58 protein-coding genes and 3 pseudogenes (1 of these 61 running past the window's edge) are annotated in these 57,671 nt (G+C 46.3%); 40 read left to right on the forward strand and 21 right to left on the reverse strand.

Annotation, left to right across the window (positions count from 1 at the left end):
* The first annotated feature begins 124 nt into the window (after nt 1-124).
* Nucleotides 125-379: an FAD assembly factor SdhE gene (locus D791_RS06165; RefSeq protein WP_036509250.1), complete on the forward strand. Its 255-nt coding sequence runs from the start codon at nt 125-127 to the stop codon at nt 377-379.
* Complete coding sequence (locus D791_RS06170; protein ID WP_157682256.1) at nt 357-779, forward strand: protein YgfX; 423 nt, start codon at nt 357-359, stop codon at nt 777-779. The genes D791_RS06165 and D791_RS06170 overlap by 23 nt, the downstream gene beginning before the upstream one ends.
* Here the strand turns inward: D791_RS06170 and nadB are convergent.
* Nucleotides 772-2,391 (reverse strand): L-aspartate oxidase, encoded by a 1,620-nt coding sequence (gene nadB, locus D791_RS06175; protein ID WP_036509255.1) that lies wholly within the window; start codon nt 2,389-2,391, stop codon nt 772-774. The genes D791_RS06170 and nadB overlap by 8 nt on opposite strands.
* 235 nt (nt 2,392-2,626) lie before the next feature.
* Here nadB and rpoE point away from each other — a divergent pair, with 235 nt between their 5' ends.
* The 19 genes and pseudogenes from rpoE to rlmB all read left to right on the forward strand — a co-directional run bounded on the left by rpoE (nt 2,627) and on the right by rlmB (nt 21,418).
* Nucleotides 2,627-3,217 carry an RNA polymerase sigma factor RpoE gene (rpoE, locus tag D791_RS06180; protein ID WP_081763762.1) on the forward strand — a complete coding sequence of 197 codons (591 nt, stop codon included), beginning with the start codon at nt 2,627-2,629 and terminating at the stop codon, nt 3,215-3,217.
* Nucleotides 3,218-3,253: 36 nt separating this feature from the next.
* Nucleotides 3,254-4,072 carry a MucB/RseB C-terminal domain-containing protein gene (locus D791_RS06185; RefSeq protein ID WP_036509258.1) on the forward strand — a complete coding sequence of 273 codons (819 nt, stop codon included), beginning with the start codon at nt 3,254-3,256 and terminating at the stop codon, nt 4,070-4,072.
* A gap of 5 nt (nt 4,073-4,077) precedes the next feature.
* Nucleotides 4,078-4,515 (forward strand): SoxR reducing system RseC family protein, encoded by a 438-nt coding sequence (locus D791_RS06190; RefSeq protein WP_036509259.1) that lies wholly within the window; start codon nt 4,078-4,080, stop codon nt 4,513-4,515.
* A 23-nt stretch (nt 4,516-4,538) separates the two neighbouring features.
* A pseudogene (locus tag D791_RS06195) lies at nt 4,539-5,935 on the forward strand (DegQ family serine endoprotease).
* Nucleotides 5,936-6,080: 145 nt separating this feature from the next.
* On the forward strand, nt 6,081-7,880 hold the full coding sequence (gene lepA / locus D791_RS06200) for a translation elongation factor 4 (protein ID WP_036509262.1): 1,800 nt from the start codon (nt 6,081-6,083) through the stop codon (nt 7,878-7,880).
* Nucleotides 7,881-7,887: 7 nt separating this feature from the next.
* Entirely contained in the window at nt 7,888-8,700 is an 813-nt protein-coding gene (gene lepB, locus D791_RS06205; RefSeq protein WP_036509265.1) for a signal peptidase I, read from the forward strand.
* Nucleotides 8,701-8,711: 11 nt separating this feature from the next.
* A complete protein-coding gene (locus D791_RS06210; protein WP_036509267.1) occupies nt 8,712-9,092 on the forward strand; it encodes a DUF4845 domain-containing protein in 381 nt (126 codons plus the stop codon).
* Nucleotides 9,089-9,775: a ribonuclease III gene (gene rnc / locus D791_RS06215; protein WP_036509269.1), complete on the forward strand. Its 687-nt coding sequence runs from the start codon at nt 9,089-9,091 to the stop codon at nt 9,773-9,775. Before D791_RS06210 ends, rnc begins: the two co-directional genes overlap by 4 nt.
* Nucleotides 9,772-10,671 carry a GTPase Era gene (era, locus tag D791_RS06220; protein ID WP_036509272.1) on the forward strand — a complete coding sequence of 300 codons (900 nt, stop codon included), beginning with the start codon at nt 9,772-9,774 and terminating at the stop codon, nt 10,669-10,671. Before rnc ends, era begins: the two co-directional genes overlap by 4 nt.
* Nucleotides 10,671-11,360, forward strand: coding sequence for a DNA repair protein RecO (gene recO, locus D791_RS06225; RefSeq protein ID WP_036509275.1), 690 nt, complete (start codon nt 10,671-10,673; stop codon nt 11,358-11,360). The genes era and recO overlap by 1 nt, the downstream gene beginning before the upstream one ends.
* Complete coding sequence (pdxJ, locus tag D791_RS06230; protein ID WP_036509279.1) at nt 11,357-12,112, forward strand: pyridoxine 5'-phosphate synthase; 756 nt, start codon at nt 11,357-11,359, stop codon at nt 12,110-12,112. Before recO ends, pdxJ begins: the two co-directional genes overlap by 4 nt.
* Nucleotides 12,113-12,121: 9 nt before the next feature.
* Nucleotides 12,122-12,496, forward strand: a complete 375-nt coding sequence (locus D791_RS06235; RefSeq protein WP_036509282.1) for a holo-ACP synthase — start codon at nt 12,122-12,124, stop codon at nt 12,494-12,496.
* A gap of 81 nt (nt 12,497-12,577) precedes the next feature.
* Nucleotides 12,578-13,480, forward strand: coding sequence for a cysteine synthase CysM (gene cysM, locus D791_RS06240; RefSeq protein WP_036509284.1), 903 nt, complete (start codon nt 12,578-12,580; stop codon nt 13,478-13,480).
* Between the two features lie 26 nt (nt 13,481-13,506).
* Nucleotides 13,507-15,771 carry a GTP diphosphokinase gene (relA, locus tag D791_RS06245; protein WP_036509287.1) on the forward strand — a complete coding sequence of 755 codons (2,265 nt, stop codon included), beginning with the start codon at nt 13,507-13,509 and terminating at the stop codon, nt 15,769-15,771.
* Nucleotides 15,772-16,590 (forward strand): nucleoside triphosphate pyrophosphohydrolase, encoded by an 819-nt coding sequence (gene mazG / locus D791_RS06250; RefSeq protein WP_036509289.1) that lies wholly within the window; start codon nt 15,772-15,774, stop codon nt 16,588-16,590. It begins immediately after the preceding gene.
* Entirely contained in the window at nt 16,583-19,198 is a 2,616-nt protein-coding gene (gene ppc / locus D791_RS06255; protein ID WP_036509291.1) for a phosphoenolpyruvate carboxylase, read from the forward strand. Before mazG ends, ppc begins: the two co-directional genes overlap by 8 nt.
* Before the next feature lie 122 nt (nt 19,199-19,320).
* A complete protein-coding gene (gene adk / locus D791_RS06260; RefSeq protein ID WP_036509293.1) occupies nt 19,321-19,977 on the forward strand; it encodes an adenylate kinase in 657 nt (218 codons plus the stop codon).
* A 119-nt stretch (nt 19,978-20,096) separates the two neighbouring features.
* Nucleotides 20,097-20,258: an oxidoreductase-like domain-containing protein gene (locus tag D791_RS19560; protein ID WP_193364995.1), complete on the forward strand. Its 162-nt coding sequence runs from the start codon at nt 20,097-20,099 to the stop codon at nt 20,256-20,258.
* 422 nt (nt 20,259-20,680) lie between these two features.
* A complete protein-coding gene (rlmB, locus tag D791_RS06265) occupies nt 20,681-21,418 on the forward strand; it encodes a 23S rRNA (guanosine(2251)-2'-O)-methyltransferase RlmB (protein WP_036509295.1) in 738 nt (245 codons plus the stop codon).
* 53 nt (nt 21,419-21,471) lie between these two features.
* Here rlmB and D791_RS06270 read toward each other — a convergent pair whose 3' ends face one another.
* The 14 genes and pseudogenes from D791_RS06270 to accB all read right to left on the reverse strand — a co-directional run bounded on the left by D791_RS06270 (nt 21,472) and on the right by accB (nt 37,418).
* A complete protein-coding gene (locus tag D791_RS06270) occupies nt 21,472-22,659 on the reverse strand; it encodes an acetate/propionate family kinase (RefSeq protein ID WP_036509296.1) in 1,188 nt (395 codons plus the stop codon).
* A gap of 4 nt (nt 22,660-22,663) precedes the next feature.
* A complete protein-coding gene (locus tag D791_RS06275; protein ID WP_036509297.1) occupies nt 22,664-23,626 on the reverse strand; it encodes a bifunctional enoyl-CoA hydratase/phosphate acetyltransferase in 963 nt (320 codons plus the stop codon).
* Between the two features lie 83 nt (nt 23,627-23,709).
* A complete protein-coding gene (locus D791_RS06280; protein ID WP_036509298.1) occupies nt 23,710-24,078 on the reverse strand; it encodes a histidine triad nucleotide-binding protein in 369 nt (122 codons plus the stop codon).
* A gap of 40 nt (nt 24,079-24,118) precedes the next feature.
* A pseudogene (locus tag D791_RS06285) lies at nt 24,119-25,647 on the reverse strand (SpoVR family protein).
* Complete coding sequence (locus D791_RS06290) at nt 25,644-26,930, reverse strand: YeaH/YhbH family protein (RefSeq protein ID WP_036509299.1); 1,287 nt, start codon at nt 26,928-26,930, stop codon at nt 25,644-25,646. The pseudogene D791_RS06285 and the gene D791_RS06290 overlap by 4 nt, the downstream one beginning before the upstream one ends.
* Nucleotides 26,931-26,974: 44 nt before the next feature.
* Nucleotides 26,975-28,896: pseudogene (locus D791_RS06295) on the reverse strand (PrkA family serine protein kinase).
* A 298-nt stretch (nt 28,897-29,194) separates the two neighbouring features.
* Nucleotides 29,195-30,478 (reverse strand): phosphoribosylamine--glycine ligase, encoded by a 1,284-nt coding sequence (gene purD, locus D791_RS06300; RefSeq protein ID WP_036509612.1) that lies wholly within the window; start codon nt 30,476-30,478, stop codon nt 29,195-29,197.
* 26 nt (nt 30,479-30,504) lie between these two features.
* A complete protein-coding gene (gene purH / locus D791_RS06305; RefSeq protein ID WP_036509302.1) occupies nt 30,505-32,088 on the reverse strand; it encodes a bifunctional phosphoribosylaminoimidazolecarboxamide formyltransferase/IMP cyclohydrolase in 1,584 nt (527 codons plus the stop codon).
* A 34-nt stretch (nt 32,089-32,122) separates the two neighbouring features.
* The gene (gene fis / locus D791_RS06310) at nt 32,123-32,401 is read right to left on the reverse strand and encodes a DNA-binding transcriptional regulator Fis (protein WP_051514318.1); all 279 of its coding nucleotides are present in this window, start codon (nt 32,399-32,401) and stop codon (nt 32,123-32,125) included.
* A gap of 24 nt (nt 32,402-32,425) precedes the next feature.
* Entirely contained in the window at nt 32,426-33,406 is a 981-nt protein-coding gene (dusB, locus tag D791_RS06315) for a tRNA dihydrouridine synthase DusB (RefSeq protein WP_036509306.1), read from the reverse strand.
* Nucleotides 33,407-33,556: 150 nt separating this feature from the next.
* Nucleotides 33,557-34,522 (reverse strand): DUF3426 domain-containing protein, encoded by a 966-nt coding sequence (locus D791_RS06320; RefSeq protein WP_272944814.1) that lies wholly within the window; start codon nt 34,520-34,522, stop codon nt 33,557-33,559.
* 8 nt (nt 34,523-34,530) lie between these two features.
* Nucleotides 34,531-35,430 (reverse strand): 50S ribosomal protein L11 methyltransferase, encoded by a 900-nt coding sequence (prmA, locus tag D791_RS06325; protein WP_036509310.1) that lies wholly within the window; start codon nt 35,428-35,430, stop codon nt 34,531-34,533.
* Between the two features lie 154 nt (nt 35,431-35,584).
* Nucleotides 35,585-36,925, reverse strand: a complete 1,341-nt coding sequence (gene accC, locus D791_RS06330) for an acetyl-CoA carboxylase biotin carboxylase subunit (protein ID WP_036509312.1) — start codon at nt 36,923-36,925, stop codon at nt 35,585-35,587.
* 31 nt (nt 36,926-36,956) lie between these two features.
* Nucleotides 36,957-37,418, reverse strand: a complete 462-nt coding sequence (accB, locus tag D791_RS06335; RefSeq protein WP_036509314.1) for an acetyl-CoA carboxylase biotin carboxyl carrier protein — start codon at nt 37,416-37,418, stop codon at nt 36,957-36,959.
* Between the two features lie 425 nt (nt 37,419-37,843).
* Between accB and D791_RS06340 the strand changes: the two genes are divergently transcribed.
* Complete coding sequence (locus D791_RS06340; protein ID WP_036509614.1) at nt 37,844-38,611, forward strand: ParA family protein; 768 nt, start codon at nt 37,844-37,846, stop codon at nt 38,609-38,611.
* Nucleotides 38,612-38,615: 4 nt separating this feature from the next.
* On the opposite strand, the gene D791_RS06345 is transcribed toward D791_RS06340, so the two are convergent.
* On the reverse strand, nt 38,616-39,176 hold the full coding sequence (locus D791_RS06345) for a hypoxanthine-guanine phosphoribosyltransferase (protein WP_036509316.1): 561 nt from the start codon (nt 39,174-39,176) through the stop codon (nt 38,616-38,618).
* Nucleotides 39,177-39,391: 215 nt separating this feature from the next.
* Here D791_RS06345 and upp point away from each other — a divergent pair, with 215 nt between their 5' ends.
* The gene (gene upp / locus D791_RS06350; protein ID WP_036509318.1) at nt 39,392-40,018 is read left to right on the forward strand and encodes a uracil phosphoribosyltransferase; all 627 of its coding nucleotides are present in this window, start codon (nt 39,392-39,394) and stop codon (nt 40,016-40,018) included.
* Nucleotides 40,019-40,027: 9 nt separating this feature from the next.
* Nucleotides 40,028-41,338 (forward strand): uracil-xanthine permease family protein, encoded by a 1,311-nt coding sequence (locus tag D791_RS06355; protein ID WP_051514307.1) that lies wholly within the window; start codon nt 40,028-40,030, stop codon nt 41,336-41,338.
* 54 nt (nt 41,339-41,392) lie between these two features.
* Here D791_RS06355 and ppa read toward each other — a convergent pair whose 3' ends face one another.
* Together ppa and D791_RS06365 are read right to left on the reverse strand one after the other, a co-directional pair.
* Entirely contained in the window at nt 41,393-41,926 is a 534-nt protein-coding gene (ppa, locus tag D791_RS06360; protein ID WP_036509320.1) for an inorganic diphosphatase, read from the reverse strand.
* A gap of 90 nt (nt 41,927-42,016) precedes the next feature.
* The gene (locus D791_RS06365) at nt 42,017-42,997 is read right to left on the reverse strand and encodes a class 1 fructose-bisphosphatase (RefSeq protein WP_036509322.1); all 981 of its coding nucleotides are present in this window, start codon (nt 42,995-42,997) and stop codon (nt 42,017-42,019) included.
* A gap of 197 nt (nt 42,998-43,194) precedes the next feature.
* Here D791_RS06365 and mpl point away from each other — a divergent pair, with 197 nt between their 5' ends.
* From mpl to D791_RS06390, 6 genes are all read left to right on the forward strand, one after another.
* Nucleotides 43,195-44,268: a UDP-N-acetylmuramate:L-alanyl-gamma-D-glutamyl-meso-diaminopimelate ligase gene (gene mpl, locus D791_RS06370; protein WP_475095566.1), complete on the forward strand. Its 1,074-nt coding sequence runs from the start codon at nt 43,195-43,197 to the stop codon at nt 44,266-44,268.
* 29 nt (nt 44,269-44,297) lie between these two features.
* Nucleotides 44,298-44,558 carry a hypothetical protein gene (locus D791_RS22170; RefSeq protein ID WP_475095569.1) on the forward strand — a complete coding sequence of 87 codons (261 nt, stop codon included), beginning with the start codon at nt 44,298-44,300 and terminating at the stop codon, nt 44,556-44,558.
* Complete coding sequence (locus tag D791_RS06375) at nt 44,555-45,178, forward strand: flavin prenyltransferase UbiX (protein WP_036509324.1); 624 nt, start codon at nt 44,555-44,557, stop codon at nt 45,176-45,178. Before D791_RS22170 ends, D791_RS06375 begins: the two co-directional genes overlap by 4 nt.
* 79 nt (nt 45,179-45,257) lie before the next feature.
* Nucleotides 45,258-45,950 carry a tRNA (adenosine(37)-N6)-threonylcarbamoyltransferase complex dimerization subunit type 1 TsaB gene (gene tsaB, locus D791_RS06380; RefSeq protein WP_036509326.1) on the forward strand — a complete coding sequence of 231 codons (693 nt, stop codon included), beginning with the start codon at nt 45,258-45,260 and terminating at the stop codon, nt 45,948-45,950.
* The gene (locus tag D791_RS06385; RefSeq protein ID WP_036509329.1) at nt 45,947-46,765 is read left to right on the forward strand and encodes an undecaprenyl-diphosphate phosphatase; all 819 of its coding nucleotides are present in this window, start codon (nt 45,947-45,949) and stop codon (nt 46,763-46,765) included. The genes tsaB and D791_RS06385 overlap by 4 nt, the downstream gene beginning before the upstream one ends.
* A gap of 5 nt (nt 46,766-46,770) precedes the next feature.
* Entirely contained in the window at nt 46,771-47,562 is a 792-nt protein-coding gene (locus D791_RS06390) for a class I SAM-dependent methyltransferase (RefSeq protein ID WP_036509331.1), read from the forward strand.
* A 6-nt stretch (nt 47,563-47,568) separates the two neighbouring features.
* Here the strand turns inward: D791_RS06390 and D791_RS06395 are convergent, their stop codons facing one another.
* Both D791_RS06395 and D791_RS06400 read right to left on the reverse strand, forming a co-directional pair.
* Nucleotides 47,569-49,821, reverse strand: coding sequence for a 1-acyl-sn-glycerol-3-phosphate acyltransferase (locus tag D791_RS06395; protein ID WP_036509334.1), 2,253 nt, complete (start codon nt 49,819-49,821; stop codon nt 47,569-47,571).
* 8 nt (nt 49,822-49,829) lie between these two features.
* Nucleotides 49,830-50,033 carry a SlyX family protein gene (locus D791_RS06400; protein ID WP_036509336.1) on the reverse strand — a complete coding sequence of 68 codons (204 nt, stop codon included), beginning with the start codon at nt 50,031-50,033 and terminating at the stop codon, nt 49,830-49,832.
* 208 nt (nt 50,034-50,241) lie between these two features.
* Between D791_RS06400 and D791_RS21375 the strand changes: the two genes are divergently transcribed.
* Complete coding sequence (locus tag D791_RS21375) at nt 50,242-50,673, forward strand: cold-shock protein (protein WP_036509339.1); 432 nt, start codon at nt 50,242-50,244, stop codon at nt 50,671-50,673.
* Nucleotides 50,674-50,739: 66 nt separating this feature from the next.
* Here the strand turns inward: D791_RS21375 and D791_RS06410 are convergent, their stop codons facing one another.
* Nucleotides 50,740-51,540: a M48 family metallopeptidase gene (locus tag D791_RS06410; protein ID WP_036509341.1), complete on the reverse strand. Its 801-nt coding sequence runs from the start codon at nt 51,538-51,540 to the stop codon at nt 50,740-50,742.
* 258 nt (nt 51,541-51,798) lie between these two features.
* Between D791_RS06410 and D791_RS06415 the strand changes: the two genes are divergently transcribed.
* The 9 genes from D791_RS06415 to dnaB all read left to right on the forward strand — a co-directional run.
* Nucleotides 51,799-52,392, forward strand: a complete 594-nt coding sequence (locus D791_RS06415) for an anthranilate synthase component II (protein WP_036509344.1) — start codon at nt 51,799-51,801, stop codon at nt 52,390-52,392.
* 22 nt (nt 52,393-52,414) lie between these two features.
* A complete protein-coding gene (gene trpD / locus D791_RS06420) occupies nt 52,415-53,461 on the forward strand; it encodes an anthranilate phosphoribosyltransferase (RefSeq protein ID WP_036509346.1) in 1,047 nt (348 codons plus the stop codon).
* Nucleotides 53,458-54,267 (forward strand): indole-3-glycerol phosphate synthase TrpC, encoded by an 810-nt coding sequence (gene trpC, locus D791_RS06425; RefSeq protein WP_036509349.1) that lies wholly within the window; start codon nt 53,458-53,460, stop codon nt 54,265-54,267. Before trpD ends, trpC begins: the two co-directional genes overlap by 4 nt.
* Nucleotides 54,268-54,290: 23 nt before the next feature.
* Nucleotides 54,291-54,695 (forward strand): OsmC family protein, encoded by a 405-nt coding sequence (locus tag D791_RS06430; RefSeq protein WP_036509350.1) that lies wholly within the window; start codon nt 54,291-54,293, stop codon nt 54,693-54,695.
* A gap of 134 nt (nt 54,696-54,829) precedes the next feature.
* Complete coding sequence (gene rpsF / locus D791_RS06435; protein WP_036509352.1) at nt 54,830-55,261, forward strand: 30S ribosomal protein S6; 432 nt, start codon at nt 54,830-54,832, stop codon at nt 55,259-55,261.
* A gap of 23 nt (nt 55,262-55,284) precedes the next feature.
* Entirely contained in the window at nt 55,285-55,512 is a 228-nt protein-coding gene (gene rpsR, locus D791_RS06440; RefSeq protein ID WP_036509353.1) for a 30S ribosomal protein S18, read from the forward strand.
* 14 nt (nt 55,513-55,526) lie between these two features.
* Nucleotides 55,527-56,387, forward strand: coding sequence for a hypothetical protein (locus D791_RS06445; RefSeq protein ID WP_237748539.1), 861 nt, complete (start codon nt 55,527-55,529; stop codon nt 56,385-56,387).
* Between the two features lie 39 nt (nt 56,388-56,426).
* Nucleotides 56,427-56,873, forward strand: a complete 447-nt coding sequence (rplI, locus tag D791_RS06450; protein ID WP_036509356.1) for a 50S ribosomal protein L9 — start codon at nt 56,427-56,429, stop codon at nt 56,871-56,873.
* 152 nt (nt 56,874-57,025) lie between these two features.
* Nucleotides 57,026-57,671, forward strand: the beginning of a protein-coding gene (gene dnaB, locus D791_RS06455; protein ID WP_089503609.1) for a replicative DNA helicase. It continues 740 nt past the right edge of the window; only the first 646 of its 1,386 coding nucleotides appear in the window; the start codon lies at nt 57,026-57,028; the stop codon falls past the right edge of the window.

The following is a 57,671-nucleotide window of genomic DNA, read 5'->3' on the forward strand; positions in this document are numbered from 1 at the left end:
TTTTGTGTGTCATAACGTTAGATTCTCTGAATCTAAGCGTCTTTTTCGTCTTGTTAAGACTCATCCTATTTACTTTTCTTATATAATTATTAAAACTGTCTTACATTTTTAATAGGTGTGTGCAATGTATACAGAAGAAGATATTAGACGATTAACTTGGCAGTGCCGAAGAGGCATGTTAGAGCTAGATGTTTTGTTAGGTCCTTTTGTTGAGACAACTTTTCGCAGTCTGAATGAAGCAGATCAGAGGTGTTTCGTGCGTTTGTTAGATTGTGAGGATCAGGATTTATTTACTTGGTTGATGCAACGTGGCGAGTCAGAGGATGCTGATATACAACGTATGGTAAGGATGATTCTTGAACGGGTTCAACCATCTTGAAGTGACAGTCGGCCAGTCAACGCTGGTCGTCAGTGTTCTTCTTGCAATTCTGACAGTCGCGTTATTGTCTATATCACTAACGCCACTATTTAGTGGTGTCGTTTACTATATGATGCTTTTTGGCTGTTGTTATTACGCAGGTATAACCTATAAATCCTATATTAACACCCATATAGGTTCGAAGCTGACGTGGAATCCAGATGCTGACGAATTGCACCTTACAGATTTAAAAGGCAAAGTTCGCCGTTTTACTAAAATTCAGCGAATCTCACATCACCAAGTTTGGATATATTTAGTGCTGGATAACGAAGAGGGACAGGTCAATCTATTGTTGCCGATAGATTCCATGCCCTCTTCGGATTTTCGTCGTTTAAGTGTGATGTGTCGTTACATTAAATAGACCTTGTTGCACTGGGCCAAGGATAGTTTTTAGGTGCTAAAATTGTATCCGCTATATCTTTAGCGGCCTCAGGATAGTCTTTCGTGTAGTGTAAACCCCGACTCTCTTTACGTTGCATAGCACTCAAAATGATAAGTTCAGCAACAGTTGCTAGGTTTCTTAACTCTATTAAGTCACGACTAATTTTGTAGTTTGAATAGTATTCCGAAATTTCCTTTTGTAACATCTCAATTCTATGATGTGCACGTGCTAGACGTTTGGTTGTTCTTACTATACCAACGTAATCCCACATGAAACGACGCATCTCATCCCAGTTGTGTGAAATGATGACGTCTTCATCCGAGTCGGTAACTTGTGACTCATCCCACTCTGGAAGGTCAATATTTGTTTCATCTGAATAGACTGCAAGTTGCTCTCGTATATGCTCTGCAGCAGAGCGTGCATAGACAACACACTCTAATAATGAATTTGAAGCAAGTCGATTAGCCCCATGTAAACCCGTAAAGGCGGTCTCGCCGATTGCATAGAGACCTGGTATGTCAGTACAGCCATTTATGTCTGTCACGACTCCACCGCAGGTATAATGCGCTGCCGGTACAACAGGGATAGGATCTTTAGTAATATCAATTCCATACTCATTGCAACGCTCATAGATTGTAGGGAAATGCTCTTTAATAAAGTCTGCAGGTTTGTGCGAAATATCAAGGTAAACGCAGTCGCACCCTAAGCGTTTCATTTCATGGTCAATAGCGCGAGCGACGATATCGCGTGGAGCTAACTCCATCCGGGGGTCAAAATTTTGCATGAAGCGATCGCCATTAGGCAGTAAAAGAAGGCCGCCTTCTCCGCGTACAGCCTCAGTAATTAGAAAGGATTTTGCGTTTGGATGGTATAAGCAGGTCGGGTGGAACTGATTGAATTCCATATTTGCAACTCTACACCCAGCTCGCCAAGCCATGGCGATACCATCACCTGTTGTTCCATCGTGGTTGCTTGTGTATAGATATGCTTTCGATGCGCCGCCTGTGGCAAGAATAACTTTCTTGGCTTTAAATGCGATGATTTCACCTGTCGTGTGGTTCAGGACGTAGGCGCCGATGCAGTGATTGTTCGGTAAGCCAAGCTTTCGTCGTGTAATAAGATCGATTGCAATATGATGTTCAAAGATTTCGATCGATTCTTTTTCCAGAGCCTTCTCAATCAGCGTTTCAGCAACGGCTCGTCCTGTTGCATCTGACGCATGAATGATACGACGATGAGAGTGCCCACCTTCTTTAGTTAGATGATAGCTTTCTCCTTCCTTTGTAAAAGGAACGCCTTGGTCAATCAGCCATTGAATGGCCTCGGGGCCATTGTTAATGGTGTGTTCAACCGCAGATGGAATGCTTAGATGAGCCCCTGCCACTAATGTATCAGCAACATGATTGGCCAGTTTATCATCTTCATCTAAGACAGCGGCAATTCCACCTTGTGCTAGCCATGTAGAACCTGTTTGGACGGAGCTTTTGCTGAGTACGGCGACATGCGCGTGACCTTCTAAGTTGAGTGCAAGGGTCAATCCTGCAGCTCCACTGCCAATTACCAGTACATCGTATTCTTTCGTTTTGGTCATCGTTATGTCTCTTTGGACTGCTTATCATCCAGCATAATACGGATTTTGACTTTAGTATGGTATTTTATGCCATTAAATAATATTTAGATCGGAACTTCACTCAAAATAAAAGATCATACCTACAGAATCGTTTTTTGACTGCTCGGGGTTGAAAAGCAGGTAATAGTAATTACATACTCACTCTGAAACCCTCCAATTAGAGAGGGTAACTAACCAGCTTACATAAGGAATCCGAGTGTCAGAAGATAATCAGATACAAGCTGATCAACTCTTAGTTGAGCGTGTACAGGCTGGCGACAAGCGAGCCTTTGATCTGTTGGTTAAAAAGTATCAGCACAAGATCATTGGGCTTATTTCCCGTTATATATACGATCAACACGAAGCGTTAGATGTTGCACAAGAGTCTTTTATAAAAGCGTACCGTGCACTGCCGAAGTTCAGAGGTGATAGCGCGTTTTACACTTGGTTGTACCGTATCGCAATTAACACAGCCAAGAACCATTTGGTATCTCGTGGACGTCGCCCACCGGATACCGATGTAGATGTTATGGATGCACAGTATTTTGATGGTGATACAGAGTTACGTGATATCGAGTCACCTGAAAATAGTCTCTATCGTGATGAGTTACAAGATGTTATCAATCGAGTGCTTGATAAACTACCAGAGGACTTGCGTGCTGCCCTCACGCTACGTGAGCTAGAAGGAATGAGCTATGAAGAAATAGCTCAAGTGATGGATTGTCCCGTTGGTACGGTTAGATCAAGAATTTTTCGGGCACGAGAGGCAATCGATAACGAAATAGCCCCTTTGTTAAAAGACGATTGATGTTGGGCTTTATTATATTTAGGTTGAGGTACGCAGATGAACGAGCAGGTTGAGCCCCTATCCGCTCTAGTTGATGGTGAAGTCAGTGAACTAGAGTTGAGGCGAATTCTAAAACAGATTGAAGGAAATTCTCTCGAGGTCGATAAGTGGCGTCGTTATCACTTGATTTCGTCACTCATGAAGAATGAGTCACACTCTGTCTATACAACTGATCTGAGTTCCGCGGTGATGTCTGCAATTAATGAGTCAGACGTTAAACAGCAACGCGATGAATCGGTAGACATAATCAATGGGCACCAAAGTAATTTTTGGAAGTCACTAGCCAGTATGGCCGTCGCTGCATCCGTTACAGCTGTTATTATTCTTGGCGCTGGGTGGCAATCTCCTTCTAATGATGCAGTTGTCACTCTACCAAGCATAGCCGCTAATCCAAGCACAGCATCATCTTATGCTCAGCAAGCAAGGTTTGGTGGGATATCGTCGACTCAGTTAGACCACTCATCTGAAATTATCCGGTCAAAAGATACTTTGCAACGTTATGTTGATCAGCATCAATTTTACATTTCGGATCAGCGATATCCGCAATGGTCTATTGGCTGGCTACCAGATGGGTTCCGAAACATACGTCATGAGTCTGTTCAGCACGGCGAGGTCATGGTTTTTTCAAATGGTCGGCAAGCCTTCTCTGTGACAATTGAAGACAGAGGTCGGCAGGCTCTTCAGGAAGGTGTGTCGAATGTGGGTGATTATATCGCGGTAGGTAAAATTCAAGGCGATAAATTTGTAACAGTTGTCGGGAATATGCCAATTATGATAGCCGAGAGAATTGCCTCTTCTGTTGACGTTAGCAGGTAGTCCCAGTGGTCGAAGAAACGGCAAAAGTCATTAGAGTCTTAGATAAAGCTCTTGTTGTTGAAACCAAACGACTTAGTGCCTGTCAAACTTGTTCGTCGCGTGATGGATGTGGACAAAAAAAATTGACGTCTTTATGGGGGAATCGGGTATCCGAGTTGCTCATTGACAACCCAAGTGGGTTAGAGGCTCAACCGGGTCAACAGGTTGTGATTGGCCTGAATGAGCAGGCAATTTTAAAGGCTTCTCTACTATTGTACTTACTGCCCTTGTCTTTGATGATAGTAACGGCAATGTTGTCTTACTCCCAAGGAGTGTCTGAGGGATGGATGATTATTATGTCGTTTGCTGGACTCATGATTGGCTTCGTCATCGCACGCTGGGTTTCATCTGTATTTTTCGAATTGGCTGACTATCAGCCAGTATTATTAAGACTTTCACTATAAACTTTGAAAAAAAGGTCTCAATGATGAAAAAAGTACCGCTAAGTATTGTGCTTTTGCTCTTTTCACTTGCGCTCGCACTCTCCGTTCAGGCGCAGACTTTTCCTGATTTTAAGACATTGGTGAGAGAGGCGTCGCCGGCTGTTGTGAATATCAGCACGGTACAGAAGGCGGCTCCTGTTTCTCAAGACCCTTTCAGTCAATTTAGAGGGCCTGGAAGTGAAGATATACCTGAAATTTTCAGGCATTTTTTTAGAGGTTTTCCAGACACTCAACCGCGCAGAGGCAATCCTACACCTAGATCTTTAGGCTCAGGGTTTATTATTTCGGATGATGGCTATATTTTAACGAATCACCACGTTATCAAAGATGCCGAGCAAGTTATTGTTCGATTAAGTGATCGTCGTGAGCTGGAAGCTGAGGTGGTGGGTTCAGATCCAAGATCCGATGTTGCCCTTTTAAAAGTGGCTGGTGAAAACCTCCCGTATGTAAAAATTGGTGCTTCAAATGAATTAGAGCCAGGTGAGTGGGTTTTGGCCATAGGCTCTCCTTTTGGATTCGATCATAGTGTGACAGCGGGTATTGTCAGTGCAACAGAGCGCTCTCTAGCCAATGATACCTATGTACCTTTTATTCAAACAGATGTGGCGATTAATCCCGGAAATTCTGGCGGACCTTTGTTTAATTTGGCGGGAGAGGTCGTTGGGATCAACTCTCAGATTTATACTCGCTCGGGCGGCTTTATGGGACTCTCATTTGCGATTCCAATTGATGTGGCGATGGAAGTATCGGAGCAAATTAAAGGGCAAGGTTTTGTTACGCGCGGTTGGTTAGGTGTTGTTATCCAAGAAGTGAGTCGTGATCTTGCTGAGTCCTTTGGCTTGCCAAAACCATCAGGCGCATTGGTTGTAAAAGTGATGGCGGATAGCCCTGCTCAAGCAGCGGGTTTACAAGAGGGAGATGTTATTGTTCGGTTCGAAGGTCATGACATTAATTTGTCGTCAGATTTGCCCCATCATGTTGGTCGCGTTCGTCCGGGGCAATCGGCTGTAATTGATTTAATCAGAGGTGGGCAAGCCTTGACATTGAATGCCACCATCGGTGTGTTGCCCGATGAAGATAACCTTGCTCAGATACCGGATGTTCAGCAAGGTGAGAGTCTTGGTTTAGTTGTTCAACCTTGGATGCTGATTTGCGTACTCGATGGAACGTGACCTCGGGGGTAGTGATAAGCCAAGTCAATGATGGGCCCGGTGCTTCGGCGGGATTAATGGTTGGTGATATCATTACCATGTTAAATGGCCAACGCATTGAAACCATCGAACAGTTTAACCAAGTTGTTGCGGGTCTGCCTAAAGGTCGGTCAGTGCCGCTGCGCATCGTTCGACGCGGAAACCCCATGTTTATACCTCTCAAGCTTTGATGTTCTTATCATGATGAAAAGGCTTGGCTAGTGTCCAAGCCTTTCCACTTTCAATCAGATAGCCCAAAAGCCCCGAATGCGGTAGACTACTGCGCTTATTGTTGGGTGAAAAAACCCAGTACCAAACTGACTCGAGACATGCATTGTGAGTAACCTGGACCATATCCGTAATTTTTCAATCATTGCCCACATCGATCATGGCAAATCAACGCTCGCAGACCGCTTTATTCAGGTCTGTGGTGGTTTGTCTGCTCGCGAGATGGAAGCTCAAGTTCTTGACTCTATGGACATAGAGCGTGAGCGTGGCATTACTATTAAAGCTCAAAGCGTTACTCTTAACTACACTGCGAAAGATGGAGTAACCTACCAGTTAAACTTCATCGATACACCGGGGCATGTTGACTTCTCATATGAGGTTTCGCGTTCTTTAGCGGCGTGCGAGGGTGCATTGTTGGTTGTTGATGCAGCTCAAGGAGTGGAGGCCCAATCCGTTGCCAACTGTTACACGGCCATTGAGCAAGGTTTAGAAGTTGTTCCGATTTTAAACAAAATGGATTTGCCTCAAGCAGAACCGGATCGCGTTAAAATTGAAATTGAAGAAGTGATCGGCATTGATGCAACGCATGCAATCCCCTGTTCGGCAAAGAGTGGTATGGGGGTTGAGGACGTTCTAGAGGAGCTCATTCGTGTTATTCCACCGCCTGTCGGTGATCTGGACAAGCCGCTACAAGCCTTGATCATTGACTCCTGGTTTGATAATTACTTAGGCGTTGTATCCTTAGTTCGTGTTAAAAATGGGCGCTTGCGTAAAAAAGATAAGATATTGGTTAAGTCGACAGGACAGACGTACTTGGTCGATTCGGTCGGTGTATTTACCCCTAAACGTCTAGTGACGGATGAGTTGAAAGCGGGTGAAGTTGGATTTATCGTTGCAGGGATTAAAGATATTCACGGCGCACCAGTCGGTGATACCTTAACACTTTCAAAAACACCTGATGTAGATATTTTACCTGGTTTCAAACGAGTGCAGCCACAGGTGTATGCTGGACTGTTTCCAACCAGTTCGGATGATTACGAAGATTTCCGTGAAGCACTTGATAAGTTAACCTTAAACGATGCCTCTTTGTTCTTTGAGCCTGAAACCTCAGATGCTTTAGGGTTTGGTTTTCGCTGCGGTTTCCTAGGTATGCTTCATATGGAAATCATACAAGAGCGTCTTGAACGTGAGTATGATCTTGATCTTGTCACCACAGCCCCAACCGTTATTTATGAGTTGGAGCTGAATAATGGTGAGGTTATTCAAATCGACAGCCCCTCGAAACTGCCTGATCCAGGCTCAGTTAAAGAAATGAGAGAGCCGATTGTCCTTGCAAACATTCTTGTACCTCAGGATTATCTTGGTCAAGTCATAGGTCTTTGCGTTGACAAACGAGGCATTCAAAAAAATATGCAGTTTGTTGGGAATCAAGTTCAGTTGAGTTATGAGTTACCCATGGCTGAGGTTGTTCTGGATTTCTTCGACCGTTTGAAGTCTGTGAGTCGTGGTTACGCATCGCTCGAATATAACTTTATTCGTTTTGAAGCAGCCAAGCTGGTTCGATTGGATGTGTTAATTAACGGTGATAAGGTGGATGCTCTAGCCGTTATTTTGCATAAGGACAATGCACTTTATCGTGGGCGTATGCTCTGTGAAAAAATGAAAGACCTGATTCCCAGACAAATGTTTGATGTGGCCATTCAGGCAGCGATAGGTGGGAAAATCATCTCACGCACGACCGTCAAAGCCTTACGTAAAAATGTATTGGCGAAGTGTTACGGTGGTGACGTAAGTCGTAAAAAGAAATTACTTTCTAAACAGAAAGAAGGTAAAAAGCGAATGAAACAGGTTGGCCGAGTTGAAATACCTCAAGATGCCTTCCTTGCCGTATTAAAAGTAGATAGCTGAGGCCTTCATGGATTTTGACTTCTCCCTCATTTTGGTAATTCTGACATTTCTAACAGGCGTGATTTGGCTGGTGGACTTATTGTTCTTTGCACCTAAACGCAAGGAATCCTTACGTTTAGCTAAAGCAGAGCATGGGGGAGAGCTACCTGAAGCGGTTGCAACTAAGCTAAAGCAGCCGCCGGGTTGGGCGGATTTCTCAGTGTCAATTTTCCCAGTGTTGGCAATTGTCTTAGTGCTTAGATCGTTTTTGTTTGAGCCTTTCCAAATACCGTCTGGTTCAATGTTGCCTACGTTACAGATAGGTGACTTTATTGTTGTTAACAAATTTCATTATGGCTTGCGGTTACCTGTGACGAATACACGCTTTTTAAGTGTAAATGATCCTAAGAGAGGTGATGTTGCAGTTTTTCGCTATCCAGAACAGCCCAGTATCAATTATATTAAGCGTGTTATAGGTGTGCCTGGTGATTTGGTGACCTATCACAATAAGACCTTCTACATTAATGGAGAAGTGGTGCCTCAGGAGTTGGTGGCTAGAATACCCCCAGGAAACCCTGAAACTCTCTTAATCAAGGAGTCGCTTGATGGAACCACGTTTCAGATACAGCATGATTTGGGTCGGCACTTTGGTAGCGCCCAATGGCAAGTACCTGAAGGGCATTACTTTTTTGTAGGTGATAACCGTGATAACAGTAATGACAGTCGTTATTGGGGGTTTGTCTCCGAGGATTTGTTAGTGGGTAAAGCCGTTGCAGTTTGGATGCATTGGGATAATTTTTTCAGTCTTCCAGACTTCAGCATTGTCCGGAAAATCAAATAGGGATTTATTAGATGAAACAACATCCTAGATCAGCGCAACGCGGTGCTACTTTTTTTGGCGTTCTTTCCGTTGTTATCGTGGCGGGAATATTCCTAACAATCGCTTTTAAACTCTTTACTCCTTACTGGGATCACAAAACCTTGGTTAGTGTGGTTAAGTCGGCCAGTGAGGACCCAGAAGAGCTACGTCGTCCTGTGAGCCAGATTCGTTCAAACTTAGAGCGTCGGTTTGTGATAAACCAAGTGTCTCTGGCCTCTCCCGAGGCACTGACCATCGTTGATGAAAGTGGCATGATAAAATTTACCTTAGATTACGAAGTTAGAGTTCCTATGTTTGCAAATGTGGATGCGGTTGTGAAATTTGAAGAATACTTTGAAGGCAGAAAGCCTTGAAAAAGCCTGTTTCTGAGCTGGCCCGGCGTTTAGGGCATGTGTATGAAGATGAGTCGTTACTAGAGTTAGCGTTAACACATAGAAGTTGCGGTAAGCGTAACAATGAGCGTCTTGAGTTTTTAGGCGACTCAATCTTGAACTTTATCATTGCGGCTGACTTGTTTGATCGCTTTCCTTCGGCTAAAGAAGGTCAGCTCAGTCGTTTAAGAGCCGCGATGGTTAAGGGTGAGACGCTGGCGGAAATTGCCAGAGAGCTTGATCTTGGACAGTATCTACGCCTTGGGTCTGGAGAACTAAAAAGTGGAGGTTTTCGTCGAGATTCTATTCTCGCCGATACAGTAGAAGCAATCATCGGTGCTATCTACATGGATGCTGGTTTGGAAACAGCACGATTCTATGTGCTTAAGTGGTTTGAAAAGCGTTTAGTTGAGCTGGATTTGGATGGTTCTATAAAAGACTCAAAAACACGTTTGCAAGAGTTTTTGCAATCGCGTCGTTTAGACCTTCCCGATTATGATCTCATACATGTTGAAGGTGAGGCTCATTCGCAAACATTTTATATACAGTGCAAGGTGGCGTTATTAAACGAACCAACGGAGGGTAGTGGTAGCAGTCGTCGTCAGGCCGAACAAGAGGCGGCAAAAGCGGCTTTACAATTGTTAAAACAGGAATCCTCTTCATGAGTGAAATTACACGCTGTGGCTTTGTGGCAATAATTGGGCGTCCTAATGTCGGTAAGTCCACTTTGCTCAATCATATACTCGGCCAGAAAATCAGTATTACCTCCCGCAAGCCGCAAACCACTCGTCACCAGATTTTAGGCATTAAGACGGAAGAGAACGATCAGATTGTTTATGTTGACACACCAGGTTTGCATAACGATGAAAAGGGTAAAGCACTTAACCGCTTTATGAATAAAACGGCGTCTGACGCCTTGCGTTTTGTTGACGTTATCGTCTTTCTAGTGGATAGAACGCGTTGGACCGATGAAGATGAAATCGTGTTACAAAAGCTTGAGTATACTCAATGTCCAGTAATTCTTGCTGTCAATAAAATTGATCAGTTGAAAGACAAGGGTGAACTTTTGCCGCAACTAGAGCAGCTTTCGGTAAAGTATCCGTTTGCGGCTATTATGCCTTTGTCGGCTAAGCAAGGGCACAATGTTGATGCATTAGAGAAAAAGGTGATGGAGTTTTTACCTGAAGGGCCACATCACTATCCTGAAGATCAAATTACAGATCGCAGTTCACGCTTTATTGTCTCGGAAATCGTGCGTGAAAAGCTCATGAGAAATCTAGGTGAAGAAGTCCCTTATGGCGTGACGGTTGAGATTGAAGAGTTTACGCACACGGGCACATTGTTGACGATTAGTGCCTTAATATTGGTCGAACGAGAAGGTCAAAAACGCATTGTAATCGGTGATAAAGGTGCTGTGTTGAAAAACATTGGTCGAGATGCGCGCTTGGATGTTGAAAAAATGTTCGAGTGTAAAGTCATGCTCAACCTTTGGGTAAAGGTTCGTCGTGGCTGGTCAGATGATGAAAGAGCGTTGAAAAGTTTGGGCTACAGGCACGAGTGATGCAGCATAGGGTGGAGCAGGCGGCTGCCTATGTCTTGCATACCCGGCCTTACAGAGAAACCAGCTTGTTGGTGGATCTTTTTTCATTAGAGTATGGCCGCTTAAGTTTAGTGGCAAATGGTGCGCGTCGTCCAAGCTCGAAGCGACGGCATCATTTGCAACCTTTTCAGGCCATTCAAGTGAGCTGGCGCGGTCGTCATGAGTTGAAAACCTTACAATCGTCGGAAGTTCCAAGTGTCTTTATGCCGTTAACGGGCACGGCCTTGCTATGCGGTTTGTATGTTAATGAATTACTGCAGCGCTTATTGCCTCCGGCAGAGCCCTGTCCGCGCTTGTATCTGTACTACACCTACTTACTCAATGAACTACAGCATCAGCAAGATATTGAAGGTGCACTTAGGACTTTTGAGCGTCAACTCTTAGAAACAATAGGGTATGGGATAGCGTTTGATGCCATTCAGGCGGATATCAGTTATACATTTGACCCTCATATTGGTTTCACACCCGTCGCGAATGCTCTTGGGCCTTATCTAGGAGCACATCTTTTGGAAATCGCGGAGGATCGATATGAAAACCTCATTGTTCGTCGGATTGCAAAGCGACTGATGCGAGAAGCCTTATCTCTTGTGTTAGGTGATAAGCCATTAAAAAGTAGAGAGTTATTTTTAAATTATGGGAGGTCGGCATGATCGATCCAGCGCGTATACTACTCGGTGTTAATATTGACCACATCGCAACTCTGCGTCAGGCAAGAGGGACCCGTTATCCAGATCCTGTTCATGCAGCCCTTTTGGCTGAAGAAGCAGGTGCCGACGGAATTACAGTTCATTTACGTGAAGATCGTCGTCATATCCAAGAGCGTGATATTCGTATTTTATCCGAAGTCTTGCAAACACGTATGAACCTTGAAATGGCCATCGCACCTGAAATGCGCGAGTTCGCTAAAGTGATTAAACCTGCGCACATTTGTTTAGTTCCCGAGAAACGTGAGGAGCTGACAACGGAGGGTGGGCTAGATGTTGTAAAATATTTCATGGAAGTGTCAGAGTACTGTGACGATCTAGGTGGAATGGGAAGTGAAGTGTCCCTGTTTATCGATCCGGATAAGGCGCAAATTGATGCTGCATTGGCCTGTAAAGCGCCTGCGATTGAACTGCATACTGGTGCTTATGCAGATGCACACACGATAGAACAGCAACGTTTGGAGTTAGATCGCATCGTGCAAGCGGCACAGTACGCCCATGATAAAGGTTTGATCGTCAATGCGGGTCATGGTTTGCATTATCATAATGTTGAGCCTATTGCAGAAATCAGTTGCTTAAATGAACTGAATATCGGCCATGCGCTTATCGCTCATGCTATGTTTGTCGGCCTTAAAGCCGCTGTAATTGAAATGAAAGCATTGATGATTGGTGCACGTTTAGGAAATCGCCGTGCGTGAGTGTGTTTTATGATTCTTGGAACAGGAATCGATATTGCTCAGATTGATCGAATTGAAGCTGCGCTCTCCAGAACTAAAGGCCTGGCAGAGCGTATACTGACACCCGTGGAGCTGGAGGGATTTCAGCGCGACTCAAATCCTCATCGATACCTAGCGAAGCGCTTTGCTGCTAAAGAGGCTGCGGTCAAAGCGCTAGGTACGGGCATAGGTCAAGGGGTTGGTTGGCATCATTTTGAAATTGTAAAGGATGCGTATGGCAAGCCGGGCTTGGAAGTGAGCCAAGGTGCTAAGCGGTTGGCTGATGAAAAAGGCATAAAGTTCTGGCACTTATCCTATACGGATGAAAAGCAGTACGTTGTCGCTATGGTCATAGCAGAAGGTTGAGGTTTCAGTAGGCAGTGGTTAATATGCCTTCAATATTTTGGGATAGCTTAGCGGTTATTCCTCTGAAGTAGGGTTTAATTGATGACACAGATAACGTATCCCACCATTGCCGAATGCGTTGGCAACACGCCATTGGTTCGCCTTCAGCGTATTCAAGTCCCCAACAATAACACCCTCCTCTGTAAATTAGAGGGCAATAATCCAGCAGGGTCTGTTAAAGATCGCCCCGCGTTGAGTATGATCAACCTTGCTGAATCTAGGGGAGATATTCTACCGGGCGATGTGTTGATTGAAGCGACATCGGGCAACACAGGTATCGCATTAGCGATGGCTGCGGCGATCAAGGGCTATCGCTTAAAGTTAATTATGCCAGCCAATATGAGCAGTGAGCGTAAAGCCGCAATGACGGCCTACGGCGCTGAGCTAATTGAAGTCAGTAAAGAAGAAGGCATGGAGCGTGCGCGTGATTTAGCACTTGAAATGCAGGCGGCAGGCGAAGGGAAAGTCTTAGATCAGTTCTCGAATCTTGATAATCCTCAGGCTCACTATGTAACAACAGGGCCTGAAATATGGCAGCAGACACACGGCCAGATTACCCATTTTGTCAGCTCAATGGGGACAACAGGGACGATTATGGGTGTGTCTCGATATCTAAAAGAACAAAACTCTGCTGTGCAGATCGTTGGTTTACAACCAGCAGAAGGGGCATCGATCCCTGGTATTCGTCGCTGGCCGACGGAATATCTCCCGAAAATATTTGAAAAAACACGCGTCGACCTGATATTGGATATCGCTCAGTCTGAAGCTGAGCAAATGATGAGACGCATCGCTCGCGAAGAAGGTATTTTTGCAGGCGTCTCGTCAGGCGGTTCCGTTGCGGGTGCAATGAAACTTGCTGAGCAAGTTGAGAATGCGACCATTGTATGCATCATTTGTGATCGCGGTGATCGTTACTTATCGACCGGCGTATTTGATTCCCACTAAGGAAACGACTAGGGAGTAGTACTTTTATGGTTAAAGTACGTGAAGAACATCCCATCAAGGAAGATGGAACTGTTGATTTAGATCTTTGGATATTACGACTGCAAAAGCAGGTTGAAATACCCGATCCTATGTTCGTTCGCCAAGCATGTGAGCGTGTTAAAGAAGCGCGCGATGCAGTGGCCGGTGATGACGACATGTGGTCGGAAAACAGTAAGGACGCATACCTCACGGGCTTAGAAATGGCCCAGATCCTGGCAGAGCTTCAGCAGGATCAAGAAAGCCTCATCGCTGCGATTCTCTATCGTGCGGTTCGTGAACAAAAAATCCCTATAGCGGACGTTCGCAAAGAGTTTGGGCAAACGATTGCAAGTTTGATTCAGGGTGTTTTACAAATGGCGGCTATCGGCAGCCGCAAAAATCCACGCCTTGAGTCTAACGTATTAGGTGATTCAGAAGGTCAAGTCGACAACCTTCGTAAAATGCTGGTGGCGATGATTGATGATGTGCGTGTAGCACTGATCAAGATTGCCGAACGAACCTGCGCGATACGCGGTGTGAAAGATGGAAGTCGAAAAAAACGCTATCTAGTTGCCCGAGAAGTTTTTGATATTTACGCTCCATTGGCTCACCGCTTAGGAATAGGGCACATTAAGTGGGAGCTAGAAGACTTATCTTTTCGCTATCTAAAGCCTAATGATTACAAACATATTGCTCGTCTTCTAGATGAAAAACGTCTGGATAGACAACTCTTCATCAATGAAGTAGTTGAGATGTTGCGCAGTCGCTTGTCTGATGCGCACATTGCTGGTCAGGTTCAGGGCCGAGCCAAGCATATTTACAGTATCTGGCGCAAAATGCAGCGCAAGAATATTGAGTTTAATCAGGTGTATGATGTGCGTGCGGTGCGTGTACTCGTCCCAGAAGTGAGAGACTGTTATACCGTTTTAGGGATCGTTCATGGACTTTGGCGTAATATTCCCCATGAATTTGATGATTATATAGCCTCACCTAAATCTAATGGTTACCGCTCGCTTCATACGGCTGTTTTTGGACCTGAAGGAAAAGTCTTAGAAATTCAAATACGTACATTTGAAATGCATGATGAAGCTGAGTTAGGCGTCTGTGCGCATCATCTGTATAAAGGCACAGATACACGTGCCCGTCGAGATGGCTACGAAGAGAAAATCTCTTGGTTACGTCAAGTGCTGGAGTGGCATGATGACCTTGGCGAAAGCGAAGGTCTGCAAGATATTTTACGTGGCGATGTGACCCAAGACCGTGTGTATGTCTTCACACCGGATGGTCATGTCATCGATATGCCGTCAGGCTCGACCCCTGTTGATTTTGCCTACAGAGTTCACACCCAAGTCGGGCATCGTTGTCGTGGCGCCAAAGTCAATGGCCGCATAGTACAGCTAAACCATTGCTTAAAAACGGGTGATCAAGTCGAAATTCTCACCAGTGCAGAAGAGAGACCTCGTCGTGATTGGTTAAATATCAACCTCGGCTTTGTCACCACATCAAGGGCGCGTGCAAAGGTTGCGCACTGGTTTAAGCTTCAGGCGAAAGAACAAAATGCTGAGGCTGGTCGTGAAATGGTTGAGCGCGAACTGCGTCGCTTGGCTTTGGATATTAATCAACACGACCTGAAAAAAATTGCAGTGGCTGTAAACTTCAAGGCAACAGAGGATATGTTTGCGGCCTTAGGTGCGGGCGATTTGCGTCTGGCGCAAATTATTCATGAAGCCCAGCGACAGTTTGAGCCCCGTCCAGATGAGCCAGCCGAAATTGTATCCAACTATCGCCATGCGAGTGATTCGCGCTCTGGTAAAGGTGATATCCGTATTCAAGGGGTTGGTAATTTACTGACGGTGATTGCAAGTTGCTGTAAACCGGTGCCAGGCGATCCGATTGTTGGCTTTATAACTCAAGGACGCGGTGTATCAATCCATCATGAAAATTGCAGTAATTTATTGGCTTTGCGTGAAAATGAGCCGCGTCGCATCGTAACGGTTGAGTGGGATGAAGCAGGAGAAACCACTTATCCTGTTGATATTCTGATTGAAGCCTATGATCGATCAGGCCTGTTGCGGGATGTTATGATGATTCTGGCCAATGAAAAACTGAATATATTGGCCGCTAACACCTTAACAGACAAAAACAGCAATATCGCGCGTCTGTCCATGACGGTTGAAATATCGAGACTGGAGATGCTTGGGCGTTTAATGGATAAGCTGAATCAGCTTCCTAACGTCATTGATGTCCATCGAGAGCGTGATAGGGGGAAATAAATGTCCTACTCTGTGAAGGATCTTTTGCACTTAATGACCCGCCTTCGGGATCCTGAAAGTGGATGCCCGTGGGATCGTGAGCAGACCTACTCATCCTTAGTGAAGTACACGCTTGAGGAGGTCTATGAAGTTGTTGATACTCTAGAGCGCGAGGATTGGCCTCACTTACAGGATGAGCTGGGTGACTTGCTCTTTCAAATTGTGTTTTATGCAGAAATAGCAAAAGAATCATCACATTTTCAATTTGAGGACATTATTCATCAACTCGTTGAAAAGTTAATTCGACGTCACCCCCATGTCTTTCCAGATGGACAACTCTATTCATCAGGTTTGCCTGTAGAGGCTATGACACAAGAAGACGTCCGTGCGTCATGGGAAGAGATTAAGCAGAAAGAGCGTGCGGCTAAGTCGAGAAAAGGCATATTAGACGAGATTCCTTTAGCCTTACCCGCTTTGCCTCGAGCCGTAAAACTGCAAAAGCGGGCTGCCAATGTGGGCTTCGATTGGACGGATATAGCCCCTGTTTTCGATAAGATTGAAGAAGAGCTTGCTGAGCTGAAAGAAGCGATTGCATCGGGTAACCATGCTGCTATTCTGGATGAAATGGGCGATTTACTGTTTGCGCAGGTGAATTTATCGCGTCATCTGAACGTCGATCCCGAGACGGCTTTACGGAGCACGAATCGGAAGTTTGAACGACGTTTTCGATTTGTTGAAACACAGGTTGAGCAGGGCCAAGGTGATTGGCATCACTATACCTTATCGGAGCTTGACCACTTTTGGAATCAAGCTAAGCAAGGAGAATCCCCAAATGAGTGATCTGCATGAAGCATTACGAGACGATGTTCGAATGCTGGGTGAGAGCCTAGGTAAAACGATTGAGGCAGAGCTAGGTTCTGAGTTTTTGCAAAAAATTGAACATATACGTCAATTGGCTAAAGAAGGCAGAGGTGCCGAGCGCCCTGAGCATCAAGAGCTTCTGTCAGCCATTGGCGAACTCGAAAAGGATGAAGTGCTTCCAGTGGCACGTGCGTTCACTCAGTTTTTGAATTTAGCCAATATTGCTGAGGAACATCACCGTGTTCGGCGCCACTTAGATGCACTAGAGCAGGATGTTCCTGATGACTTTGAGACGCTCATTGAGGAGCTTATCAGCAAGGGCTTCTCACCGGAGACGATTCGAGACAGTCTGTGCTCAATGAATGTTGAGCTGGTATTAACGGCTCACCCCACTGAAGTGAACCGACGCACGTTAATTCAAAAGTACGATGGCGTGCTCGATTGCCTAAGACGCTTGGATAGAGGCGAGCCTGTCCAAGAGCATTTAGATCAGCTTATTGCTCAGATTTGGCATACCGATGAAATCCGAAAACAACGGCCAACTCCTGTCGACGAAGCAAAATGGGGATTTGCTGTCATCGAAAATTCCCTATGGACAGCAATTCCGGCTTTTTATAAACGACTTGATCGTCAATTGCAGGCTAAAACAGGTCAAGGGCTCCCGTTGACCACATCGCCTGTTGTCTTTTGCTCTTGGATGGGTGGCGATAGAGACGGTAATCCAAATGTTACGGCTCGTGTCACAAAGCAAGTCTTGAGCTTATCTCAGTGGATGGCGGCTGACCTGTATACGCGTGACGTGGATCAACTGCGTGCCGAGCTCTCGATGTTTCGTGCGAATTCCGAGTTATTGGCCATCACGGGTGATGTGGCTGAACCCTATCGTGCGATACTGGGCGATCTTAGGGCAAAGCTGTGTGCAACACGCGATGCGATCAATGATCGTCTTAAGGGACGAGTGCCCTCAGATCATCCGTGTATTGAGTCGACTGAGCAATTGTTGGAGCCCTTATTAATTTGCCACCGATCTTTATGTGAGTGTGGCATGGAGAAAATTGCGGCAGGTTCTCTAGAAGACATTATTCGGCGTGTAGCCTGTTTTGGTTTAAGCTTAGTGAAGCTTGATATCCGCCAGAATGCAGATCGACATACCGCTGTATTGGATGAACTCACGCAATTTTATGATCGTGGTACTTACTCACAATGGTGTGAAGCTGAGCGACAAGCTTTTTTGGTTCAGGAGCTGTCATCGAAACGTCCATTAATTCCTAGAGCCTGGCAGCCTTCCGAGGAGGTTGCGGAGGTTCTGAATACCTGCCGGGTGGCGGCATCAGCGGTGCCATCTTCATTGGGGTCTTATGTGATCTCTATGGCGAGTTCACCATCGGATGTATTGGCTGTCATTCTATTGTTGCAAGAACATGGCATGGCTTGGAATATACCCGTTGTTCCCTTATTTGAGACCCTATCGGATCTGGATGGGGGGCCTGATTGTATCGATGCACTGTTAAATATTCCATGGTATAAAGCCTATACAGAGGGGCATCAAGAAGTCATGATTGGCTATTCTGATTCCTCTAAAGACGCAGGCCAACTTGCCGCCGCTTGGGGACAGTATCGAGCGCAAAAATCATTGACGGATGTTTGTCGTAAACACAGTGTGCATCTGACGTTGTTCCATGGCCGTGGAGGTACTGTAGGTCGTGGCGGTGGTCCTAGTCACACGGCAATATTGTCACAACCTCCCGGCTCAGTCGCAGGGACTCTAAGAGTCACTGAGCAAGGAGAGATGATTCGCTTTAAATTCGGAATTCCCGAAATTGCTATGCGAAATCTAGAGTTATACACAGGCGCTGTTTTGAAGGCGACACTTGCGCCAGTGAGTCATGCAAAACCTGAATGGAGTGAGCTGCTAGACGCCTTAGCGGATGACGGTCTGAAAAGCTATCGAGCGGTGGTTAGAGAGGACTCATTATTTGTACCTTACTTTCGATCAACAACGCCGGAGCAAGAGCTGGCAAAATTACCTCTAGGCTCGCGTCCTGCAAAGCGCAGAGCCGATGGTGGAGTCGAGAGCTTACGAGCCATTCCATGGATTTTTGCATGGACTCAGATACGCTTGATGCTACCCGCATGGTTAGGTTCTGATGTCGCATTGCAACGCGCCGTGGATGACGGAAAATTAGAGCAGTTGCAGCAGTTGTATATGAATTGGCCTTTTTTCCGTTCAAACATCGATTTATTAGAGATGGTTCTCGCCAAAAGCGACACCTATATTGCTGCCTACTATGAAAAACGCTTAACATCCGAAGATCTTGGTGTATTGGGGGCGAGTCTACGTGATCGGCTTAAAGCCATGCACGCTGTGGTTAAACAGGTGAAAGGGTTGTCGATGAGCGAACGCTTGTTATCAACAAACCCCGTGATTCGACAGTCAATTGATGTTCGAAATCCCTATTTAGATCCGTTGCATTTTTTGCAGGCTGAGCTTTTGTATCGAGATCGAAATCAGCCGGATGAGCGTCTTGAGCAGGCACTTATGGTGACGATGGCCGGGATCTCAGCCGGAATGCGTAATACTGGCTAGTTCTAACGTCGAATTGTGAGTGGCTTAACTGAGCGTTACCCTCGGATACTATTTTATTAATGCCTTGGCAGCATGTGTGCCTAGGACAAACAGAATTACATATAATCAGGAGATAACGTTTAATGCGAATTATTCTGCTTGGCGCGCCCGGCGCGGGTAAAGGTACACAAGCTCAATACATAACGGAGAAGTTTGGTATACCTCAAATATCAACCGGTGACATGCTACGTGCCGCGGTAAAGGCAGGAACTCCTTTGGGTGTCGAGGCAAAAAAAGTTATGGATGCTGGTGGATTGGTGTCTGATGAAATTATCATTGGGCTGGTTAAAGAACGGATTACGGAGGCGGATTGCGCTAAAGGCTTTTTGTTCGACGGCTTTCCTCGCACAATTCCACAAGCGGATGCGTTGAAAACGGCGGGTGTGAAGATAGATGCCGTTGTTGAGATTGATGTTGACGATGCTGAAATCATCAAGCGTATGAGTGGGCGCCGAGTGCATCCAGGTTCCGGCCGTACTTATCACGTCATTTTCAACCCACCAAAAGTTGAAGGTAAAGATGATGTGACGGGAGAGGATCTGGTTCAGCGCGCGGATGATCAGGAAGAAACCGTTCGTCAACGCTTAAACGTATACCATGATCAGACAAAACCCCTGATTGATTACTACAAAGGCTGGTCAGAGCAAGAAGCTGATTCAGCGCCGAGTTATGTTTATGTTGCGGGCGTCGGAAGTGTTGAAGATATTCGCGATAAGGTATTCTCTGCCTTAGGCGTTTAATTGAATTGATTTAAGCCTAGCAAAATCTTCGTGAACCCCAGTGAGCTTTTATTGAGTTAACTGGGGTTTTTATTTTTGCTAAACTTCTGTTATGAATCTTTGCCAATGGAGGAATGTGTATGAACTTGAATGATTTAGAAGACGAACCACAACCACCTGGCAATGATGAGTGTTGTGGTGGTGGGTCCTGTTGTCCTTGCGTTTGGGATTATTACTATGAGCAACGTCGCTTGTGGAAAGAGCAGCAGGCTTCTCGTCAAACCAAGACCTTGGATGACTGAGCGTCTATTTTTTTTTTGGTAAAAATGTAACAAGCGTTTGCTATTTTGTGCGGTATCACCCGTCAACAGCGCTAAGGTTATGCACAGTATTTCTGTATAAGGCTGTGAATAACGCAAGGAAATCTGTGTAGTAACCCCCTCTAAAGCCCATGAACACTGGGGTTGAGGAAGTTGTACTTTTATTAGTCACTTGATGCTCATTTGTTGAATATCCACATCATCATACAAATACTTTTTCGAAAACCTGTATAAATGATAGCCTATGTCAACGATCACTTGCGGCATGATTGTTGTACACTTATTGTCAGTGAGCGTATGGGTAGACAAGTCGATACTCAAGCAAAGAAACACAACTCTGGACTGTGTGACGAGCGAGTGAAACTGCTAGAATAGAGCTTTATTTATCGACAGTGGAAAACAACATGTCATTTGAGCGAGTTTTTGGTCTTCATGCAATTACAACTCTACTAGAGAGAGATCCAGGTCGAATCAAAGTATTGTTTGTGCAAGAGGGGCGAGAGGATGCACGCATTTCACCTTTGTTAGAAATGGCAATTGCTCAAGGCATTTCAATTCAGAAAACAGCGCGTAAGCGTTTAGATGATATGGTGGAAGGCAGTCACCAAGGAGTGATTGCAGAATGTAAGCCTATCCAGACCTATGATGAGTCCTATTTAACGGCCCTGTTGGCGAAAGCCCCGACGAACCCACTCTTTTTGATTTTAGATGGGGTGACCGATCCGCACAATTTAGGTGCGTGCTTGCGAACGGCGGAAGCGGCGGGCGTTTTAGCGGTCATTGCCCCGCGTGATAAATCAGCGCCTCTGAATGCGACAGTGAGTAAGGTTGCGTGTGGAGCGGCCGAAATTGTTCCGTATATTCAAGTGACCAATTTGGCTCGTACTCTGCAGTCATTGCAACAGGCTGGTGTGTGGATTACTGGAACGGCAGGGGAGGCTGAGCAAACGCTATTTGAGGCTGATTTAAAAGGACCGATGGCGCTTGTGATGGGCGCAGAAGGAAAAGGGATGCGGCGCTTGACCCGAGAGCATTGTGACCAGTTAATTAAAATCCCTATGCTGGGTAGCTTAACCAGCTTAAACGTCTCGGTTGCAACGGGAGTGTGTCTGTTTGAGGTTCTGCGTCAGCGTCGTCAGTAAGATGATGAATGAGTCGTCGGTGCCATTCGGCACTCGACGACTCAGAAAATGGTTTAAGAATGAACTTGATCGTGAGTGTGCATCGCGATCATCATTTCCTCATCGGTTGGGATTACGCGGACTTGAATGGCTGATTCGGGTGTACTGATCAAGTGCTCTTGATCTGTGTTGGCCGCGTGATTCAATTGAACACCCAGCCAAGCGCATCGCTTGATGACCCTCGCACGTACATCGGCATCGTTTTCGCCAACACCACCTGTGAACACCAGCTGCTCGAGTCCCCCAAGTGACGCGGTCAAGCGGCCAACTTCTTCTGCTATGCGTAAACAGAATAAATCGATCGCCCGTTCTGCATCTGGATGCTGTGCTTTGTGTAACTCGAGCATTTCGGAGCTAATGCCACCCGAAACACCGTACCAACCACTTTCTTTGTATAAGAGGGCTTCGATGGCATCAAGATCCATTTGATACTCGCGCATCAAATAGAGTAAAACACCGGGGTCGATGCTACCGCAACGACTGCCCATCGGCAGACCCTCAACAGCGGTAAAGCCCATGCTTGAGGCAACGGATTTCTCTTGATCGATTGCGCACATGCTGGCGCCAGCACCAAGATGACAGACAATGGTTTTGAGTTTGCTAGAGTTGGAGTTGCGCAATTGTCTAACGATGTATTCGTACGACAAACCATGGAAACCATACTTCATAACACCTGCTTCACTGAGGTGTTTAGGAATGGCGTACAGGCGCTCGAGAGGATCCTGGTGCGCATGAAACATGGTGTCGAAACAACCAACAGCAGGGAGCTCAGGTAACAGGTTTTGCATGGCCCGCAACAGCATCAGATTATAAGGCTGATGTAAGGGCGCTAAAGGAACAAAGGTATCGAGTGTTTCTAAAGCGTCAGCGTCCACTTTAATGGGTTGGCTAAAGCGATTTCCACCGTGCACAATACGATGACCCGATGCAATGAGTTGATGATCTGGAAATTCGGATTTGAACCAACCTAAGACAAAATCCAGTGCCGCTTGATGACGCGCATTGCGTGCAAAGGATTGGAAGTCGAGGGTTTGGTTATCCAGCAGCTTTCCTTCCGAGGTGCTTGCACTAAAGCGGACACCCTCACCGAGAAGATTGCCAAATTTGACAATGCACAGGTTTTTTAAGCCAGTAGCTTCGACGTGATAGAGGCCGCATTTGAGACTGGATGAGCCACCATTAACGGTTAACAATGTCCGCATAGCCTTAGCTTCCTTTCGGTGGATGGTAAACCATGTGCGATGCCATGGCGCAGGAGGCAAGACGTCCGAGGGTTCCCTCAGCTCGGCTTGTTAAGATAATAGGAACTTTAGCCCCTACGGCAAGGCCAGCAGATTTTGCACCGGCTAAGTAGATCAGCTGTTTCGCAATCATGTTGGCAGATTCTAAATCGGGCGCCAGTAAAATATCGGCTTCTCCAGACACGGGGGAGTCAATATGTTTATCGATTGCCGCTTGCAATGAAATGGCATTATCAAAGGCAAGTGGGCCATCTAAAATGGCACCTGTAATCTGGCCTCTATCGGCCATTTTGCATAAGGCAGCCGCATCAATGGTGCTTCGCATGCCGGGTTTTACTTTTTCGACAGCCGCCAGAATAGCCACTTTCGGCTGTACAATGCCAAGTGAATGGCAAAAGTGTATGGCGTTTTGAATAATGTCGCGTTTGGTAATGAGATCAGGTGTCACATTTATCGCGGCATCGGTGATGATCAGTGGTTTATGATAGTTAGGAACATCAAATACCCATACATGGCTCAAGCGGCGATCCGTGCGTATGCCGGTTTGCTTGTCTAAAATCGCAGCTAAGAGTTCAGACGTGCCTAAGCTACCTTTCATCAGTGCTACGGCTTCAGCGGAGCGTACCAGTCCACAAGCACGCTCAGCGGCTTCATGGCTGTGTTCCGTGCTCACTATTTCATAAGAAGAGAGGTCGATCTCTTCTTTCTCGGCAGCAGCTCTGATTTTGTGTTCAGGGCCTACGAGTAAAGGTTCGATAAGTCCCTGTTCAGCGGCCTCAATCGCGCCCAGTAAGCTGTTGCGGTCAACGGGATGAACCACCGCCGTGCGAATAGGCGTAGCCTGTCTAGCTTGTTCAATAAAAAACTCTAATTGATCGTGAACGGGAGGCCGCTCTTTTTTTAGAGGGGCCAAGTTTAAATCAGACATAATTGTGCTCCTTGTTGAACTACTTTATATCATACTAACATTAGTATAATCATAAATGATGCAGCGCAACAAAAAGTTAATTATTAAATAGGATCAACCTTTAAGGTTGCTTGATAAGGGGGCCAACCCATGGGTTTACCACCTAGTAAATGTAAATGGATGTGATAAACCGTTTGCCCACCATGTGAGTTGCAATTAAAAACAGTACGGTACCCTGTTTCAGCAAACCCTTCTTGTTTGGCCAGTGTTGCAGCAACCCGATGCAGATGACCAACGACTTCACAGTCTTCGGGCGCAACGTCATTGAGCGTTGCTATATGCTTTTTAGGGATGATCAGGGCATGGAAAGGGGCCTGAGGGTTAATATCCTTGAAAGCCAATGCATATTCATCTTCATAAAGACGTTCGGCAGGGATTTCGTTGGCAATGATTTTACAAAACAAACAATCCATAAGGGCGCTCCAGTAAATGATGTAGGCGGGAGTATAGACGTCATGGGCATATGACCTCAAGCAACTCAGCCGAAGGAGGACATTCGTAACGTTTGGTGACCGTTCCATCTGGCAAGATAGATTCCAAGCGGACATCAAATCCCCAAAGCCTATGAAGGTGTTTCAATACCTCCTTGCTCGAACTGCTAAGGGGTTGCTTATTATGCATATAGTGACGCAGAGTTAAGCTTCGATCCCCTCTGATGTTCACGTTGTACACTTGGATATTGGGTTCGCGGTTACCGAGGTTGTACTGGCCCGCGAGGGTTTCACGTATCCGTTGGTAGCCTGTTTCATTGTGAATTGCTTTTACCTTTAACACAGGTAAGCCAGCATCATCATGTATATTAAAGAGTTTCAAGTCACGAATGAGCTTTGGTGACAAGTATTGCTGTATAAAACTTTCATCCTTGAAGTTGCGCATGGCATAGTCCAAGGATGCTTGCCAGTCGCTGCCCGCCAGTTGCGGAAACCACTCTCGATCTTCATCGGTTGGATTCTCACAGATACGACGTATATCTTGCATCATGTGATAACCCAGCGTGTAGGGGTTGATGCCTGAAAAGTGGGGGTGGTCAAAGGGGGTTGATAGATAACACTGGAATGAGAGTGCAAAAACTCCATCATAAAGCCATCATCGACTCTGCCCTCGTCGTAGAGCTGGTGCAATAGGGTATGATGCCAGAAACAAGCCCAGCCTTCATTCATGACTTGTGTCTGTTTTTGTGGATAAAAATACTGTGCGAGCTTTCGAACAATACGAATTAACTCACGCTGCCAAGACTCTAACAGAGGTGCATTTTTTTCAATGAAATAGAGGATGTTTTCTTCTGGCTCAACGGGGTAGCGTGCTTGTTGTGCATCCGCAGGCCCCTCTTTTTTAGGAATGGTGTTCCAGAGTTCATTCAGATGCTGTTGCATGTAGGCTTCACGCGAGCGTTGTCGCTCACGTTCCTCCGCCGCGGTCAGTGGACGAGGGCGCTTATATCGGTTAACGCCGTAGTTCATGAGCGCATGGCAAGAATCCAGAATCGCTTCCACTTCTTCAACGCCATGACGCTCCTCACATTCACGAATGTAGTTTTTCGCAAATAAAAGGTAGTCAATAATCGCGGAGGCATCGGTCCAGGTTCTAAATAAATAATTGCCTTTAAAAAAAGAGTTGTGTCCGTAGCAGGCATGGGCGATCACAAGCGCTTGCATACACAGTGTATTTTCTTCCATGAGATAGGCAATACAGGGATCGGAGTTAATGACAATTTCATAGGCTAAGCCCATGCGACCGCGAGAATAGTTCTGCTCTGTCTCAACAAATTGTTTGCCAAATGACCAATGGTTATAGTTGAGCGGCATACCAATAGACGAGTAGGCATCCATCATTTGTTCGGATGTGATGATCTCGATCTGGTTGGGATAGGTGTCCAAACCAAAATCCTTGGCGATACGCGCCAACTCTCGGTCAAAGGCTTCGAGGAGTTCAAAGTTCCATTCAGAGCTGATAGATAATAGCTTTGGGGATGAAGTGCTCATGAGTTCACCTCTGTACGCTTTTCAAAGAGCTTTCTGAACACGGGATAGATATCGCCGGGTTGTGTAATTTGCTGCATAGCAAACTGTTCAGAAAACTGATCTTTAATGCCCTCATATTCATACCAAAGGTTTTGATGAGGCCCTGTTGTGATCTCGACATAGGCGAAATATTGAACTAGAGGCAGCAACTTTTCTCGTAAAAGATCGCCACATAAACTCGAGTCGCCATCCCAGTTGTCGCCATCGGATGCTTGTGCGACGTAGATATTCCATTCAGAGGGTGAGTAACGGCTCTTGATGATGTCTGCTGTAAGGCTGAGTGCACCTGAGACAATCGTTCCTCCAGTTTCGCGGGAGTAAAAAAACTCTTGCTCATCAACTTCTTTTGCCAACGTATGGTGACGAACAAAGACCAGTTCGATTTGTTTATAATTGCGCTGTAAAAAAAGGTAGAGCAGGATAAAAAAACGCTTTGCCATATCTTTAATGGATTGTGTCATCGAACCAGACACATCCATCACACAGATCATGACTGCTTTACTGGATGGGATTGGGAGCCTGACTAAGTTTTGATAGCGCAAATCAAAATCGTCAATAAAGGGTAATTTTTTGACGCTTTTTTCGAGTTCAAGCAAGGCTGCTCGCAGTGCCTGAAGTCGCTCGGTTGTGTCATCCGTTACCGCTTCTTTTTCCAATGCCCAAATTTCTTTTCTAAGGGCTCGAATATCATCTCGACGATTGCCAGATAGCGCAATTCTGCGGGCATAGGCCGCTTTAAGTGAACGGACAATGTGCAGTTTATCTGGTGATCCGTGTGACGAAAATCCCGCTCTTCGCGTCTCAAAGCTCGTGGCATCTTTGAGCTCTTTTCGAATTAAGTTGGGCAGTTCGAGATCTTCAAACATAAAGTCGAGGAATTCATCCTGACTAATATTGAAGGTGAACTCATCTTCGCCTTCACCTTGATTACTGGCTTTTCCTTGTCCAGAGCCGCCGCCACCGCCTTGCTCTGGTCGTTTAAACTCATCCCCTTCAGCGAATTCTCGATTGCCGGGATAGACACGATCTGTGATACCTCCAGGACCATGATGAAAAATGGGCTCAGAGATATCCTTACGAGGAATGCTGACTTTGCCCCCTCGCTCTAGATCCGTAATCGAACGATCGTTAATCGCCTGATCGACAGCTTCTTTAATATGTTGCTTATAGCGGCGAAGAAACCTTTGTCGGTTCACCGTACTCTTTTTCTTGGCGTTTAGTCGTCGGTCGATAATATAGCTCATACAACCAGCTCCACCCGTTGCAGCTAGGCTGAACGGGTTTCCAATTACTGAGATTTACGTACACGAATGTACCATTCGGATAACAGTCTTACTTGTTTCTCGGTGTAACCACGTTGGATCATGCGTTTTACAAATTCACTGTGCTTTTTCTGATCATCTGAGGATGCTTTTGCGTTAAATGAGATAACAGGAAGCAGGTCTTCAGTATTGGCGAACATTTTTTTCTCAATCACAGAACGCATTTTTTCATAGCTATTCCATGTTGGATTCTTGCCGTTATTATTGGCACGCGCCCGCAACACAAAGTTGACAATTTCGTGGCGGAAATCTTTTGGGTTGCTGATGCCCGCAGGTTTTTCGATTTTTTCGAGCTCCTCATTGATACTTTGTCTATCAAGGATGTCTCCTGTTTCGGGATCACGGTACTCCTGATCTTGAATCCAGAAGTCGGCATAGGTGACATAACGATCAAAAATGTTTTGCCCGTACTCTGAGTAAGACTCTAGGTACGCGGTTTGAATTTCCTTCCCTAAGTACTCGATGTATTTAGGTGCTATGTACTCTTTTAAATAGCCTAAATATCGATCTTGAATCTCTGTTGGAAACTGTTGTTGTGCAATCTCTTTTTCAAGAACGTATAACAAATGCACAGGGTTGGCAGCTACTTCAACAGGGTCAAAGTTGAACACTTTAGAGAGAATTTTAAAGGCGAAGCGTGTCGAGAGACCGTCCATGCCTTCATTGACGCCAGCGGAGTCCTTATACTCTTGTAAGGATTTTGCTTTAGGGTCGGTGTCCTTTAGATTCTCACCATCGTAAATGCGCATTTTTGAGTAGATGCTTGAGTTTTCCGGTACTTTAAGACGCGATAGAACCGTAAACTGAGCCAGCATATTTAAGGTATCGGGTGCGCAGGGCGACGCTTTTAGTGAGCTGTTTTCAAGCAGTTTGGCGTAAATGTTGATTTCTTCAGTGACACGTGAGCAATAGGGCACCTTAACAATATACACACGATCAATGAAGGCTTCGTTGGTTTTGTTGTTTTTAAAGGTTTGCCATTCGGACTCATTTGAGTGAGCAAGAATAATGCCGTCAAATGGAATGGCTCCCATTCCTTCTGTGCTGTTGTAGTTTCCTTCTTGAGTGGCTGTTAATAATGGATGCAGCACCTTGATGGGTGCTTTAAACATTTCAACGAACTCCATAATTCCTTGGTTAGCACGACACAAGGCGCCTGAAAAACTATAGGCATCTGGGTCATGCTGTGGATACTCTTCTAGCTTACGAATGTCGACTTTACCGACCAAGCTGGAAATGTCTTGGTTGTTCTCATCGCCTGGCTCGGTTTTGGCCAATGCTATTTGATTCAGAATAGAAGGGTAAAGTTTGACCACTTTGAAGCGAGAAAGATCACCCCCATACTCATGAAGCGTTTAACGGCCCAAGGTGACATAATGCCGCGTAAGTAGCGACGAGGGATTCCGAAGTCCTCTTCTAACAAAGTGGCATCTTCTTCGGGATTGAACAACCCTAGGGGCGATTCAAAAACCGGCGAGCCTTTGATGGCGTAAAAAGGGATTTTCTCCATTAAGTGCTTTAAGCGTTCGGCGAGAGAGGATTTGCCTCCACCGACAGGCCCAAGTAAGTACAAAATTTGTTTCTTCTCCTCTAGCCCCTGTGCGGCATGTCGGAAGTAGGAAACTATGTTTTCGATGGCATCTTCCATTCCATAAAATTCAGAAAAGGCTGGGTAGCGCTTGATGACTTTGTTGGAGAAAATGCGACTTAACCGAGGGTCTCTCGAGGTGTCAATGACTTCGGGTTCGCCGATGGCTTTTAACATGCGCTCAGCCGCATTGACGTAGGTAAGCGGGTCTTCTTTACAGAGGTTAAGGTACTCTTGCAGGGTCATTTCCTCCTGCAATACCGAGGTGTAGCGAGATTTGTAGTGTTCGAAAATACTCATTGATCACCTTCCTGTCGTAGCTGAAGAACTAGCACTTTACATAGAGGGGTATATAAAGTTTAGACTCATGGATATCAGGGCTGGTTCAAGTTCTTTTCTTGAATGTGTAATTAAGTGTAGCGTATTTCCTTAAGATCATTATTCAATTTATAGTTTATTTATAAAGATAAATACGAAGATAATCAATGAAGTGATCAAGGTCTTTTAGATGAGTAGGGCTGTTTTTTGAAGGGGACTAGAGAAAAACCAAAGCCGCGATAAGCACGGCTTGGTTTTAGAAAGGTGTAGGTGCCGTGTGTTACGATGTTTCGCGAGCAATGGCGCGATAGCCAATGTCCTGGCGGTAAAATGCCCCATCCCAATGGATCATTTTGGTTAAGGCATAGGCTTTCTGCTGTGCATCCAGAACGCTGTTACCCAAGGCAGTAACGCAGAGAACACGTCCACCTGCTGTAACGGCTTGTCCGTTTTCAAGACGGGTTCCGGCATGAAAGACGCGACATGACTCAGGTGTGGAATCTGGAAACGAAATGACATCCCCTTTACGGTATTCTCCAGGATAACCACCGGCTGCCATCACTACACCAACAGCGCAACGTGAATCCCATTCGGCTGTAACCTGATTGAGTGTTTTATCCAGTGCGGCGTTGCATAAGTCAACAAGACTGGATTGTAAACGCATCATAATCGGTTGTGTTTCAGGATCACCAAAACGGCAGTTGTACTCAATGACTTTTGGAGCCCCCGTCGCATCAATCATCAAGCCCGCATATAAGAATCCGGTATAGGGCATGCCTTCAGCGGCCATTCCTCTAACCGTTGGCATAATGACGTCACGCATGACGCGATCATGGATTTCAGGCGTGACAACAGGTGCAGGTGAGTAAGCCCCCATCCCACCCGTATTGGGGCCAGTATCGGCATCGCCAACACGTTTATGATCTTGGCTGGTTGCCATAGGGAGCACATGTTCACCATCGACCATCACGATAAAGGATGCTTCTTCGCCTTCCAGAAACTCTTCAATGACAACACGGTGTCCTGCGTCACCAAAGGCATTACCGGCAAGCATGTCTTTAACCGCTTCCTCAGCTTCTGCAAGGGTCATCGCAACGATGACGCCTTTGCCCGCTGCTAGACCATCTGCTTTGATAACAATCGGGGCCCCTTTTTCTTGAAGGTAGGCCAACGCTGAGTCTACATCTGTAAAGTTTTGGTAGTCGGCGGTTGGGATCTGGTGTCGAGCCAAGAAGTCCTTGGTAAAGGCTTTTGAGCCTTCCAGTTGAGCGGCTGCAGCACTTGGGCCAAAAATTCGCAGGCCTTCCGCTTGAAAACGATCAACCACGCCGGCAACGAGAGGCGCTTCTGGGCCAACAATCGTTAAGTCAATGGATGTGTCTTTTGCAAATTGAATTAAGCCATCGATGTCCAATACATCAATCGTAACGTTGGACATTTTCTGCTCAGTTGCCGTAGCGGCGTTACCTGGAGCAACGAAGACTTGTGTAACGCGTGTGTCTTGTGCAACTGACCAAGCTAAAGCGTGCTCACGCCCGCCTGAGCCGATAATCAAAATGTTCATTGCTTGTTCCTGTAATTGAAGGCCCATTAGTGACGGAAGTGACGCATGCCCGTAAAGACCATTGCCATGCCATGTTCGTTTGCAGCATCAATTACTTCTTGATCACGCATTGAACCGCCTGGCTGAATAACCGCCGTGATTCCCGCTTCGGCTGCAGAATCGATGCCGTCTCGGAACGGGAAGAAGGCGTCTGATGCCATGACCGATCCCTTGACTTCCAATCCTTCATCAGCGGCTTTAATGGCGGCGATACGTGCCGAGTAGACACGGCTCATTTGTCCGGCGCCAATACCAATGGTTTGACCATCGCGTGCATAAACAATCGCATTGGATTTGACAAACTTAGCCACTTCCCAGCAAAAGAGCAAATCACGGATTTCTTGCTCACTGGGTTGACGTTTGGTCACGATCTTAAGCTGTGAAGCATCAATCATGCCTAGATCACGATCTTGGATGAGTAAACCGCCGTTGACGCGTTTGTAATCCAAAGATTTGGACGGATGTGAATCCCATTGTCCGCATTCGAGTAGGCGCACGTTGGGTTTTGCAGCCACAATTTCAGAGGCTTCTTGGGTAACAGAAGGGGCAATAATCACTTCAACGAATTGACGATCCACAATCGCTTGGGCAGTTTTTCCATCCAACTCACGATTGAAAGCAATAATGCCGCCAAAAGCCGAGGTTGGATCAGTCAAAAAGGCGCGGTTATACGCATCCAAAAGGTTCTCGCCGATGGCCACACCACAAGGATTGGCATGTTTTACAATCACACAGGCAGGGTCACGGAAAGGTTTGACACATTCCAGAGCCGCATCGGTATCGGCGACATTATTGTAAGAAAGGGCCTTGCCTTGCACTTGTCTTGCCGTGGAAACGGAGGGCTCAGATGGGTTGGCTTCAATATAAAATGCCGCTTTCTGGTGAGGGTTTTCGCCATAACGCATTTCTTGAGCTTTGATGAATTGCGTATTGAACGTGCGCGGAAACGCTGATGGGAGCTCTTCATCACCCTCGATAATGGCGCCAAGATAGTTGGCAATCATACCGTCATATGCTGCAGTATGCTCGAAGGCTTTGACGGCAAGATCGAAGCGTGTTTTATGAGACAAGCCTTGATTTTCATCCAGTTCTTGAATAATAACGTCATAGTCTGATGCGTTGACAACGATCGCGACATCTTTATGATTTTTAGCCGCTGAGCGCACCATGGTCGGTCCACCGATATCGATATTTTCGATGGCCATGGCAAGGTCGCAATCTGGACGGGCAATGGTTTGAGCAAAGGGATAAAGATTGACAATCACCATGTCAATTGCCGAAATATTATGTTCTTGCATAATGGCATCGTCCTGACCTCTACGGCCGAGGATGCCACCATGAATCTTAGGGTGCAGGGTTTTGACACGACCATCCATCATTTCTGGAAAGCCTGTGTAATCAGAGACTTCAACCGCACTAATTTGGTTTTCAAGTAAGAGTTTGTAAGTCCCACCCGTTGATAAAATTTCAACACCACGCTCAGTGAGGGCGCGTGCAAAGTCAAGGATTCCGGTTTTATCGGATACACTGATCAGTGCACGACGCACTGGGGTGATAGTTTGCTCAGACATAAGGGGTTCCGGCCAGCAATTGATGGTTCAAAAATTAAAGCAATCCGTACTGTTTTAGTTTTTTGCGCAGGGTTCCACGATTCAAACCCAGCAGCTCAGACGCTTTGGTCTGATTGTCTTTCGTGTAAGCCATAACGCTTTCAAACAATGGAGCTTCGATTTCAGACAGTACCATTTGGTAGACATCTGTAACCGGTTGGCCATCGAGTTGTTTGAAGTAGCTTGTCATGGACTGATGAACACTGTCCCGCAATGTTTGCGGAGGTGTGGTCTGTTGTGCAGTTGAGGCTTGTTTCACGATTTTATTGTCCATTGCGTTCATAAGCGTATCCCGATGTCAGGCGGCAGCGGAATTGGTCGAGGCTAAAAAAAGCACCAATTCGTTTACTTGCTGTTCTGCTGTGTCAATTGAATTAAAAAATTTCCGGAACTCGGATCCTGTTTGCTGTACGTTCAGATACCAGCCTATGTGCTTTCTAGCAATTCGAACACCTAACACTTCACCGTAAAAAGCATGTAAAGCCTGTAGGTGCTCAAGCATGATGTCATGGACTTCCTGGGTCTCAGGCGGTACTGCATATGTACCTGTTTTCAAAAAATGATCAATCTCTCGAAATAACCAAGGTTGGCCTTGGGCCGCACGCCCGATCATAACGGCATCAGCACCTGTCTGTTTTAGCACGTCAGCTGCTTTATTCGGTGAGTCAATATCCCCATTTGCAAAAAGGGGAATGTCGATAACCTCTCGAATTCTGGCTAACGTTTCGTATTCAGCTTGGCCACGATAGGCATCAGCACGCGTCCTGCCGTGTACGGCTAAGGCTTGAATACCCGTCGCTTGAGCCATTTGAGCGATTTCGATGCCATTTTTGAGCTCGGATGACCAACCTGTTCTCATTTTTAGGGTCACAGGGACGTCGACAGCACTCACAACAGCTTCCAGAATCTGTTTTACTAGCTCAGGTTCACGCATCAACGCCGAACCTGCTGCGCGGTTACAGACTTTTTTGGCAGGGCAGCCCATATTGATATCAATAATCTGGGCGCCGCGCTCGACATTCATTTTAGCAGCATAAGCCATCATGTCTGGATCTGATCCAGCAATCTGGACAGAGCGAGGGCTGGTCTCACCTTGATGGTCTAAGCGAAAGGCAGATTTATGGGTTTTCCAAAAGCTGACATCGCTAATGACCATTTCGGAAACGGCAAGTCCCGCTCCCATTCGTCGGCATAATTGACGAAAGGGTCTGTCAGTGATCCCCGCCATAGGCGCCAGAATAACTTGGCTATTTATGATGTAGGGACCGACCTGAAACATACTTAACCTTAAAAATGAGTCAAAAAAATATCTGTCCGGTGCAGTTACACCAGAAAAAAAGAGCATTCACGGAAGGTGGGTAATGATACCGCTTCTGGCCGAGGGCTCCAAGTCGATTCTGATGATTTTTTGATCTAAAGATCAGTTTGTTTAGTGAGAGGGCAGAATGTTGAGGGTATAGCCTAAGTGGCCTTCAATGGGTTTCATCATTTCGAGTCCAACCTCAAGTCGCTGTTTTGTTGGCATTCTTTGGGGATCAAACAGGGGAGAGTTGAGATATTCTTGAGGCCTGAAGGCGCGTACCGCAACTTGTGTATTTTTTTGATCCGTAAAAGAGAGGCGCAGGACTGGGAAGGGTTGCGAAAAATGCGCCGTGTTTTCAATCACCAAGCTTGCAATCAACCCATCTGGTTCACGAGGGTGCTGCCTGATGATCAGTTGATGAGACACAATTTCCTGATACGCCTTATGACTGGGTAGGTCGCAATTCATCAATACGCAAATGACCTGGTAGGCACTATCAAGTGCTGGGTACTTGGCCAGAGATTGACGTTCAAACCATAAGACTTGAAAAGTTAGGATTAGAATACCCAAAAAGCACATGAGCATAATGGGTAGATCATTGCTTTTGGGCTGTTTGAAGTCAGGGTTGCGTAGATTCAGCGGTTCCGCTTTTATATCTAAAAACGGTTTGCCCTGAAGGGCTTCCGTATCGATCTGAGCGGTGTTTAGTTGACGAAGTTGAGATGCAAGCTGAGATAAAGGTTGCTCGATAGCGTTTGAATTCGGCGTTTGCTGTGGTGCATGCAGATCATTGGCTAATTTGATTGCGTCAGATGCATCGTCGGAATCATTCGTCTGGGCAAACAACGAGGTGTTGATGTTGTTTTCATCATCTGACGATGGGGGTTTTAGAAAATCTGTTGAGTGTGAGCCGATGTGGGGGTTATGACCCACATCGGTTGTTTCCGGTGAGTCTGTCCATGTCGGTGTTTCGGGCAGAGCATCAAACACACTCAAGCACTTCCCACACCGAACCTTTCCCGAAGCTATTTTTAGGTGGCCAGGCGTAATTTTGTATTGCGTATGGCAGTGAGGGCAGTGGGTGGTAATCATTTCTATATTCACGAGCGGCGCGTACCACTGAGGCGAATCCAGCCTTCTTTTTCGACAGGAGCTTCCATAATAAAGCTGTTGCTGTAGGTGTCAATCAGTTCATCGGCTTGAGCAGACAGTAAGCCAGACAGTAAAAGCTTTCCGCCGGGTTTAACTAATTTAGAGAGCGTAGGACATAAGCTATTGAGTGGACCTGCTAAAATGTTTGCAACTAGGATGTCCGCCATATCCGTAGGCATCGATTCGGGATAAAACGTGTGAAGAAGGTCACCGTGCAGTCCGTTTCTTAGTAAGTTGTCTTGGGTGGCTGACAAGGCTTGCGGGTCTATATCGACGGCATGTACTGATTGTGCGCCTAACAGGAGTGCGGCAATCCCTAGAATGCCGGAACCGCAGCCATAATCTATGACAAACTTATCATTTAAATCTTCGGCATCTAGCCATTCCAAGCATAGGGCGGTGGTTGGATGGGTGCCTGTTCCAAACGCTAACCCCGGATCGAGAAGTAAATTGACTGCGTTTGGGTCAGGGACCGGTTTCCAGCTTGGGCAGACCCATAGGCGTTGACCAAACTTCATTGGATGGTAATTGTCCATCCATTCACGTTCCCAGTCTTTATCTTCAAGTATTTCGGCTTTGATACTAGGAAGGTTTTCAGAGTCAGGCCATGTTGCCATCTGCTCTGCTTTGATCAATGCGAGGGTTTCATTTAAATCATATTCGGCATCAAACAACCCCGTGACGATGGTGTTGGACCATAAGGGGGTTGTACCTAAGTCGGGCTCGAAAATGGGTTCATCTTCTGCGTCTTGGTAACTCACGACGGCGCATCCAGCCGCGAGAAGAATATCCTCGTATTGTTCAGCGCAGTCGGGTGTAGTTGATAACGAAATTTGTAACCAGGGCATGATGACTCCAATAACAACAGAATGCGCAAAGTATCGCTTAATCAAAGCATGATGTCAGCCGTTCTTCTGTCTGAAGGTGGATAAAAACCTAGGGTGTAAGAGGCGTTTACGTAATTACACAAAAAAAACCCGCTGTTAAGCGGGCTTTTCTGAATCAAAGACCGAGCTTTTTCTCAAGATAATGAATGTTCACACCACCGTTTGCGAAATTGCTGTCGCGAACAATATCCTGATGAAGTGCGATATTGGTACGAATACCATCAATCATCGTTTCATCAAGTGCGTTTTTCATTCGACGTAACGCTGTTTCTCTGTCCTCACCATAGGTGATGAGCTTAGCAATCAGCGAATCATAATGAGGTGGAACGGTGTAACCATCGTATAGATGAGAGTCAACGCGAATACCGTTACCGCCTGGGGCATGGAAGTGTGTGACTTTGCCTGGGCAGGGAAGAAACGTTTTCGGGTCTTCAGCATTGATGCGACACTCGAAGGCATGCCCGCGTAGAACAATATCTTCTTGCTTGAATGACAGCGGGAGACCGGAAGCGATGCGTAATTGCTCTTTTACAATATCCACACCTGTGACTTGCTCTGTTACCGGGTGCTCGACCTGAACACGCGTGTTCATTTCGATAAAGTAAAATTTGCCATCCTCATACAAAAACTCAAATGTACCCGCACCGCGATATCCAATGTGAATACAGGCATCAACACAGGCTTTGAAAACAGCCTGGCGTGCTTCTTCATCAATCATCGGTGCTGGAGCTTCTTCGACGACTTTTTGGTGGCGGCGCTGCATTGAGCAGTCACGGTCAAATAAATGGATAGCATTGCCTTGACCATCAGCCAGTACCTGCACCTCAACGTGGCGAGGTCTCTCTAAGAATTTTTCCATATAGAGGGTGTCATCACCAAATGCCGCACCCGCTTCTGAGCGAGTGACATGAATGGCATTCAGGAGATGGGCTTCGGCTTGAACAACACGCATACCGCGCCCGCCACCACCTGCTGCGGCTTTAACAATCACAGGGTAGCCAATTTTGCGAGCGATCGCGAAAAGCTCATCATTGTTGTCTGGAAGAGGGCCATCTGATCCAGGCACTGTCGGTACACCGGCTTTTTTCATCGCAGCAATGGCTGAAACCTTATCCCCCATCAGGCGGATAACATCAGCAGTTGGGCCAATGAACGTAAAGCCAGAACGTTCTACTTGCTCAGCAAAAAGAGCGCTTTCAGCTAAAAAACCGTATCCAGGATGTATGCCAACCGAGTCTGTGACTTCAGCTGCGCTGATCAGTGCAGGAATATTTAAATAGCTTTTAGCAGAGGAGGCCGGTCCAATACAAACGGCTTCATCAGCGAGGCGTACGTGCATCAAGTCACGATCGGGCACAGAATGAACTGCAACAGTTCGAATGCCCAACTCTTTACATGCTCGCAGAATTCGCAAAGCAATTTCACCACGATTGGCAATCAGAACTTTGTCCAGCATCTTGGAAAGATCCTTACGTTAAATTGAGGGCTTAGACGATTGTGAACAGAGGTTGATCAAACTCAACGGGTTGTCCATCTTCAACCAAAATCGCTTCAACAACACCCGATTTGTCTGCTTCAATCTGATTCATCATTTTCATGGCTTCAACAATACAGATGACATCGCCAGCTTTAACTGTTTTACCTACTGCGGTAAAAGCAGGTGAGCTAGGTGATGGCGCACCGTAAAACGTACCGACCATCGGTGAACGGATGACGTGACCTGTAGATGCAGCAGGTTCAGCCGCGGGTGCTGCAGCGCTGACAGGAGCGCTTTGTGTAGCAGGGGCTGGCGCTGCACTCATGTAATGTGGAGCGGGCTGGTAAACAGGTGCGCTAATGCTTGAGCCGCGACTAATGCGAACCGACTCTTCACCTTCTTTGATCTCAATTTCGTTGATATTGGATTCTTCAAGTAGTTCGATCAGTTTTTTGACCTTACGAATATCCATTCTTTAGCTTCTCTGTAGTCATGGGGTTGATCGCGTGTATTTGAACACAAATTGAACACCTAAGCCTCTCGCACTCTTATCCTTGTTAATTAAAAGGTAAGATTTTTCCATCTCAAGACCTAGCTTGAACGTGCAGCTTGCGTCTTTCGTGCAAGTTTTGTAGAGGATTTGGACTGCTTTTCGCATTCAAAAATATTGGATAATTTTGCCTTAAATTAAGACCAGTGTCTATTTGTATGGAATATTTTTGTGTGTTAGCGGCTAGTTAGGCGAAGTTAAGCGCATTTTGTTAAGATCAATCGCTTTTATATCGGCTTAGATGTTCTTTGGCTTCAACAACGTTGACCCGTGCGTTGATTTTAGCGATAGTGCGTTGCATTAAAAGCGAACGTCAGCTTGTTGAAGTTGGCTCTGGAGAGGTGGGTATGATCAGAGTGGTGTTCAACCAGAAAGGTGGAGTGGGTAAGTCCAGCATTGCGGTGAATTTGGCTGCAATTAGTGCAACAAAAGGGATCAAAACGCTGATTATTGACCTAGATCCGCAATGCAATTCGACGCATTACTTACTGGGTGATGATGCAAACTTGCCGCAAACAGATGTTAAAGATTTTTTTGAGCAAACATTAAGTTTGCAGCTTCGGCCTCAGTCGCCCTTGCAGTTTGTGCATCCGACACCTGTTGAACATTTGTCACTAATGCCTTCGAATCCTGAATTAGGTGATTTGCAATCGAAGCTAGAGACGAAGCATAAAATCTACAAGCTTCGTGATGCATTGGTTGAGTTGAAAGAACACTTTGACGCCATCTACATCGATACACCGCCTGCATTTAATTTCTTTACACTTTCGGCACTGGTCGGTGCTGAGCGCTGTTTAATCCCCTTTGATTGCGATGAGTTTGCGCGCCAAGCGTTATATAGCCTACTCAACAATGTTCAAGAAACACGAGTAGATCACAACTCAGCCTTGGTTGTTGAGGGAATCGTCGTCAATCAGTTTCAGCCGCGTGCTTCTTTGCCGCAGCGCTTGGTCGCAGAATTAGAGGCTGAAGACGTGCCTGTGATGAAAACCCGTATTTCATCCTCGGTCAAAATGAAAGAGTCGCATAATGCGGCGCAACCCTTAATTAAAATGGCGCCAACCCATAAGTTGACGCTGGAGTTTATCGCACTATACGAAGAGCTGCATGGGTGATGCTTTACATCCCTTTTACGGCATAAATACCGGGAGCGTTTCGCCAGTAACCTTTGTAATCCATTCCATATCCGAAAATATAGCGGTCTGGTATCTGTAAACCGACAAAGTCTGCCACTAAATCTGGGCGGGCTTTTCGGTCATGCTGCTTATTGATCAGAACCGCACTATAGACTTGGCTTGCACCTTGCCCATGACAGTATTCTAGAATTTCGGCAAGCGTGTGCCCTTCGTCCAGAATGTCGTCCACAATCAGCACAGGCCTATTTTTGAAGTCAATCATTGGAGGAACTTTCCATTCGAGTGAGTGACCCGATGTGCTATTTCGATAGCGAGTTGCATGTAAATAGCTGGCTTGTAAAGGAAAGGTTAGTTGTGTGAGGAGTTGGCCTGTGATGACAAGGCCACCATTCATAACGCTGAATACCACAGGGTTTAATTGGCTTAATGCGTCGGTAATGTCTTTTGCCATATGGGTAATGGCATCTTCAACCTGTTGCTGAGTGAAGAGAAGGTCTGCTTCATCAAAGACGTTTTTAATTTCGTTCAACTCAGGCATGGTCATCTTGTATCTCACTTCATATTCAAAAGGTATCTCGCTGCGCAATTCGCAAACGATGCACTCAAAAAATGCAAACGATACTGACCTATTATGAAAAGGGCAATATAGAATATTCAATGATCTATTCAGACAGTTGTTGAAAGTCAGCGGACTTTCCCTAAAAATGCATACCATGGCTCGCCGTTGTGTAGTCGCCAACAATTACCAGAGAGGTTTTCATGAGTGTTCACGAAATACGCCACCCCTTAGTTCAGCATAAATTAGGTTTGATGAGATCTGTGCACAAAAGCACACGGGGTTTTCGTCAATTGGCCGCTGAAGTTGGGTGTTTACTGACCTATGAAGCGACGAAGGATCTTGAATTAGAGCCTTATGAGTTAGACGGTTGGGCAGGGCCCGTGACGGCCGAGCGCATTAAGGGTAAAAAAATCACGGTAGTGCCTATTTTAAGAGCCGGTTTGGGAATGCTGGATGGCGTCTTGGAGTTGGTTCCCAGCGCTAAAATATCGGTTGTTGGTGTGTATCGTGATGAAGAGACGCTTGAGCCTGTTGCGTATTTTGAAAAGCTCGCAAGTGATATAGATGCACGTATGTCGTTAATTGTTGATCCTATGTTGGCGACAGGTGGGTCCATGATTGCCACGATCGATATGTTAAAAAAAGCGGGTTGCACCAGTATTCGCGCTTTAGTATTAGTGGCAGCCCCTGAGGGGATCGCGAAGGTACAAGCTGCGCATCCAGATGTGGATATCTTCACGGCATCGGTTGACTCTCATTTGAATGAAAAAGGCTACATCATTCCGGGCTTAGGTGATGCCGGTGATAAAATTTTTGGCACTAAGTAGGGGAATATAATGGTTAGCGAGAAAGACGGGACAGAAAAGGCCATGCACTGGCGAACCGCTTTAGCGGGTTCACAAATGCTCTTTGTTGCCTTTGGTGCGTTGGTCTTGATGCCTTTATTAACAGGTTTGGATCCCAGTGTTGCCCTGTTTACGGCAGGCATTGGAACCCTGTTGTTTCATTTTGTGACAGGTGCAACTGTTCCCATTTTTTTAGCCTCTTCATTTGTATTTATCGCGCCCATCATCTTTTCGGTTCAGAGTTGGGGGGTGCCTGCAACGATGGGTGCTCTCTTAGCTGCGGGTGTGGTGTATATGTGCCTTGGGCTTTTCGTGCGTTGGCGTGGTCCTGGGTTTTTGCATCGTCTTTTGCCGCCTGTCGTGATAGGCCCTGTTATTATGATTATTGGCTTGGGTCTTGCACCTATTGCTGTGAATATGGCGATGGGAAAGGCGGGGGATGGTTCGTTTGAGATCTTTCCTTATCAAGATGCGATCTTGGTCTCAATGATTTCGTTGGTGACAACGGCCGCCGTCGCCGTTTTTGCCAAGGGGATTTTTCGACTTTTGCCTATCTTGTGTGGTGTGGTCGTTGGCTACCTTGCTGCACTTTGGATGGGAATGGTTAATTTTGATGCTGTCCGAGATGCCCCTTTGATTGCAGTGCCTGGATTTATCATGCCTGAGTTTCATTGGCAGGCCATTCTTTTTATGATCCCCGTTGCGATTGCACCTGCGATAGAACATGTGGGTGACGTTCTGGCGATCAGTAAGGTGACAGGAAAAGATTATGTCAAAAAGCCTGGGTTGCATCGCACATTGTTTGGCGATGGCCTGGCGACATCCGCAGCCGCGATGTTTGGTGGTCCGCCGAATACGACTTATTCGGAAGTTACTGGGGCCGTCATGCTGACGCGCGCATTTAATCCAATTATCATGATTTGGGCGGCAGGATTTGCCATCCTGTTAGCATTTGTTTCTAAGTTTGGTATGTTTTTGCAGACCATTCCGACGCCTGTCATGGGTGGGATTTTGATTTTATTGTTTGGTTCGATTGCGGCGGTTGGTATGAATACGCTGATCAAAGCGCGCGTGGATATGGCAGAGCAGCGTAACCTCGTAATTGTCGCGACCGTCTTGGTGTTTGGAATAGGGGGGATGGCATTAGGTGATGGTGAGCTTAGCTTACAGGGTGTCAGCCTTTGCGGCATTGTTGCGATTGTGCTGAATTTGATTTTGCCGTCCTCAGCACAAGAGGCCGATGATCTTCATGTTGAACAGGAGGTAGTTGAGGATTTAGTTGAGCACGGGCGTCGAGATTAATCGACGTCCGTGATGTGCTCGGCATCTAGTATCTAGATGCCGAGTGTTTTTTCATTACTTTGCAGCTTCGTACGCAGCAACCGAATCTAGAATGGCTTGACGAGCCGCAGCAGCATCAGACCAGCCTTCAACTTTAACCCACTTTCCGACTTCTAACTTTTTGTAGTTTTCGAAGAAATGAGCGATACGGTCTTTCGTAAGTTGTGGCAGATCGTTGATGTCTTGAATGTCGTTGTATGCTTGAGACAGCTTTTGATGAGGAACAGCAACCAGTTTGGCATCTTCACCCGCTTCATCTGTCATGTTCAGAATCCCGACAGGACGGCAGCGCACGACAGAGCCTACAGCAACAGGGTAAGGCGTGATCACCAATACATCCAACGCATCACCGTCATCGGCTAGGGTGTTGTTAATGTATCCATAGTTGGCAGGATAGAACATCGGCGCAGCCATGAAGCGATCAACAAATACGGCATCAGAGTCTTTGTCGATTTCGTATTTGACAGGAGAGCTTTCTGCCGGAATCTCAATAACAACATAGATGTCATTGGGTAGATCTTTTCCAGAAGGTACGTTAACGAAACTCATCGGATAGTTCCTTTAGATTGAAAGTCAATAATAAAATGATATTACTGGCATTATAAAGATAATGCCGTGAGCCTGATATAAGACTAATGATCAGTCATTCTTATTCGCTTGATGGTATTCCAGCAGTGTGTCTACCTCGTTGCGTGAGCCTAAGGCAACGGAAACGCGTTGATGAATCGCGTCTGGTTGAATTTCCATAATGCGTGAGTAGCAGGTGCTGGATTTTCCACCTGCCTGTTCAATTAGCATACTCATGGGGTTGCCTTCATACATCAAACGCAATTTTCCAGGCTTTTGGGGTTCGCGAGAATCCCAAGGATATGTGAAAATGCCGCCACGGGTCAGAATGCGGTGCACTTCGGCAACCATGGAGGCGACCCAGCGCATGTTAAAGTTTCTACCACGACTGCCTTCCGATCCTGCAAGAAGATCGTCAATGTAATTGCGCATGCCAGGTTCCCAAAAGCGCTGGTTAGACATGTTGATCGCAAATTCGGACGTGTCAGCGGGAATGGTGACGTCTTCATGCGTGAGTAAGAAGTCACCAGTGTGTGCGAGTGTAAACATGTTGACACCATCACCCGTGGTAAGTGACAGCACAGCCGATGGACCATAGAGAACATAACCCGCCGCTAGCTGTTGCACACCGGGTTGTAAAAATAAATCAACGGAGTTTTCATGCACACCTGCCGGCACTTCAAGAATGGAGAAGATGGTGCCGACCGAAACGTTAATATCAATATTGGATGACCCGTCTAGGGGATCAAATGTCACTAGAAAGCGTCCATCTGAGTTTCCAAAAACAGGAAAGTCTTCTTCTTCTGAAGCAACGCCTCTAACGATAGGGTTGTCCAGTAATACTTTTTTCAAAACTTCATTGGCAATGATATCCAGTTTTTTCTGGGTTTCACCTTGAATGTTGGTGTTGTCGGAGACGCCTAGCACACCTGCAAGCTCACCCTCACGTAGCTGTAAAGCGATTTCCTTACAGGCCAGCATTAATGTATCGATGAGTTCAATCAGTTCAGAATCAATTTTTTTGTGCTTTAAGAAATTGCTCAGAAGTTGCATTGCGTTCCATGTCCCCAGATTAGTCAGTCGGTATCAAATTTTAAACCCCATTATTTTAAGCGATTTTGCATGAAAATGCATGATAAATACGGGCCGTCAGTGATCAAAAAACAGATGTTTTATTGGTTTCGATGGCAGAAAAGAACAGGTGAAAACTGTTATGATGATCTCAATTTAATGTTGAGGATTATTTGGCTGTGCATATTCATATATTAGGCATTTGCGGGACCTTCATGGGCTCTTTGGCGATACTTGCGCGTCAACTAGGGCATAAAGTGACGGGTTCAGATACACATGTCTACCCACCCATGAGCACTCAGCTTAAGGATCAGGGTATTGAGGTAATTGAAGGGTATGATCCGGAACAACTCAATCCTGCACCGGATCAAGTTGTTATTGGTAATGCGATGTCGAGGGGAAACCCTTGTGTTGAATATGTATTGGAAAAAGGACTGTCGTATACCTCAGGACCGCAATGGTTACACGACCATGTGCTCCGTGATCGTTGGGTCTTGGCGGTTGCAGGGACTCATGGCAAAACAACCACGGCGAGTATGTTAGCTTGGATTTTAGATCAGGCAGGAATGGCGCCAGGATTTCTTATCGGTGGTGTTCCTAAGGGATTTACGACCTCGGCTCGCATGGGCGAAACTCCGTTTTTTGTTATTGAGGCCGATGAGTACGATACCGCTTTTTTTGATAAGCGTTCGAAGTTTGTTCACTATAGACCCAGAACGTTGATCATGAATAACTTAGAGTATGATCATGCGGATATCTTTCCGGATCTAAGTGCAATCCAACGTCAGTTTCATCACTTGCTGCGTCTGATTCCGGCCAGCGGGCAAATCGTATGTCCGGCTGATGATGTCAATCTAGAGCAGGTTTTATCAATGGGCTGCTGGAGTGAAGTGGTTAAAACAGGATTGGTGCAAGGGGCAATCCAAGCGCGTTTACTTAGCCAGGATGGGCGGGGTTTCTCTGTCGTTGTTGGTGGAGAGGATCTTTGTGATGTCCATTGGTCATTGACGGGGCATCATAATGTGTTAAATGGTTTAAATGCCATGATGGCGGCCCATCATGTAGGCGTCACCTTTCCTCATGCAGCTGAGGCCTTGTCGAGCTTTCCGGGTGTCAAACGAAGAATGGAGTTGCTGGCTGAAGTCAATCAAATCAGAGTGTATGACGATTTTGCACATCATCCAACAGCAATTAAAACAACGCTTGAGGGTGCACGTGCGCATATCGGATCTCGGCCTTTGTTCGCATCATAGAGCCTCGCTCCAACACGATGAGGATGGGTGTGCATCAACATGCGCTTGTCGAATCGGTTGCCGCAGCTGACCGCGTTTTTTGGTTCCAACCCACTGGAACCGATTGGTCTTTGAAGACGCTCGTTGAAAAAAGTCCCGTTGCTTCAGAGGTGCATGATTCGTTGGCTGAGCTGGTCTCTGCTGTGCTTGGCGCGGTGACACTTGGCACAGACATTGTCGTGATGTCGAATGGTGGTTTTGGCGGTGTTCATCAGAAGCTGATTGACGCGTTAAATGGAGTCTTAAAATGAGTGAGGTGTTTGCGCGGCGAGTGTCACTGGCGATTACGGGCGCCTCTGGTGTGCAATATGCATTGCGTCTTCTTGAATGCTTGGTGGCAGCGGATTGCCAAGTATTTTTGATGATCTCTAAAGCGGCACAGGTGGTGGTAGCGACTGAGACGACGCTCGGATTGCCGGGTGCGGCTGAGCAGCAGGAGATATTCCTGTCTGCTAAATATCAAGCGCGCTCAGGGCAAATTAAGGTTTTTGGTCGTGAACAGTGGATGGCTCCCGTGGCGTCAGGCTCGGGTGCACCCTCCTCGATGGTGATTTGCCCCTGTAGTACAGGCACGTTATCGGCCATTGCTTGTGGAGCCAGTAATAACCTCATTGAACGTGCGGCTGATGTGGCGTTAAAAGAGCGTCGCCAATTAATATTAGTGCCCAGGGAGGCGCCTTTTTCTGAAATTCATCTCGAAAATATGTTGAAATTATCAAGGATGGGGGCAGTGGTCTTGCCGGCTTGTCCTGGCTTTTATCATCAGCCGACAACAATCGACGATTTGATTGATTTTGTGGTTGCAAGAATCTTATCTCAACTAGGTTTGGAGCATGCTCTTTTACCGCGTTGGGGCGAAAAATACATTTAACTCAATTTCTGGGCTGTGCATTCTGTTTGTTGAATCGTTAGAATGGCTCGTAAAATATTGTTGTGCGGAATATACACTGATGTCGCGAATACTTGCGTTAGATACGTCAACGGATGCTTGCTCAGTCGCTCTTTTAAACGGAGATGAGCTGACGCAGGAGTTTCGAATAGAGCCAAGACGTCATACCCATCTCTTATTGCCAATGGTGCAGTCTATATTAGCATCCTCGTCTTTAAGGCTTGAGGATCTTGATGCGATTGCGTTTGGGCGTGGCCCTGGGTCCTTTGCCGGCATCCGAATTGCAACGGGTGTTGCACAAGGATTAGGGTTGGCCGCAGATTTACCTTTGATTCCGGTATCGACACTGGCGGCTATGGCCATAACGGCTCAATCAGCAGCTCAAGGATTGCCCATTTTAACGGCCTTGGATGCGCGTATGGATGAGGTCTATTGGGCACTCATTCGCTTCGATGAAGGGAAAATAGTCTATGAAGTGGAAGAACGCGTGTCTGCACCGAGCGATGTGTATGTGCCCGATTCTTTTTCTCAGGTGATGGGTGTCGGTAGCGGTTGGGTGTATGCCCAAGCGATGGAGTCACTATCCAATGTGAAGTTGGTGCTAAATCAACCTGAGTCTATTTATCCGACGGCTGCAGCGATGCTCACCCTAGCCAAAGCGTTGTTTTTAGAGGGACAGGTCAGTCTTGCTGATGAGGTTCGACCTGTATATTTACGTGATGATGTTGCTTGGAAGAAAAAGGATCAACAATGAATGTGAGCGAATGGATTCAAACTATTTTTTTAGCCTTGGTTCAGGGAATCTCTGAGTTTCTACCCATTTCAAGTTCGGCACATTTGATTCTGCCAGCCCAGCTTTGGGGATGGGAGGATCAAGGCTTAGCGTTTGATGTGGGGGTGCATTTGGGAACCCTAGTTGCCGTTGTGGTGTATTTTAGACAGGATATTCTCTCGTTATTTAAAGCTTGGCTTTTGTCTCTTAAAGGTGTTTCCTCCACTGAAGGGCTCTTAAGTTGGCTCGTGATATTGGGAACACTCCCAGCCGTGATCGCTGGCGGACTCTTTGTCTCGGCTATTGAGCATTGGGGGCGTTCTATTTTGATTATTGCGGCGACGACCATTATTTTTGGTGCGTTAATGGGTCTAGCGGATCTGTATCGAACCGAGCGCCGCGCTTTAGCTGAGATTAAAATGAAGGATGCCATCTGGATAGGGCTTGCTCAGGCAATGTCGTTGATACCAGGTACTTCTCGCTCAGGTTCTACGATTACGGCAGCGCTTTTGCTGGGTTTTGATCGCCAATCAGCTGCCCGTTTTTCATTCCTATTGTCAATCCCTGTCACGTTTGGTGCTTGTGTCATGATGATGGCTCGCGTGCAAAGCGGAGCAAGTGTCTTACCACTTGAAATGTTGTTTCTGGGGGCTTTAGTCGCTGGGGTAAGCGCCTGGTGTTGTATTCATCTTTTCCTTAAGTGGATTGCAAGCATTGGCATGATGCCGTTTGTCATCTACCGTATGGTATTGGGCGCTGTTCTTTTACTTGTGTATTTCTTTGGAAGTGGTAGTTAGATTTGATGAGTTGCGCTTTAAATCTTGCTTGTACTTGGTTTGATGAGGTCTTTGAGCGGCCAGCTCAAGCGCTGGCGCTTAAGCTGAATGTGCCAGCGAGCGGGCATGAGTGTTTAGATACCAGTGACTATGCCTGCTTGCTCATTGTCGATCAAACGGGGATACAGTTGCAGGTGACGGGTAAAAAGCGGCCGGGCCCCGTTAGAGTTGATTTCGTCTCAGGTGCGGTTGCGCATCGACGTCAATTTGGTGGCGGCACAGGGCAGTTAATTGCCAAGGCCTGTGGCTTGAATAAAGGGGTTCGACCCTTAGTCGTCGATGCGACTGCAGGTTTAGGTCGGGACGCGTTTGTGTTAGCGACCTTGGGGTGCTCTGTTATCCTGCTTGAGCGTTCTGCGTTGGTGTTTGAGCTGCTCAATGATGGTGTCGAGCAAGCACGTCGAGTTTCTGAAATAGCGGAAATCGTTGAACGTATGACGTGCAAAGAGGTGGACTCAATCGAGTGGTTGAATTCCTTGAGCTCAGAGGATAAGCCAGATGTCGTGTATCTTGATCCAATGTTTCCCCACACCGAAAAATCGGCGCAGGTAAAAAAGGAAATGCTCTTGTTTCGCAGTCTCGTTGGGCAAGATAACGATGCGGCGGCTTTATTGGAGGCTGCCCTTAAAGCGGCACGTTACCGAGTTGTCGTCAAACGTCCACGAAAGGCACCTTGTGTCGAGGGTACGCCTCCAACCTATCAGTTGGAGGGAAAATCCTGCCGTTACGATATTTATGCGTTAAAAAAGTTTGACTGACAGCTACTAGTGACGTGTCTCTAATAGAAGTTTAGCCTTATCGGTAAGGTGTTTTGACAGAATGCGCTCGCACAATCTCAAAATAGGCCTTAAGGGTCTTGAGGGTTGCAGAATGCCCTCATATGCGACAAGCAGTTGATGTTCCAATAGTTGATTGATAAAGCTCTCCAGAACACGTTTATCCGCATATTCTGGAGCATGGAAGCCGAACATGTCGTGTATCTCAATGGCTAAAGCCTGTGTGCGCGCAATCAGTTCATCCGCTTTAGCAGGCGCTTTTTTTGCCTGCAGGGTCAGTAGCAATAGGTATTGTCTCAATAAAATCGGCTCAACGAGTCGCATCAGGTGTATCGAGATCGTTGGCTGTTCAGAAGAAAGCAGCCCAAAGTCATTTAGCGCTTGATACGCCATTTGCACAGAGCGCAAAGGCTCTGCGGATTCAGTATTTAAGCTCAGTTCAGCGGCAAGGAATGGGTAAACAGCCAGCATGAGCTGCAGGCGTTTTAGGTGGGATGTCTTGGGTAATCGACGGAGGACAAGCAGCCATAAGCCGGGTAGGGCGAACTCGTGCAACAACATGTTTCGATAAAACGTTAACTTAGCAGCCTGCCCTTCATTGACCGTAACAAAAGCCCCATTTCTGATGATTTGATGACGGTCGATGGCATCTTGACACCATTGCTGGATAGGCAATTCTGCAGATGGGTGATCGGGCAATAGGAATGCGTAGAGTTCGCGAATACGCTGCGTTAAGTCATTTTCGGCGATAGATAGGTTGGGTGTGCTCAAAAGCAAAGTCGCGATAAGGCTCATTGGCATTGGTACGGATGCCGCATTGATTCGGCTCATAACAAGATGAGCAATGGCGTGCACACGTTGTTCAGAGGGCAGGTGGCTCACATCATCAGGAAGAACCGCTTCACCTATGTTTAAGGAAACCTTGCCGTAGGATTGAAACAAAATCCGTGCAGACTTGAGTGTGCCGATTAAGCTCTCTTTCTTTTTTTTCTGACCGGATAATTCTTGTTGATAGCTATGACTTTCAACCAATCGATCATAGCCAATCCAAACGGGGATAAAGGCGATTGGACGAGTGGGGAGCTGGCTTGCTGCGTCCAATGTCATATCAAGCAGACCTGTTTTGGCTGGCAATAGACGTCCTGTTCGGCTGCGTCCACCTTCAACAAAGTATTCAATACTATGGCCGCGCTGCATCATTAAAATTAGATAGCGACGGAAAAGCGTTGAGTAATCGCGATCCCCTTTAAATTGCCGCCGGATAAAAATAGCCCCTCCTTGACGCAGAAGCTTGCCCACAATGGGAATGTTCAAGTTATCCCCAGCGACCACATGGGGGACCATCAGTCCGTTTTGGTAGAGCAGCCAGGAAAGTAATATATAATCTAAATGACTGCGATGACAAGGAAGGTAAACGAGGTTATGGGTTAATGCCAGTTTTTGCAGTGACTCAATCCCACTCAAGTTGATCTCTTGATAGAGGCGCTTCAACATAAACGCGATCATACGATTAAGCACTCTCGCGGTTTGAGGGCGAAAATCCGCTATCATTTTGTTGAGCTGAGCTCGCAAGGCTGCTTCTGTTTTTATAATGGATTTGGGTGACTCTTGTGCATGCCGATAAATAATGTTCTGAATGTCGTGCGACATGATGACTTGGTTGATGAGTGCACGTTTGCTCGATAGGTCAGGGCCAAGAATCGCTTGTTGTGTACGCTGAAAATGTTCACTGAGCAACCAAATGCAGCGTTGAAGTATGACCAGTGACGAAATGCCCGGTTGACTGATATCACGTAAATGTAAGGGTTCGTCAATACGAATGAGTGTGGATCGGCCTTTTATCAAAAGGTTAAACCAAGAGAGAAAAGGCGTTGGTTTTGTCCAACTCTCATTGAAGAGTGTCATTAACTTAGTCGGTTGACTCGCTGGCATATGGCCGACGAGCAGCGTGATGGGTTGTAGCAGAATCTCATCATCCGATTGACTCAATTGTCGATCAATCAATTTCTCAAGGCTTAGCGTGCTTTGAGTATGAAGCGCGTTTACGTCAATAAGTTGCTCCGAACAAAAACGAACCCCTTGCGCTTCTAGCCACTGGGCCAAAATCAACCTATTAACTGAGGATGCATGCTCCAGTACATAATACACCTGAGCGTTTCGCTGCAGCTTATCTTGACCTATGACCCGAATACGCGTTAATAGTCGGATGAAGTATCGGTTAATAGACGTCAAAACAGTCATAAAGAGGCTCAGTAGTGAGGAGGTAGTTGATCAACCAGTGGCTCGGAACCGACACTGAGCTCGTTCAGACGGTTGTTGAGATGGATTAATGAGTGCGTCAGTCGCTCAATTTCTTTTTCTTGACGAGCGATGATGCTGCTAAGCTGGTCAATCGCATCTTCCTGGAATGCCACTCGGCTTTCTAAATCCTGCATACGCGTCAGTTCGGACATGTTGATGTACCTGTCATTTAGGTGTCAATAATTGAATAAGGTTAGACCATTCTCTATATCGTGCTCATAACGCATTGAAAAAAGGTGTAAACTACGATATACCTGCAGGTTGTAATTCTGTTGTGCATACCTTGTTGGGTAAAGCAACAGGTGTAGATGTGTATTGTATCTAAATTCTAAGTATTAAAAAGTGAAAGAGATAAGATAGATGAGTGGTAATCAATTGATCAAAAATAGTATTGTGAGTGGTGTTGTTGCCGTTATTGTTGCGGTTGTGGTAAGCCTATTGGCAGATAATCTGTACCTAGTGTTGGCGATTACATTTGCTTTGGTGTTTGGTGCGGGGTTTATTCAGGCGAGCTCATTGTCGAACGCATCCGCTGTACAAAATACGCTTGATGAAGATGACGACTTTATCAGCGAAGATGACGATCGAGAGGCTGGAGCGGTCAAGTGGTTTAACGCCTCAAAAGGATTTGGCTTTATTACACGGGATAACGGCGATGATGTGTTTGTCCATTTTAGAAATATCCGTGGCAGAGGACATCGCTCATTGGCTGAAGGGCAAAAAGTTCGTTTTTATGTTCGCCAGAGTGACAAAGGTTTGCAAGCGGAAGATGTGTCGATTGTAAAAGTCTGATGTTCTTTAGGCAAAAAAAGCGAGATTGAGTTCTCGCTTTTTTTTGTCTAAAAATCAGCGTTGGTTTTAAGGTTTTTTACAGTTGGGACGCTGTCCACTGCGAATCGCTTGTTCGTAAGCCTGCATTGCGCTTGGCATTGCATTCTCAAGTGTTCGAATTCGATTGTTAGGGCCTGGGTGGGTGGATAGAAATTCAATGGGGGCTGTGCTCGCTTTTGCGGCCATGTTTTGCCAAAGGTTGATGCTCTGTCGTGGATCAAAACCCGCCCGTGCCATTAAATCCAGTCCGATGAGATCAGCTTCGGTTTCGTGTTGCCGAGAAAAGGGTAAAAGAATGCCGACCTGAGTGCCAATACCTAACGCGGCAAGGAGTTGGTCATTGGGTTTGTCACGATTGGCAAGGATGCCGGATAGCACGGCGACACCCATCTGAGTGGCGAAGTCAGCCGAAACACGCTCATTTCCGTGCTTGGCGACAACATGCGCAATTTCGTGACCAATCACGGCGGCCAATTGATCGGGAGTTTCAGCTAGGTCGATCATGCCCTTATAAACGCCAATTTTTCCACCCGGTAGTGCAAATGCATTGGGTGTGGGCGAATCAAACACTTCCACTTCCCAGCTCCCTTGAATATTGTTGGCACGCAACAACTGATTGGTAATGCATTGGACGTAATTGCGGGTCGAGGCATGCTTTAAGACTTTTTCTTCCTGTTTTAATTGCTCAAAGCTCGTACTGCCCATTTGTGCCAGCTGTTGCTCATTAAAAAGCGTAAATTGAGAGCGTCCAGTCGGCGAAGTGGCACAGGCAACCGTAAGGCTAAGTATGCAGCTAATGGATGCTGCCTGAAAAAAACGCTTAAGCATTTAATCACTCCAAATCAATATATGCCGCTTAGTATAGCCTCACAAGCTGACTGGAAAATGAATGTCTTTGTTTACCTGTTGATAGGTCGGAAGGGGCGTCAGCGTCTGTTTAAGTGGCCCAAGGAGACTTAATTAAATGAATTGAGCTTTTTCAGAGTGATGTTGTGCTGTGATACACTTTGATATAGGCGTTTGAAGAGCGTTTGAGTTATAAAGCTAATCCTTAATATCCATTTGTTTAGAAGAGGTCGCCACTGAATGCTACTGATGATCGACAATTACGACAGCTTCACTTGGAACTTAGTGCACTATTTTCGTGAGCTAGGTGAGCAAGTCGAGGTCTATCGTAATGATCAACTCACGCTGACAGAAGCTGAACAGCTTAATCCTGCGGCTCTGGTTATCTCTCCAGGCCCCTGTACACCAGACCAATCAGGGATATCAATGCAAGCCATTCAACGCTTTGCAAACAAAATCCCTGTGCTGGGCGTGTGTTTGGGGCACCAAAGTCTGGGGCAAGTCTTTGGTGCCAACGTGCAGAGGGCGGCCAAAGTAATGCATGGCAAAACGTCTCTGGTATATCACGAAGGACAAGGAGTGTTTCAAGGCTTGAATAATCCTCTTAGAGTGACACGTTATCACTCGTTGGTTGTTGATCATAAAAGCCTTCCTGATTGCTTTGAAGTAACGGCGTGGACGGCACATGAAGATGGTTCAGTTGATGAAATTATGGGAATCAGGCATATTCCATCCGGTGCCGAAGGTGTTCAGTTCCATCCTGAGTCCATTTTAACGGAGCAGGGGCATGAGTTGCTGGCCAATTTCCTTCGAAAGATAAAAAGTACCACTTAATCGGTTTACGGAGATTTGATCCATGAATATACAGCAGGCACTGGCTAGGGTTGTTGAGCACTTAGATTTAAGTCGTGCTGAAATGGTAGATGTCATGCGTCAAGTCATGACGGGTCAGTGCACCGAGTCTCAGATCACGGCATTCTTGGTTGCATTGAGAATGAAGAGTGAGTCCATCGACGAAATTACGGGGGCTGCTCAGGTGATGCGAGAGTTGGCTGTGCCAGTGACGCCCAAGACGGAAAAGCGCTTAGTTGATATTGTTGGAACGGGCGGAGATGGTGCCAATCTTTTCAATATATCGTCTGCTTCGGCTTTCGTTGCCGCAGCGGCAGGTGTCAAGGTTGCCAAGCATGGAAATCGTGCCGTATCGTCCAGCAGCGGTAGTGCCGATGTGCTGGAGTCATCGGGGATTTTTTTGGGGATTACGCCTGATGAAGTTGCACAGTGCATCGATGAAGTCGGAGTCGGTTTTATGTTTGCGCCTTCCCATCATGGTGCGATGAAGCATGCCATCGGTGCCCGAAAGTCTCTAGGCTTGCGGACATTGTTTAACATATTAGGTCCGATGACCAATCCGGCTGGGGTCAAGCACCAGGTGATCGGGGTGTTTAGTGAAAAGCTTTGTCGACCTATGGCTGAGGTGATGCAGCAGTTAGGGGCTGAGCATATTTTGGTCGTGCATGCAGACGATGGTTTAGATGAAATTAGTTTGGCCACGCATACGCATGTAGCTGAGCTTAAGGATGGGCAAGTGACGGAATACTCGATAACACCTGAAGATCTCGGTGTTGACAGTCAAAGTCTCATAGGTTTGGAAGTCAAGAGCGCGGCTGATTCGCTCCTGATAATACAGAATGCATTTTCCGGTGGTGTGGATAAAGTCTCAATTAAAGCCAAAAGCATTATCGCACTGAATGCTGGTGCAGCTATTTGGTTGGGTGGTGAAGCGGATTCACACCAAGATGGTGTCGTTAAAGCCTTTGAAATGATGGATCAAGGGCTAGCACTGAAAAAAATGACAGCGTTAGCTGAGTTTAGTCAACAATTTAATAAGGGTGAGTCATGAGCGATACGCCAACCATCTTAAAAAAAATCATCGCGCGCAAGCATGAAGAGGTTGCCGAACGCTCGGCTCAGGTCAGTATTGATGCTCTGAAGGCTAAAATAGAGGCGCAAAAAGGCACAGAGTTCGAGCCCAGAGGGTTTGTTCAGGCGCTGGAGTCGGCGTTGTCGGAAGGACGATCTGCCATTATTGCGGAGGCAAAAAAAGCCAGCCCATCTAAAGGTGTGATTCGAGAAGACTTCAACCCTGCCGACATCGCCATCAGTTATGAAAAAGCAGGTGCCAGTTGTTTGTCGGTACTTACTGATGTAGATTTTTTTCAAGGGGCTGACGAATATCTCCAGCAAGCGAGAAATGCATGTCGACTACCCGTGATACGTAAAGACTTTATTGTAGACCCTTATCAGATCTATGAAGCCAGAGTATTGGGTGCCGATTGTATCTTGTTGATCGTCGCGGCGCTGACGGATGAGCAGTTGCGTGATCTGTCGGCTTTGACGCAGGCGTTGGGAATGGATGTTTTGGTTGAGGTTCATGGTGCAGAGGAGCTGCAGCGCGCATTACCCTTAAATACACGTCTGCTAGGCATTAATAACCGGGATTTGCACAGTTTTGAGGTTTCTTTGAACAATACCTTCAGTCTGTTGGAGCAGATACCAACCGATCGTATTGTTGTCACTGAGAGCGGTATCGTCACACCGGATGATGTGCGTTTGATGCGTTCGCATCAGGTGAATGCCTTTTTAGTCGGGGAGGCGTTTATGCGAGCCGATGACCCCGGTCATGAATTACAACGCCTTTTTGCATAAGGTTTGAACTGGATGATTAAATTATGAAAGCAAGCGTAAAATGGGATGGCGATCTTCGCTTTAAGGGCACCAGCGGCAGCGGATTTGATGTCATGATTGATGCAGATCTGCAGCAAGGGCCTCGACCTATGGAGCTGATGCTGCTTGGATTAGGCGGCTGTACGAGTTTTGATGTGGTAAAAATACTGCAAAAATCGCGGCAAGATGTCACGGATTGCGTTGCGGAAATAGAGTCTGAACGTGCAGACGCTGTGCCTGCCGTCTTCACCAAAATACACGTTCATTTTATTGTAACTGGTAAAGGCCTAAAAGAGTCACATGTGAGTCGTGCTGTGACCTTATCGGCTGAACAGTACTGCTCAGCCTCTTTGATGCTGGAAAAGGGTGGTGTTGAGATTACGCACAGCTTTGAGATTCGAGAAGCTTGACAATATAGCCTGTTTTGCTGTTGTAAATAAAAACTTGACAGCGTAGAATATGGCTCCGTTTTATTTTATTAACTCCTTGCTTTCGGTGACACCAAACGTGTGATCTGAGGGCTGTAAAACCGTAAGGAGCAACAATGCGTCATTACGAAATCGTGTTTCTGGTTCACCCGAATCAGAGCGAGCAGGTTCCAGCAATGCTGGAGCGTTACAAAAATTTGATCGAAGGTGCTGAAGGCGCTATTCATCGTCTGGAAGATTGGGGCCGTCGTCAAATGGCTTACCCAATCAACAATGCTCATAAAGCGCACTATGTTCTTATGAACATTGAATGCAACCAGGAAACCCTGGACGAGCTTGAAAGTCTTTTCCGTTACAACGATGCTGTTTTGCGTAGCATGATCATTCGTTGTAAAGAAGCGATCACTGAAATCTCTCCTATCAAAGCAGCAGAGTCTCGTGAAGAGCGTAAGCCACGTCGTGAAGACCGTGGTGACCGTCAGTCAAGAGATCATGACTCAAGCGATATTGATGTCGATGCTGATGAGCAGGAAACTGCTGAAGATTAATTCCATTTTTTAGGAGAGTTAACATGGCCCGTTTTTTTCGTCGCCGTAAGTTTTGTCGCTTCACCGCTGAAGGTGTTTCACAAATCGATTATAAAGATTTAGAAACATTGAAAGCCTACATTACTGAAACTGGTAAAATTGTACCAAGCCGTATTACTGGCACTAAAGCACGTTACCAGCGTCAGTTGGCAACAGCGATTAAACGCGCGCGTTACATCGCATTGCTGCCGTATACTGACGGTCACCAGTAGAAAGGGTTCTCGCCATGATGCGTACCCTTGCAGAAGTGATTATGAAGGGGCGTAATCAGGCGATCATGGTGGTTGTTATTGCGGCCATGCTGCCATTGCTCTATTGGGTAAGTGCAGCAGCCGTAAGTCTGATCACTCTGAGAAGGGGTGTGTCGGATGCGTTAAAGATTTTAATCTGGGCATTACTGCCAGCCATTGCATGGGTGCTTTCGGGTGATCCCAGTGCGGCCGTAGTTATCGTTAGCAGTTTTGTACTGGCAACGGTATTACGGACAACGTCAAGTTGGCAGCAAGTGTTAATCGCAGTTGTACCCATGGGTATTGTTGTGAGTTTTCTACTTGAGCTAGGGTTAGGATCTTTGCTGGATCAAATTGTTGAGGTAGCTCGTCAGCTGGTTACTCAACGCAGTGCTGCCAATCCTGCATCTGCTCTAAACGGGTTTTCGGACGAAAATATACGAAACTTGATTTTGGGCGCCATTACGGCATTTCATGTTGCCGTTGTGTTGGGGTGTTTGATGTTGGCTAGAAGCTGGCAAGCCGGATTGTATAATCCAGGTGGGTTTCAACAAGAGTTTCATTCACTGCGATTGCCACTTGTATTCGCAGTGAGCTTGGTGATCCTTCTGCTTGCCGGAAATGCGTTGCTGCCAAATAGTAGTCGATGGTATGCCTTATTGTTGCTGCCTCTTCTAGTTGCAGGCATCGCTTTGGTTCATGGCGTGGTAGCAAAACGATCACTTGGAAAGACATGGTTGGTGGCTTTATATCTATCAATCGTCTTTATGGGTCCCTATGTAGTTACATTGCTGGTGATTCTCGCGTTGATCGATGCTTTATTAGATCTGCGATCACGAATCCCGGCTGGGAATTAAGACACTGCAACACTATTGCAGAAAAAAGAGGTTTACGAGATGGAAGTTATTCTGCTCGAAAATATTGGTAAGCTCGGAAAACTGGGCGACAAAATATCTGTAAAAAGCGGCTTTGGCCGTAACTACTTGGTTCCTCAAGGTAAAGCAGTTTCTGCTACTGCAGACAACATTGCACGCTTTGAAGAGCGTCGTGCTGAGCTTGAAGCGGCTTCTGCTGCTAAATTAGCCGCTGCAATTGATCGCGCTGAGAAACTGAATGAAATGGAATTGTCTGTTGTCACCAAAGCCGGTGATGAAGGCAAGCTGTTTGGTTCAATTGGTACGCGTGACATTGCTGATGCGATTACAGGTGCAGGTATTGAAGTTTGCAAGAGCGAAGTTCGCTTGCCGTCTGGTACAATTCGTCACATTGGTGAATTCAACATTGGTCTGCAATTGCACCCAGAAGTGAATGCATCTATCAAGTTGGTTGTTGTTGCTGAATAATTCCAGCACCTAGACACAACTCAAGCGTCGTGTAACTCTTCGAGTACACGGCGTTTTTTTGCGTAACGCAAATGCTTGTCTCAGCAATAGACGAGTCGTTACAATGGTTCCCCTTCCAATGCTTCTCTTTCGATTCATATCAGGTACTTATTATGGACTATGCTGATCCTCAACAAGACATCGTTGACCAGATAAAAGCCCCTCCTTTCTCACTCGAAGCTGAGCAATCAGTACTGGGTGGGCTTATGTTGGATAATAATGCATGGGATACCGTCTCCGAGATTTTGGTCGATGGTCACTTTTATCGCTCGGAGCATCGCATTGTCTTCCGAACCATGCAAAAACTGGTAGATGATAGCCGTCCGATCGACGTTGTTACCTTGTCGGAGGAGTTGGATCGCAATGATGATTTAGAACGGGTAGGGGAGCTTGTTTACTTAGTTGAATTGGCGCGTAATACGCCGAGTGCTTCTAACATACGTGCATACGCTGAAATCGTCCGAGATCGTGCATTACTGCGCCAGATGATCAACGTTGCCAATGAAATAGCCGAAAATGCATTTTCACCTCAGGGGCGTGGTTCAGATGAAATCCTGAACGAAGCTGAGCAGAAAATCTTTCAGATCGCAGAGAATCGTCCAAATCAAGGAGGACCTGAGCCGATCAACCCGCTTTTGAAACGGGCCGTGGAGCGCATTGACCATCTGTTTAATAATGCTGACGCCCTCACGGGGGTCACCACAGGTTTTGATGACCTAGATACAAAAACAGGAGGTCTGCAGCCTTCAGACCTAATCA

The sequence above is a fragment of the Nitrincola nitratireducens genome, from assembly GCF_000585235.1.
GTDB classification, from domain to species: Bacteria; Pseudomonadota; Gammaproteobacteria; order Pseudomonadales; family Balneatricaceae; genus Nitrincola; species Nitrincola alkalisediminis.

Excerpts from the sequence above, each read along its gene's own strand:
- rpsR (WP_036509353.1), top strand. The coding sequence starts at position 55,285 with ATGGCCCGTTTTTTTCGTCGCCGTAAGTTTTGTCGCTTCACCGCTGAA.
- cysM (WP_036509284.1), top strand. The coding sequence starts at position 12,578 with ATGACACAGATAACGTATCCCACCATTGCCGAATGCGTTGGCAACACG.
- D791_RS21375 (WP_036509339.1), top strand. The coding sequence starts at position 50,242 with ATGAGTGGTAATCAATTGATCAAAAATAGTATTGTGAGTGGTGTTGTT.
- accC (WP_036509312.1), bottom strand. The coding sequence starts at position 36,925 with ATGCTGGACAAAGTTCTGATTGCCAATCGTGGTGAAATTGCTTTGCGA.
- D791_RS06185 (WP_036509258.1), top strand. The coding sequence starts at position 3,254 with ATGAACGAGCAGGTTGAGCCCCTATCCGCTCTAGTTGATGGTGAAGTC.
- D791_RS06270 (WP_036509296.1), bottom strand. The coding sequence starts at position 22,659 with ATGCGGACATTGTTAACCGTTAATGGTGGCTCATCCAGTCTCAAATGC.
- fis (WP_051514318.1), bottom strand. The coding sequence starts at position 32,401 with ATGGACAATAAAATCGTGAAACAAGCCTCAACTGCACAACAGACCACA.
- D791_RS19560 (WP_193364995.1), top strand. The coding sequence starts at position 20,097 with ATGAACTTGAATGATTTAGAAGACGAACCACAACCACCTGGCAATGAT.
- D791_RS06415 (WP_036509344.1), top strand. The coding sequence starts at position 51,799 with ATGCTACTGATGATCGACAATTACGACAGCTTCACTTGGAACTTAGTG.
- D791_RS06410 (WP_036509341.1), bottom strand. The coding sequence starts at position 51,540 with ATGCTTAAGCGTTTTTTTCAGGCAGCATCCATTAGCTGCATACTTAGC.
- accB (WP_036509314.1), bottom strand. The coding sequence starts at position 37,418 with ATGGATATTCGTAAGGTCAAAAAACTGATCGAACTACTTGAAGAATCC.
- purH (WP_036509302.1), bottom strand. The coding sequence starts at position 32,088 with ATGTCTGAGCAAACTATCACCCCAGTGCGTCGTGCACTGATCAGTGTA.
- adk (WP_036509293.1), top strand. The coding sequence starts at position 19,321 with ATGCGAATTATTCTGCTTGGCGCGCCCGGCGCGGGTAAAGGTACACAA.
- trpC (WP_036509349.1), top strand. The coding sequence starts at position 53,458 with ATGAGCGATACGCCAACCATCTTAAAAAAAATCATCGCGCGCAAGCAT.
- upp (WP_036509318.1), top strand. The coding sequence starts at position 39,392 with ATGAGTGTTCACGAAATACGCCACCCCTTAGTTCAGCATAAATTAGGT.
- rlmB (WP_036509295.1), top strand. The coding sequence starts at position 20,681 with ATGTCATTTGAGCGAGTTTTTGGTCTTCATGCAATTACAACTCTACTA.
- D791_RS06280 (WP_036509298.1), bottom strand. The coding sequence starts at position 24,078 with ATGGATTGTTTGTTTTGTAAAATCATTGCCAACGAAATCCCTGCCGAA.
- D791_RS06400 (WP_036509336.1), bottom strand. The coding sequence starts at position 50,033 with ATGTCCGAACTGACGCGTATGCAGGATTTAGAAAGCCGAGTGGCATTC.
- tsaB (WP_036509326.1), top strand. The coding sequence starts at position 45,258 with ATGTCGCGAATACTTGCGTTAGATACGTCAACGGATGCTTGCTCAGTC.
- dusB (WP_036509306.1), bottom strand. The coding sequence starts at position 33,406 with ATGTTTCAGGTCGGTCCCTACATCATAAATAGCCAAGTTATTCTGGCG.
- prmA (WP_036509310.1), bottom strand. The coding sequence starts at position 35,430 with ATGCCCTGGTTACAAATTTCGTTATCAACTACACCCGACTGCGCTGAA.
- ppa (WP_036509320.1), bottom strand. The coding sequence starts at position 41,926 with ATGAGTTTCGTTAACGTACCTTCTGGAAAAGATCTACCCAATGACATC.
- D791_RS06320 (WP_272944814.1), bottom strand. The coding sequence starts at position 34,522 with ATGATTACCACCCACTGCCCTCACTGCCATACGCAATACAAAATTACG.
- relA (WP_036509287.1), top strand. The coding sequence starts at position 13,507 with ATGGTTAAAGTACGTGAAGAACATCCCATCAAGGAAGATGGAACTGTT.
- D791_RS06390 (WP_036509331.1), top strand. The coding sequence starts at position 46,771 with ATGAGTTGCGCTTTAAATCTTGCTTGTACTTGGTTTGATGAGGTCTTT.
- D791_RS06355 (WP_051514307.1), top strand. The coding sequence starts at position 40,028 with ATGGTTAGCGAGAAAGACGGGACAGAAAAGGCCATGCACTGGCGAACC.
- D791_RS06375 (WP_036509324.1), top strand. The coding sequence starts at position 44,555 with ATGAGTGAGGTGTTTGCGCGGCGAGTGTCACTGGCGATTACGGGCGCC.
- D791_RS06430 (WP_036509350.1), top strand. The coding sequence starts at position 54,291 with ATGAAAGCAAGCGTAAAATGGGATGGCGATCTTCGCTTTAAGGGCACC.
- D791_RS06165 (WP_036509250.1), top strand. The coding sequence starts at position 125 with ATGTATACAGAAGAAGATATTAGACGATTAACTTGGCAGTGCCGAAGA.
- rpsF (WP_036509352.1), top strand. The coding sequence starts at position 54,830 with ATGCGTCATTACGAAATCGTGTTTCTGGTTCACCCGAATCAGAGCGAG.
- trpD (WP_036509346.1), top strand. The coding sequence starts at position 52,415 with ATGAATATACAGCAGGCACTGGCTAGGGTTGTTGAGCACTTAGATTTA.
- pdxJ (WP_036509279.1), top strand. The coding sequence starts at position 11,357 with ATGATCGATCCAGCGCGTATACTACTCGGTGTTAATATTGACCACATC.
- recO (WP_036509275.1), top strand. The coding sequence starts at position 10,671 with ATGCAGCATAGGGTGGAGCAGGCGGCTGCCTATGTCTTGCATACCCGG.
- mazG (WP_036509289.1), top strand. The coding sequence starts at position 15,772 with ATGTCCTACTCTGTGAAGGATCTTTTGCACTTAATGACCCGCCTTCGG.
- era (WP_036509272.1), top strand. The coding sequence starts at position 9,772 with ATGAGTGAAATTACACGCTGTGGCTTTGTGGCAATAATTGGGCGTCCT.
- nadB (WP_036509255.1), bottom strand. The coding sequence starts at position 2,391 with ATGACCAAAACGAAAGAATACGATGTACTGGTAATTGGCAGTGGAGCT.
- D791_RS06340 (WP_036509614.1), top strand. The coding sequence starts at position 37,844 with ATGATCAGAGTGGTGTTCAACCAGAAAGGTGGAGTGGGTAAGTCCAGC.
- D791_RS06345 (WP_036509316.1), bottom strand. The coding sequence starts at position 39,176 with ATGACCATGCCTGAGTTGAACGAAATTAAAAACGTCTTTGATGAAGCA.
- D791_RS06235 (WP_036509282.1), top strand. The coding sequence starts at position 12,122 with ATGATTCTTGGAACAGGAATCGATATTGCTCAGATTGATCGAATTGAA.
- D791_RS06275 (WP_036509297.1), bottom strand. The coding sequence starts at position 23,626 with ATGTCTGATTTAAACTTGGCCCCTCTAAAAAAAGAGCGGCCTCCCGTT.
- lepB (WP_036509265.1), top strand. The coding sequence starts at position 7,888 with ATGGATTTTGACTTCTCCCTCATTTTGGTAATTCTGACATTTCTAACA.
- D791_RS06385 (WP_036509329.1), top strand. The coding sequence starts at position 45,947 with ATGAATGTGAGCGAATGGATTCAAACTATTTTTTTAGCCTTGGTTCAG.
- D791_RS06290 (WP_036509299.1), bottom strand. The coding sequence starts at position 26,930 with ATGAGCTATATTATCGACCGACGACTAAACGCCAAGAAAAAGAGTACG.
- D791_RS06395 (WP_036509334.1), bottom strand. The coding sequence starts at position 49,821 with ATGACTGTTTTGACGTCTATTAACCGATACTTCATCCGACTATTAACG.
- rplI (WP_036509356.1), top strand. The coding sequence starts at position 56,427 with ATGGAAGTTATTCTGCTCGAAAATATTGGTAAGCTCGGAAAACTGGGC.
- purD (WP_036509612.1), bottom strand. The coding sequence starts at position 30,478 with ATGAACATTTTGATTATCGGCTCAGGCGGGCGTGAGCACGCTTTAGCT.
- ppc (WP_036509291.1), top strand. The coding sequence starts at position 16,583 with ATGAGTGATCTGCATGAAGCATTACGAGACGATGTTCGAATGCTGGGT.
- D791_RS06445 (WP_237748539.1), top strand. The coding sequence starts at position 55,527 with ATGATGCGTACCCTTGCAGAAGTGATTATGAAGGGGCGTAATCAGGCG.
- D791_RS06210 (WP_036509267.1), top strand. The coding sequence starts at position 8,712 with ATGAAACAACATCCTAGATCAGCGCAACGCGGTGCTACTTTTTTTGGC.
- D791_RS06365 (WP_036509322.1), bottom strand. The coding sequence starts at position 42,997 with ATGCAACTTCTGAGCAATTTCTTAAAGCACAAAAAAATTGATTCTGAA.